The organism is Microbacterium sp. NPDC091676 (assembly GCF_044756645.1).
GTDB lineage: Bacteria > Actinomycetota > Actinomycetes > Actinomycetales > Microbacteriaceae > Microbacterium > Microbacterium paraoxydans_D.
Map to the genome: position 1 here is coordinate 1511164 of NZ_JBIVTI010000001.1, position 54064 is coordinate 1565227.

General features: G+C 70.9%; 60 protein-coding genes (1 of these 60 cut by a window edge). 25 read left to right on the forward strand and 35 right to left on the reverse strand.

The genetic code is table 11. From position 1 onward, the window contains the following. Positions 1-107: 107 nt before the first annotated feature. Positions 108-698 carry a 2'-5' RNA ligase family protein gene (locus ACIQID_RS07440; RefSeq protein WP_400283403.1) on the forward strand — a complete coding sequence of 197 codons (591 nt, stop codon included), beginning with the start codon at positions 108-110 and terminating at the stop codon, positions 696-698. Positions 699-716: 18 nt separating this feature from the next. On the opposite strand, the gene ccsB is transcribed toward ACIQID_RS07440, so the two are convergent. Genes ccsB through ACIQID_RS07465 form a run of 5 tightly spaced genes read right to left on the reverse strand, consistent with a single transcriptional unit; the run spans position 717 to position 5402 of the window. After that, on the reverse strand, positions 717-1700 hold the full coding sequence (gene ccsB, locus ACIQID_RS07445; RefSeq protein ID WP_105949304.1) for a c-type cytochrome biogenesis protein CcsB: 984 nt from the start codon (positions 1698-1700) through the stop codon (positions 717-719). A gap of 9 nt (positions 1701-1709) precedes the next feature. Then, positions 1710-3491: a cytochrome c biogenesis protein ResB gene (locus ACIQID_RS07450; protein WP_400283407.1), complete on the reverse strand. Its 1782-nt coding sequence runs from the start codon at positions 3489-3491 to the stop codon at positions 1710-1712. A 16-nt stretch (positions 3492-3507) separates the two neighbouring features. Further along, on the reverse strand, positions 3508-4275 hold the full coding sequence (locus tag ACIQID_RS07455) for a cytochrome c biogenesis CcdA family protein (RefSeq protein ID WP_400285714.1): 768 nt from the start codon (positions 4273-4275) through the stop codon (positions 3508-3510). A 16-nt stretch (positions 4276-4291) separates the two neighbouring features. After that, positions 4292-4942 (reverse strand): TlpA disulfide reductase family protein, encoded by a 651-nt coding sequence (locus ACIQID_RS07460; protein ID WP_331202307.1) that lies wholly within the window; start codon positions 4940-4942, stop codon positions 4292-4294. Between the two features lie 55 nt (positions 4943-4997). Further along, the gene (locus ACIQID_RS07465) at positions 4998-5402 is read right to left on the reverse strand and encodes a MerR family transcriptional regulator (RefSeq protein WP_400283410.1); all 405 of its coding nucleotides are present in this window, start codon (positions 5400-5402) and stop codon (positions 4998-5000) included. A gap of 55 nt (positions 5403-5457) precedes the next feature. On the opposite strand from ACIQID_RS07465, the gene ACIQID_RS07470 reads away from it, so the two are divergent. Further along, a complete protein-coding gene (locus tag ACIQID_RS07470) occupies positions 5458-6357 on the forward strand; it encodes an NAD(P)/FAD-dependent oxidoreductase (protein WP_400283413.1) in 900 nt (299 codons plus the stop codon). A 66-nt stretch (positions 6358-6423) separates the two neighbouring features. Here ACIQID_RS07470 and ACIQID_RS07475 read toward each other — a convergent pair whose 3' ends face one another. After that, a complete protein-coding gene (locus tag ACIQID_RS07475) occupies positions 6424-7065 on the reverse strand; it encodes a histidine phosphatase family protein (RefSeq protein ID WP_312673615.1) in 642 nt (213 codons plus the stop codon). A 1-nt stretch (position 7066) separates the two neighbouring features. Then, positions 7067-7456: a DUF5684 domain-containing protein gene (locus ACIQID_RS07480; RefSeq protein WP_126894018.1), complete on the reverse strand. Its 390-nt coding sequence runs from the start codon at positions 7454-7456 to the stop codon at positions 7067-7069. 132 nt (positions 7457-7588) lie between these two features. Here ACIQID_RS07480 and aspS point away from each other — a divergent pair, with 132 nt between their 5' ends. Continuing rightward, the gene (gene aspS / locus ACIQID_RS07485) at positions 7589-9367 is read left to right on the forward strand and encodes an aspartate--tRNA ligase (protein ID WP_400283417.1); all 1779 of its coding nucleotides are present in this window, start codon (positions 7589-7591) and stop codon (positions 9365-9367) included. A 110-nt stretch (positions 9368-9477) separates the two neighbouring features. Here aspS and ACIQID_RS07490 read toward each other — a convergent pair whose 3' ends face one another. Continuing rightward, positions 9478-10251, reverse strand: a complete 774-nt coding sequence (locus tag ACIQID_RS07490) for a sulfite exporter TauE/SafE family protein (RefSeq protein ID WP_400285717.1) — start codon at positions 10249-10251, stop codon at positions 9478-9480. Positions 10252-10356: 105 nt separating this feature from the next. On the opposite strand from ACIQID_RS07490, the gene ACIQID_RS07495 reads away from it, so the two are divergent. The 5 genes from ACIQID_RS07495 (at position 10357) to ACIQID_RS07515 (ending at position 14958) form a co-directional block, all read left to right on the forward strand. Continuing rightward, positions 10357-10872 (forward strand): GNAT family N-acetyltransferase, encoded by a 516-nt coding sequence (locus ACIQID_RS07495; protein WP_312673617.1) that lies wholly within the window; start codon positions 10357-10359, stop codon positions 10870-10872. Positions 10873-11007: 135 nt separating this feature from the next. Then, on the forward strand, positions 11008-12147 hold the full coding sequence (locus ACIQID_RS07500) for an ABC transporter substrate-binding protein (protein ID WP_312673618.1): 1140 nt from the start codon (positions 11008-11010) through the stop codon (positions 12145-12147). Further along, on the forward strand, positions 12144-13082 hold the full coding sequence (locus ACIQID_RS07505) for an ABC transporter permease (protein WP_400283422.1): 939 nt from the start codon (positions 12144-12146) through the stop codon (positions 13080-13082). Before ACIQID_RS07500 ends, ACIQID_RS07505 begins: the two co-directional genes overlap by 4 nt. Next, positions 13079-13870, forward strand: coding sequence for an ABC transporter permease (locus tag ACIQID_RS07510; protein ID WP_400283425.1), 792 nt, complete (start codon positions 13079-13081; stop codon positions 13868-13870). The genes ACIQID_RS07505 and ACIQID_RS07510 overlap by 4 nt, the downstream gene beginning before the upstream one ends. Continuing rightward, positions 13867-14958: an ABC transporter ATP-binding protein gene (locus ACIQID_RS07515; protein WP_400283429.1), complete on the forward strand. Its 1092-nt coding sequence runs from the start codon at positions 13867-13869 to the stop codon at positions 14956-14958. The genes ACIQID_RS07510 and ACIQID_RS07515 overlap by 4 nt, the downstream gene beginning before the upstream one ends. Before the next feature lie 109 nt (positions 14959-15067). Here the strand turns inward: ACIQID_RS07515 and ACIQID_RS07520 are convergent, their stop codons facing one another. From ACIQID_RS07520 to ACIQID_RS07570, 11 genes are all read right to left on the reverse strand, one after another. Next, positions 15068-15823: an amino acid ABC transporter ATP-binding protein gene (locus ACIQID_RS07520; protein ID WP_025104457.1), complete on the reverse strand. Its 756-nt coding sequence runs from the start codon at positions 15821-15823 to the stop codon at positions 15068-15070. Next, entirely contained in the window at positions 15820-16617 is a 798-nt protein-coding gene (locus ACIQID_RS07525) for an amino acid ABC transporter permease (RefSeq protein WP_136051740.1), read from the reverse strand. Before ACIQID_RS07525 ends, ACIQID_RS07520 begins: the two co-directional genes overlap by 4 nt. A 34-nt stretch (positions 16618-16651) precedes the next feature. Beyond that, entirely contained in the window at positions 16652-17464 is an 813-nt protein-coding gene (locus ACIQID_RS07530; RefSeq protein WP_312673623.1) for a basic amino acid ABC transporter substrate-binding protein, read from the reverse strand. 143 nt (positions 17465-17607) lie between these two features. Then, positions 17608-17910, reverse strand: coding sequence for a Dabb family protein (locus ACIQID_RS07535; RefSeq protein WP_025104460.1), 303 nt, complete (start codon positions 17908-17910; stop codon positions 17608-17610). Continuing rightward, positions 17907-18203: a glutaredoxin family protein gene (locus tag ACIQID_RS07540; protein WP_102208046.1), complete on the reverse strand. Its 297-nt coding sequence runs from the start codon at positions 18201-18203 to the stop codon at positions 17907-17909. The genes ACIQID_RS07535 and ACIQID_RS07540 overlap by 4 nt, the downstream gene beginning before the upstream one ends. After that, complete coding sequence (locus tag ACIQID_RS07545; protein ID WP_025104462.1) at positions 18200-18502, reverse strand: rhodanese-like domain-containing protein; 303 nt, start codon at positions 18500-18502, stop codon at positions 18200-18202. The genes ACIQID_RS07540 and ACIQID_RS07545 overlap by 4 nt, the downstream gene beginning before the upstream one ends. Before the next feature lie 79 nt (positions 18503-18581). Then, positions 18582-18680: a 30S ribosomal protein bS22 gene (locus ACIQID_RS07550; RefSeq protein WP_003792170.1), complete on the reverse strand. Its 99-nt coding sequence runs from the start codon at positions 18678-18680 to the stop codon at positions 18582-18584. Between the two features lie 113 nt (positions 18681-18793). Beyond that, positions 18794-18985, reverse strand: a complete 192-nt coding sequence (locus ACIQID_RS07555) for a helix-turn-helix domain-containing protein (protein ID WP_025104463.1) — start codon at positions 18983-18985, stop codon at positions 18794-18796. Positions 18986-19060: 75 nt separating this feature from the next. Beyond that, positions 19061-19498, reverse strand: coding sequence for a cyclase family protein (locus ACIQID_RS07560; RefSeq protein WP_400283437.1), 438 nt, complete (start codon positions 19496-19498; stop codon positions 19061-19063). 80 nt (positions 19499-19578) lie between these two features. Then, a complete protein-coding gene (locus ACIQID_RS07565) occupies positions 19579-19947 on the reverse strand; it encodes a hypothetical protein (RefSeq protein ID WP_400283440.1) in 369 nt (122 codons plus the stop codon). Between the two features lie 158 nt (positions 19948-20105). Then, positions 20106-20522: a helix-turn-helix transcriptional regulator gene (locus tag ACIQID_RS07570; protein WP_060921700.1), complete on the reverse strand. Its 417-nt coding sequence runs from the start codon at positions 20520-20522 to the stop codon at positions 20106-20108. Positions 20523-20626: 104 nt separating this feature from the next. Between ACIQID_RS07570 and ACIQID_RS07575 the strand changes: the two genes are divergently transcribed. Genes ACIQID_RS07575 through ACIQID_RS07590 form a run of 4 tightly spaced genes read left to right on the forward strand, consistent with a single transcriptional unit; the run spans position 20627 to position 25129 of the window. Then, positions 20627-22057: a TrkH family potassium uptake protein gene (locus tag ACIQID_RS07575; protein ID WP_025104469.1), complete on the forward strand. Its 1431-nt coding sequence runs from the start codon at positions 20627-20629 to the stop codon at positions 22055-22057. Further along, on the forward strand, positions 22050-22721 hold the full coding sequence (locus tag ACIQID_RS07580; RefSeq protein ID WP_025104470.1) for a TrkA family potassium uptake protein: 672 nt from the start codon (positions 22050-22052) through the stop codon (positions 22719-22721). Before ACIQID_RS07575 ends, ACIQID_RS07580 begins: the two co-directional genes overlap by 8 nt. Positions 22722-22778: 57 nt before the next feature. Next, positions 22779-23555, forward strand: a complete 777-nt coding sequence (locus ACIQID_RS07585; protein ID WP_071327585.1) for an ABC transporter ATP-binding protein — start codon at positions 22779-22781, stop codon at positions 23553-23555. Next, positions 23537-25129, forward strand: a complete 1593-nt coding sequence (locus ACIQID_RS07590; protein ID WP_400283448.1) for a hypothetical protein — start codon at positions 23537-23539, stop codon at positions 25127-25129. The genes ACIQID_RS07585 and ACIQID_RS07590 overlap by 19 nt, the downstream gene beginning before the upstream one ends. A gap of 291 nt (positions 25130-25420) precedes the next feature. On the opposite strand, the gene proC is transcribed toward ACIQID_RS07590, so the two are convergent. Continuing rightward, complete coding sequence (gene proC / locus ACIQID_RS07595; RefSeq protein WP_400283451.1) at positions 25421-26260, reverse strand: pyrroline-5-carboxylate reductase; 840 nt, start codon at positions 26258-26260, stop codon at positions 25421-25423. Between the two features lie 59 nt (positions 26261-26319). Between proC and ACIQID_RS07600 the strand changes: the two genes are divergently transcribed. Next, entirely contained in the window at positions 26320-27291 is a 972-nt protein-coding gene (locus ACIQID_RS07600) for a cation diffusion facilitator family transporter (protein WP_071327588.1), read from the forward strand. 4 nt (positions 27292-27295) lie between these two features. Here ACIQID_RS07600 and ACIQID_RS07605 read toward each other — a convergent pair whose 3' ends face one another. Continuing rightward, complete coding sequence (locus tag ACIQID_RS07605; protein ID WP_400283455.1) at positions 27296-27751, reverse strand: nucleoside deaminase; 456 nt, start codon at positions 27749-27751, stop codon at positions 27296-27298. An 81-nt stretch (positions 27752-27832) separates the two neighbouring features. Here ACIQID_RS07605 and upp point away from each other — a divergent pair, with 81 nt between their 5' ends. Beyond that, on the forward strand, positions 27833-28465 hold the full coding sequence (gene upp / locus ACIQID_RS07610; RefSeq protein ID WP_025104476.1) for a uracil phosphoribosyltransferase: 633 nt from the start codon (positions 27833-27835) through the stop codon (positions 28463-28465). Positions 28466-28489: 24 nt separating this feature from the next. Here the strand turns inward: upp and ACIQID_RS07615 are convergent, their stop codons facing one another. The 3 genes from ACIQID_RS07615 to nadE all read right to left on the reverse strand — a co-directional run bounded on the left by ACIQID_RS07615 (position 28490) and on the right by nadE (position 33677). Further along, positions 28490-29293, reverse strand: a complete 804-nt coding sequence (locus ACIQID_RS07615) for a hypothetical protein (RefSeq protein WP_400283458.1) — start codon at positions 29291-29293, stop codon at positions 28490-28492. Continuing rightward, the gene (locus ACIQID_RS07620; RefSeq protein ID WP_400283461.1) at positions 29290-32772 is read right to left on the reverse strand and encodes a TM0106 family RecB-like putative nuclease; all 3483 of its coding nucleotides are present in this window, start codon (positions 32770-32772) and stop codon (positions 29290-29292) included. Before ACIQID_RS07620 ends, ACIQID_RS07615 begins: the two co-directional genes overlap by 4 nt. Before the next feature lie 86 nt (positions 32773-32858). Further along, on the reverse strand, positions 32859-33677 hold the full coding sequence (gene nadE, locus ACIQID_RS07625) for an ammonia-dependent NAD(+) synthetase (RefSeq protein ID WP_400283464.1): 819 nt from the start codon (positions 33675-33677) through the stop codon (positions 32859-32861). Positions 33678-33785: 108 nt separating this feature from the next. On the opposite strand from nadE, the gene ACIQID_RS07630 reads away from it, so the two are divergent. Continuing rightward, a complete protein-coding gene (locus ACIQID_RS07630; protein WP_400283467.1) occupies positions 33786-34343 on the forward strand; it encodes a nucleoside phosphorylase in 558 nt (185 codons plus the stop codon). 1 nt (position 34344) lies between these two features. Here the strand turns inward: ACIQID_RS07630 and ACIQID_RS07635 are convergent, their stop codons facing one another. The 4 genes from ACIQID_RS07635 to ACIQID_RS07650 all read right to left on the reverse strand — a co-directional run bounded on the left by ACIQID_RS07635 (position 34345) and on the right by ACIQID_RS07650 (position 39605). Beyond that, positions 34345-37338 (reverse strand): AAA family ATPase, encoded by a 2994-nt coding sequence (locus tag ACIQID_RS07635; RefSeq protein WP_400283470.1) that lies wholly within the window; start codon positions 37336-37338, stop codon positions 34345-34347. Beyond that, entirely contained in the window at positions 37338-38507 is a 1170-nt protein-coding gene (locus ACIQID_RS07640; protein ID WP_400283473.1) for an exonuclease SbcCD subunit D, read from the reverse strand. The genes ACIQID_RS07635 and ACIQID_RS07640 overlap by 1 nt, the downstream gene beginning before the upstream one ends. A 254-nt stretch (positions 38508-38761) precedes the next feature. Then, on the reverse strand, positions 38762-39244 hold the full coding sequence (locus ACIQID_RS07645; RefSeq protein WP_400283476.1) for a DIP1984 family protein: 483 nt from the start codon (positions 39242-39244) through the stop codon (positions 38762-38764). A 52-nt stretch (positions 39245-39296) separates the two neighbouring features. After that, the gene (locus ACIQID_RS07650) at positions 39297-39605 is read right to left on the reverse strand and encodes a GNAT family N-acetyltransferase (protein ID WP_025104484.1); all 309 of its coding nucleotides are present in this window, start codon (positions 39603-39605) and stop codon (positions 39297-39299) included. 330 nt (positions 39606-39935) lie between these two features. On the opposite strand from ACIQID_RS07650, the gene ACIQID_RS07655 reads away from it, so the two are divergent. From ACIQID_RS07655 to ACIQID_RS07670, 4 genes are read left to right on the forward strand one after another with little or no spacing between them, the layout of a single operon-like run. Then, complete coding sequence (locus ACIQID_RS07655; RefSeq protein ID WP_312673654.1) at positions 39936-40649, forward strand: winged helix-turn-helix domain-containing protein; 714 nt, start codon at positions 39936-39938, stop codon at positions 40647-40649. A gap of 55 nt (positions 40650-40704) precedes the next feature. Further along, complete coding sequence (locus tag ACIQID_RS07660) at positions 40705-41664, forward strand: DNA-3-methyladenine glycosylase family protein (protein ID WP_400283481.1); 960 nt, start codon at positions 40705-40707, stop codon at positions 41662-41664. A gap of 38 nt (positions 41665-41702) precedes the next feature. Then, entirely contained in the window at positions 41703-41900 is a 198-nt protein-coding gene (locus tag ACIQID_RS07665; RefSeq protein ID WP_025104487.1) for a hypothetical protein, read from the forward strand. A gap of 4 nt (positions 41901-41904) precedes the next feature. Further along, complete coding sequence (locus ACIQID_RS07670) at positions 41905-42576, forward strand: uridine kinase (RefSeq protein WP_400283484.1); 672 nt, start codon at positions 41905-41907, stop codon at positions 42574-42576. Here the strand turns inward: ACIQID_RS07670 and ACIQID_RS07675 are convergent. From ACIQID_RS07675 to ACIQID_RS07690, 4 genes are read right to left on the reverse strand one after another with little or no spacing between them, the layout of a single operon-like run. Continuing rightward, complete coding sequence (locus ACIQID_RS07675) at positions 42570-43325, reverse strand: ABC transporter ATP-binding protein (RefSeq protein WP_400283487.1); 756 nt, start codon at positions 43323-43325, stop codon at positions 42570-42572. The genes ACIQID_RS07670 and ACIQID_RS07675 overlap by 7 nt on opposite strands. Next, positions 43322-44350, reverse strand: a complete 1029-nt coding sequence (locus tag ACIQID_RS07680; protein WP_400285720.1) for an iron chelate uptake ABC transporter family permease subunit — start codon at positions 44348-44350, stop codon at positions 43322-43324. Before ACIQID_RS07680 ends, ACIQID_RS07675 begins: the two co-directional genes overlap by 4 nt. Positions 44351-44357: 7 nt before the next feature. Further along, entirely contained in the window at positions 44358-45344 is a 987-nt protein-coding gene (locus ACIQID_RS07685; RefSeq protein ID WP_400283490.1) for an iron chelate uptake ABC transporter family permease subunit, read from the reverse strand. Between the two features lie 49 nt (positions 45345-45393). After that, positions 45394-46389 carry a siderophore ABC transporter substrate-binding protein gene (locus tag ACIQID_RS07690; RefSeq protein ID WP_400283493.1) on the reverse strand — a complete coding sequence of 332 codons (996 nt, stop codon included), beginning with the start codon at positions 46387-46389 and terminating at the stop codon, positions 45394-45396. Between the two features lie 100 nt (positions 46390-46489). Here ACIQID_RS07690 and ACIQID_RS07695 point away from each other — a divergent pair, with 100 nt between their 5' ends. From ACIQID_RS07695 to ACIQID_RS07720, 6 genes are all read left to right on the forward strand, one after another. Next, on the forward strand, positions 46490-47257 hold the full coding sequence (locus ACIQID_RS07695) for a siderophore-interacting protein (RefSeq protein ID WP_400283496.1): 768 nt from the start codon (positions 46490-46492) through the stop codon (positions 47255-47257). Positions 47258-47288: 31 nt separating this feature from the next. Beyond that, a complete protein-coding gene (locus tag ACIQID_RS07700; RefSeq protein WP_400283499.1) occupies positions 47289-47690 on the forward strand; it encodes a VOC family protein in 402 nt (133 codons plus the stop codon). A gap of 273 nt (positions 47691-47963) precedes the next feature. Next, positions 47964-49133: an RtcB family protein gene (locus ACIQID_RS07705; protein WP_400283502.1), complete on the forward strand. Its 1170-nt coding sequence runs from the start codon at positions 47964-47966 to the stop codon at positions 49131-49133. A 146-nt stretch (positions 49134-49279) separates the two neighbouring features. After that, positions 49280-49567 (forward strand): hypothetical protein, encoded by a 288-nt coding sequence (locus ACIQID_RS07710; protein WP_136051283.1) that lies wholly within the window; start codon positions 49280-49282, stop codon positions 49565-49567. Between the two features lie 10 nt (positions 49568-49577). Further along, a complete protein-coding gene (locus tag ACIQID_RS07715; protein WP_400283505.1) occupies positions 49578-50336 on the forward strand; it encodes an SDR family oxidoreductase in 759 nt (252 codons plus the stop codon). 44 nt (positions 50337-50380) lie between these two features. Beyond that, entirely contained in the window at positions 50381-50791 is a 411-nt protein-coding gene (locus ACIQID_RS07720) for a VOC family protein (RefSeq protein ID WP_331202282.1), read from the forward strand. Between the two features lie 23 nt (positions 50792-50814). Here ACIQID_RS07720 and ACIQID_RS07725 read toward each other — a convergent pair whose 3' ends face one another. The 3 genes in view from ACIQID_RS07725 to ACIQID_RS07735 are tightly spaced (at most 10 nt apart) and all read right to left on the reverse strand, a layout consistent with a single transcriptional unit that may run on beyond the window. Beyond that, a complete protein-coding gene (locus tag ACIQID_RS07725) occupies positions 50815-52329 on the reverse strand; it encodes a PucR family transcriptional regulator (RefSeq protein ID WP_400283508.1) in 1515 nt (504 codons plus the stop codon). Beyond that, complete coding sequence (locus ACIQID_RS07730; protein WP_400283511.1) at positions 52326-53354, reverse strand: DUF917 family protein; 1029 nt, start codon at positions 53352-53354, stop codon at positions 52326-52328. The genes ACIQID_RS07725 and ACIQID_RS07730 overlap by 4 nt, the downstream gene beginning before the upstream one ends. 10 nt (positions 53355-53364) lie before the next feature. Then, positions 53365-54064 carry the 3' portion of a DUF917 domain-containing protein gene (locus ACIQID_RS07735; RefSeq protein WP_400283514.1) on the reverse strand. Its footprint extends 404 nt past the window's final position, so the window shows 700 of its 1104 coding nt (coding positions 405-1104); its start codon lies off the right edge, out of view; its stop codon occupies positions 53365-53367.

Here is a 54064-nt window from a genome sequence, read left to right on the forward strand (position 1 = left end):
GGACATCACGGATGACACGCCGCCGGCCCTCCCCTGCCGGCGGCGTGTCGGGTCCGATCTCCGAAACTGTGCCCGGACACGATGGCGATAACCCGTACTCTCGTGCCATGCGCCGACCGTTCATGGACACTCCGGACCAGCTCGCGAGTCTCGAAGGACAGCAGTATCTCGTGCTCCGGCCGACCGGGGCCGTCGCCGCGGAATACCGGTCCGTCCAGGAGGCCGCGCTCGGTCGTCTGGACACGCCGCTGCGGCATCCGCACACGGAGCACGTGACGCTTCGAGGCTTCTTCGAGCCGGAGCGTCGGGACGAGCTGCGGGCCGTGATCCGCGCCTGGGCCGCGGAACAGGGTCCTCTCGAACTCGCCGCCGACGCCGTGGACGTCTTCCCCGCACCGTGGCAGATCGTGATCCTGCGCCTCGCCCGCACGCCCGCCCTCGTGCACGCGTACGCCTCGCTCACGGAGGTGCTCCGGACGACGGCCTTCCGCCGCCTCGATGAGCTCTCCGTCGAGGACTGGACCTTCCACCTCTCGGTGCTCTACGGCAAGACGCTGGATCCCGACACCTGGCAGCAGCTCGCCGCCACCGAGGTCCGTCCGCTCGCCCCCGTCCCGACGGAGGTCGTCACCGAGGCCGAGTTCGTCTGGTACGAGGGCGGCGTCGAGCACGCCGAGGTCATCCCCCTCGGCGGCTGACGCTCCGTCCCGATGGGATCAGCTCAGGCCGGAGTAGGCGTGCAGGCCCTTGAAGAAGACGTTGACGATGGTGAAGTTGAAGATCACCGCGGTGAAGCCGACGATCGAGAGCCAGGCCGAGGGGTTGCCGCGCCAGCCGCGGGTCGCCCTGGCGTGGATGTATCCGGCGTAGAGCACCCAGATCACGAAGGTCCAGGTCTCCTTCACGTCGAAGCCCCAGAAGCGGCTCCAGGCGTAGTACGCCCAGATGGACCCGGCGATGAGGGTGAAGGTCCAGAGGATGAAGCCGATGATCGTGAACAGGTACGCCAGGCTCTCCAGGCGCTCCGCCGGCGGGAAGGTGCGCAGGAACCCCGGGCCGGTCTTCGCCGCCCCCTCGCCGAGCAGCCGCTCGCGTCGGGCCTGCATGAGCTGGATCACCGAAAGTGCGAAGGCGAGGGCGAAGAACGCCGTCGCGAGGGAGGCCACGAACACGTGGATGATGAGCCACACGCTCTTCAGCGGGTCCATCAGCGGGGAGACCTCGACGTAGAAGTTCGTCGCGCCGAGGCCCAGGAGGACGACCACGAGGCCCGTGATGAAGGTGCCGAGGAAGCGCAGGTCGAGGCGGGTCAGCACCACGAGGTAGACGGCGATGATGAGGAGCGTCCCCACCATCGCGAACTCGTACAGGTTCGCCCAGGGCACCCGTCCCGCGGCGATACCGCGGGTGAGGGTCGCCGCGAGGTGGAACACGAAGCCGAGCACGGTGAGCGAGGTGCCGATGCGGGCCATGACGAACCGCTGCGGTGCCGCCGTCGGTGCTCCGGTCGCATCGAGCGGAGCGGAGACGGCACCACCGGAACGACCGGCGGCCACGAGCTCGCCCTCGCGGACGGTGTGGGCGTCGGCGGTCGCCTGCGAGCGACGCGCGAGATCGAAGGCGTAGGCCACGAAGGCCGCCGCGTAGATCGCGATCGCCGTCCAGAGCAGGACCGGCGAGATCACGTTGAGCTCGAGCATGGTGTCAGTCTACTTTCCGGGTGCCGGGGCCGCCGGGTCCGCGGCGGCGTCCGCGGCGTCCTCGTCGGCATCTTCAGGGGTACGGGCGATCGTGCCGCCCGCGGCGTCGAGCAGCCGGGCGTGGCCGGCGCGGAGGTCGTCCACGGCGCGGGCGAGCGTGGGGTCTTCCCCTCGGGCCAGGGCCGCGTACTCGAGGTCGACCGCGCCGTCCGCCGCGGTGGCCTTCACCCACACGCGCCGACGCGGCACGAACAGAGCGAGCATGAGGCCGCCGAGGGCCAGCAGCGCGAACCCGAGCACGAACACCCCGGACTCGTCGCGGTGGATCTGCAGGGAGGCGAAGCGCTTGACGGACTCCGAGGTGTCGGTGGCGCCCTCCGGCGACTCGTCGTCGAAGGTCACCGAGCCCAGGCCGTTCGGCAGCTGCGCGGTCTCACCCGGGGACAGCTCGATCGACTCGACGTCGGTGCTGCGTCCGGTGAGCTTGGTCATATCGGAGGTGTCGAGCACGTAGACCGAGCGCGGCACGCCGTCGTTGATCCCCAGGTCGCCCGTGTACACGTCGAGCGTGAGCGTGGGGTTGGTGAGGTCGGGGTAGGCGGAGAAGAAGGCGCCCGTGTCGAGCACGCCGGTGGTCGGGTAGAAGAAGCCGACGAGGCCCACCTGCTCGGCCAGGCCGTCCGGCACCTTGAGCACGCCGAGCGAGGTCATGTTGTTGTCCTGCGGGAGGAACGGCGTGCTGTTGTGGAACACCACGTTGCCCTCGGGGTCGCGCACCGTCACCGTGGGGGCGTATCCGTTGCCGAGCAGGAACACGTCGTCGTCGGCCACGCCCAGGGGCTCGTTGACCTTCACGGCGCCCTCGCGCTCCTCGCCGTTCTCCTGGATGGTCATGTTCGCGGAGAAGTTCCCGGCCTGGCCGGAGCCGGGCTCGCCGAACGGCTGATACGTGACGTCGAAGGAGTCCAGCCGCATCGAGTACGGAGCGAACGAGTCGTCGGCCACGAAACGCCCGCGGTTCATGGAGTCGTAGTCGAGCAGCGTGTTGGCGAAGGTCTCCCCCTCGACGAGCACGCGCTGGCCGGTGTAGGCGAAGCCGCCGCCGACGCCGATCGTCACGAGCACGCCGACGAGGGCGAGGTGGAAGAGCAGGTTGCCCGTCTCCCGCCAGTAGCCGCGCTCGGCGGACACCGAGTGCGTGCGCCCGCGGTCGTAGCGCTCCACGCGGTAGCCGAGCGCCTTGAGCTGCTTCGTGGCGACGTCGATGGAGGCGGCGGCCTCCGCGGCGGCGTCGCCCGTGCGCGTGCCGGAGTCGGCGACGGTGTCGCGGGTGACGGCGCGGTAGTCCTCCAGGCGTCGCAGTCGCGCGGGCGTGCGCGGCGGGCGGGCCTGCAGCGCCTTGGCGTGGTGCTTGATGCGCGGGATGACGCAGCCGACGAGCGAGGTGAACAGCAGCAGGTAGATCGCCGAGAACCAGGGCGACAGGTACACGTCGAAGAGCTTGAGCCCGTCGAGCACCGGGAACAGATCGGGGTTGTCGCGCTCCCACTGCGTCACGCCGTTCGGGTCGGCCATCCGCTGCGGGAAGATCGATCCGGGGATGGCCGCGATCGCCAGGACGAGCAGCAGGACGAGCGCCGTGCGCATCGAGGTGAGCTGACGCCACCCCCACCGCAGCCAGCCGACGAATCCGAGGCGCGGCTGGGTGATGGTGTCGTCGCCGTCGACGTGGTCGGACGGGCGGAGCGGATCGCTGGAGTCGTTGGTCACGGCACCCTTGTTCTTCGTCATGGTCGTCTCGGAGCGGTCAGAGCGGGAGGATGACACTGCCGATCACCGCCGTCAGCCGCGACATGATGTCGGTCCACAGTCCGGTGACCATCAGCACGCCGAGCAGGATCAGCAGCACGCCGCCGAGGATGTTCACGACCCGGATGTGGCGGCGCAGGAACCCGATGGCCTTGGTCGCCCAGCCGAAGCCGAGGGCGACGAGCAGGAACGGGATGCCGAGGCCGAGGGAGTACGCGAGGCCGAGGAAGCCCGCCCGCACGGGGTCGCCGGCGTTGAAGGAGAGCGCGAGGATGGCGGCCAGCGTCGGGCCCATGCAGGGCGCCCAGCCGATGCCGAGCGCGACGCCGAGGAGCGGGGCACCGACCATCCCGGCCTTCGAGTCGACGTGGAAGCGGAGCTCCTTCTGCGCGAACCCGAAGAGCCCGAGGAAGACCAGGCCCATCGCGATGATGACGACGCCGAGGATGCGGGTGATGAGGTCGCCCCACTGGAGCAGGAACACGCCGGCGGTGCCGCCGAGCACCGTGTAGAGGATGAAGACCACGGTGAAGCCGAGGATGAACAGCAGCACGCCGAGGACGAGGCGGCTGCGCGTCGCCGTCTGCGTGGTGCCGCCGCCGGTCGTCGAGGTGCCCCGCGGCGTGACGGCTCCGCCGAGGAAGCCGAGGTAACCCGGAACGAGCGGCAGCACGCACGGCGAGAGGAACGAGACGAGTCCGGCGAGCATCGCCACCGGGACCGCGATCCAGAGGGCTCCGGATCCGATGATCGCGTCGGGGTTCACGACGACCTCGCGCACATCAGGAGTCCTCCGCCAGCGCGTCCTTGACGAGCGTGGAGAGCACGGAGGTGCCGTCGATCGGCCCGATGATCTTCGCGGCGACGCGACCCTGCTTGTCGAGCACGAGGGTGGTGGGGGTGGCCGAGATCGGCACGACCTTTGCGAAGGCGAGCTTGGCCTGGGCGGTGTCGACGTCGATGAGGCTCGGGTACGTGATCCCGAACTCGTCGGCGAACGCGACCGCCGTGTCGGCCTGGTCGCGCGTGTTGATGCCGATGAACTGCACGTCCGCGTCGCTGTGCTCCTGCCAGACCGCCTCCAGGTCGGGGGCCTCCACGCGGCACGGGGCGCAGCCGGCGTACCAGAAGTTGACGACCGCGACCTTCCCGGCGATGTCGGCGCTGTCGAAGTCCGCGCCGTGCTCCGTGACCCCGGCGAACTCGACCGGCTCCCCGCGCTCGGCGACGGGGATCTCGACGATCGCGCCGTCGGCGGCGACGTAGCCGGTGTTCTCGCCGTTCAGGAACGACTCGCTCACGGCGTCGGGGGCGCACGCGCTCAGACCGACGGCGAGCACCGCAGCGAGCGCGGCTCCGCCCAGGCGGCCGAGGGGCCGAAGACGGGAGGGGCGGCCGTTGCGGATCGGGTGAATCCTAGAAGCGCGGGACACGTCTCCGAGTTTACGCAGAGCTTCCTATGCATCGGCCGGGTACCCCCGGGGGGAGTCAGAAGCGCGCGAGCACGTCGTCCACCCCGGCGCGGAACCGCGGACAGGTCGCGATGTCGTGCGCCCGGCACCCCATGGCGTGCTCTGTCATCTCCCGCGATCGCCGCATCTCCTCCATCCGGCGGTCGAGGTCGTCGAGATGCTGCTGCAGCACCTGGTGCCGCCCGGCGCTGCCGTCGTCGAGGAGCACGGCGATCTGGTCGAGGCTCATGCCGGCGGCCTTGCTGCGCTGGATGACGGCGATGCGCACGACCTCGTCCTCCCCGTACCGCCGCCGGCCCGCCGCGTCGCGGGGCGGCCGCAGCAGGCCGACCGTCTCCCAGTGCCGCAGGACGTTCGTCGGCAGGTCGAACCGTGCGGCGACCTCGCCGACGGACCAGGGATGCGGGTCGCTTGACTTCATGTTGACATGAAGTCACAGACTGGTGCCGAACGCAAGACGTGAGAAGGGAACCCCCATGTACGACGCGATCGTGATCGGTGCCGGTCCGGCCGGACTCCAGGCGGCGCTGACCCTCGGACGGATGCACCGGCCCGTGCTCCTGCTGGACTCCGGCGAGTACCGCAACGGCACCGTGCAACACATGCACAACATGATCGGCGCCGACGGGAAGGCCCCGGCGGACCTCCGCGCCCAGGCCCGCACGGAGCTCGCGGCCTATGCGGACGTCGAGACGCGGGACGTCGCGGCACAGCGGATCTCGGGCGACGCGGAGACGGGCTTCTCGGTGGACCTCGCCGACGGGTCGGCGGCCGACGCCCGACGGGTGATCCTGGCGACCGGCGTCGCGGACGACCTCCCGCCCGTGCCGGGTCTCGCCGAGCTCTGGGGGGTCCGGGTCTTCAGCTGCCCGTTCTGCGACGGACACGAGCACGCCGGGAAGCCGATCGCGATCCTCGGGGCGGCTCCCCGGGCGGCCCATCTGATCGGGTTGCTCGGCCGTATCGTCGGCGAGATCACGGTGGTCCCGGTGGGAGAGCCGTTCGCCGCGGAGGACCGTACCGCGCTGGAGGAGCTCGGGGTACAGGTGGCCTCCGCTCCGGTCGAGGCTGTCGCCGCGCACGGAGACGGAGACGGGGTGCGGGTGCGCAGCGCCGAGGGCGACCTCGACGTCGCGGGGGTGTTCGTGGCCTCCGGCACGATGCGGCACCGGGCGCCCTTCGCCGCGGACCTCGGGCTGCGGCTCCTGGAGTCGGGGTCCATCGAGATCGACGAGTTCGGGAGGACGTCGCTTCCGGGGGTCTTCGCGGCGGGCGACCTCGCCCATCGCGCGACCCTCCCCGGCCCGATGGCCTCGGTCCTCCTCGCCGCCGCCGCGGGACAGCTCGCCGCGGTGGGGGTGCTCCAGTCCCTCTGACTTCGAATCGCCCGATTGGTCCCATTTCCGGGCCGGATGGGGTCATTCAGGCGATTCGAACGGGGGTCAGACGGCCCCGACGTCGACAGCACCGCCGGTCGCGGCGGGCTCGGCGTACGAGACCTCGCGCCAGACGTCGCCGACGCGCGCGAACGAGGTCACGCTTGACAGGGCGCAACGCCGGGTCCGCGGGTCGTGCTGCAGCGGGAGGCCGGCGACGCGGAGGTGCGTGATCCAGATCGGCGCCTGATGCGACACCATCACGATGTCCCCCGCGGTCGGGATCTCGGCCGCGGCCGTCCACGCCTCGTCCATCACCCCGAGCATGCGCTCCGCGATCGAAGCGTACGGCTCGCCCCAGCTCGGCACCGACGGCTGACGCAGGTGCCACCAGTTCATCGGGTTCATCAGCGACCGCCGCATCCGGGTGCCCTCGAACACGTTCGTCGGCTCGATCAGGCGGATGTCCGTCTCGGGCTCGAGGTCGAACACCTCCGCGAACGGGGCGGCCGACTCCTGCGCACGCTCCAGCGGTGACGCGAACAGGGCGGTCACCGGATCGCCGAGCCCCGCCACGTGCTCCGCCGCCGCCTGCGCCATCTCCTCCCCCGCGGTGCTGAGGTGATAGTCGGGCAACCGTCCGTAGAGCACGCGGGACGGGTTGTGCACCTCACCGTGGCGAACGAGGTGCAGAAGTGATGCCGCCACGTCAGACCTCGCGGTAGCGGGAGTCGCCGAACCCGAGGATCAGATAGCCGATGTAGGGGAAGAGGAACAGCAGGAAGAAGGAGAACACCCCGCCCTTGCCGAAGCGTGCGCCGAGCTTGAACGCGACGATGACCCCGAGGATGAAGTTCGCGATCGGCACGAGGTAGAGCAGGGCGAACCAGCCCGACATCCCGGCGATCTTCACGAGGAACACGACGTTCACGATCGGGATGATCGCGAGGATGCCGGGGTACCCCGCCTTCGTGAAGACCTTCCACAGCCCGACCACGACGAGGATGTAGAAGATGAGGGCGATGAGTCCCGTCGTGCCGGAGAAGATCGCGCCGAACAGGTCGGGAAGGCCGTTGCCGTCCGAGATGGAGAGGTTCATGGGGGTCCGCCTTTCGTCGTGGCGATCCTACTGAGGTGCCGCTGCTCCGCGCTGGCGACCCGGCCGGGAAGGGCCGGGACGCCCGCGTAGACTGGGCGGGTTCATCTTTCCCCGGATCAGGAGGAATCCTCCGTGCTGCGCACCCACTCCGCAGGCTCCCTGCGCGCCGAGAACATCGGTCAGACCGTCACCCTCACCGGGTGGGTCGATCGTCGTCGTGACCACGGAGGCGTCGCTTTCATCGATCTGCGAGACGCGTCGGGCATCGCCCAGGTCGTCATCCGCGACGAGGAGATCGCCCACCCGCTGCGCAACGAGTTCGTCCTCAAGGTCACCGGCGAGGTGTCGCGACGTCCCGAGGGCAACGCGAACCCGAACCTCCCCTCCGGCGAGATCGAGGTCATCGCAGCCGACGTCGAGGTGCTGAACGAGTCGGCGCCGCTGCCGTTCCAGGTCTCGACCGCTCTGGCCGACACCGAGACGGTCGGCGAGGAGGCGCGCCTGAAGTATCGCTACCTCGACCTCCGCCGCCCGGCCGCCGCCTCCGCGCTGCGCCTGCGGTCCGACGTCTACAAGGCGATCCGCGACGTGCTGCACGCCGAGGACTTCACCGAGGTCGAGACCCCGACCCTCACCCGTTCCACGCCGGAGGGCGCCCGCGACTTCGTCGTCCCCGCCCGTCTGCACCCGGGCAGCTGGTACGCCCTGCCGCAGTCCCCGCAGCTCTTCAAGCAGCTGCTCATGGTCGGCGGTGTGGAGAAGTACTTCCAGATCGCCCGCTGCTACCGCGACGAGGACTTCCGCGCCGACCGTCAGCCCGAGTTCACGCAGCTCGACATCGAGATGAGCTTCGTCGACCAGGAGGACGTGATCGCCCTCATGGAGTCGCTCATCGTGGCGATGTGGAAGACGATCGGCGTCGAGGTGCAGACCCCGCTGCCGCGGATGACGTACGCCGACGCCATGGCGAAGTACGGCTCCGACAAGCCCGACCTCCGCTTCGGGCTCGAGCTCGTCGAGGCGACGGACTACTTCAAGGACACCCCGTTCCGCGTGTTCCAGGCCGAGTACGTCGGCGCGGTGCGCATGCCCGGTGGTGCGAGCCAGCCGCGCAAGCAGCTCGACGCGTGGCAGGACTGGGCCAAGCAGCGCGGCGCGCGCGGTCTCGCCTACGTGCTGTTCAACGAGGACGGCACCCTGGGCGGCCCCGCCGCGAAGAACCTGTCCGAGGCCGAGCAGGCCGGCCTGTCGGAGTTCGTCGGCGCCGAGCCGGGCGACTGCGTGTTCTTCGCCGCCGGTGCCACCAAGGAGAGCCGGGCGCTGCTCGGCGCCGCGCGGGTCGAGATCGGCCGTCGCCTCGGCTACCTGAACCCGGACGAGTTCGCCTTCACCTGGGTCGTCGACGCTCCCATGTTCGAGCCGGCCGCCGACGCGGTGGCCTCCGGAGACGTGGCAGTGGGCGCTGGCGCCTGGACAGCCGTGCACCACGCGTTCACGGGCCCGAAGCCCGAGTTCGAGGACACGTTCGACACCGACCCCGGATCGGCCCTCGCCTACGCGTACGACATCGTGTGCAACGGCTCGGAGCTCGGCGGCGGGTCCATCCGCATCCACCGCGAGGACGTGCAGAAGCGGGTCTTCGAGGTCATGGGCATCAGCGACGAGGTCGCGCAGGAGCAGTTCGGCTTCCTCCTCGATGCGTTCAAGTTCGGCGCTCCCCCGCACGGCGGCATCGCGCTCGGCATGGACCGCGTGCTCCAGCACCTGACGAAGACCGAGTCGATCCGCGACGTCATCGCCTTCCCGAAGTCCGGCAACGGCTTCGATCCCCTCACCTCCGCTCCCGCGCCGATCACCCCCGAGCAGCGCGCCGAGGCCGGTGTGGACTTCACCCCCGAGGACGAGGCCTGACCCGCCGAGACCCCGTCTTACCGCCGAGACCCCGGGACACTGCCGCCGGCAGCCCGGGGTCTCGTCGCGTACCCGGGGTCTCGGCGAAGAAAGAAGAGAAAGAGGGGGAACTAGGCGAAGAGGGGGGCGAGGTTCTCGTTCCACACGTCGACGCCGAGCTTCGCGATGAGAGCCACCACGACGACGAGGAACACCACGCGGATGAACGTCGTGCCGCGGGAGATGGCCATCCGCGAGCCCAGGTAGCTGCCGCCGACGTTCGCGACCGCGAGGATGCCCCCGAGCAGCCACAGCACCGAGCCGTGCGGGATGAAGAGGAGCAGCGCCCCCGCGTTCGTCGCGAGATTCACGATCTTCGCCTTCGCGCTCGCCTGCAGGAAGTCGTAGCCCAGCAGCGCGACGAGGGTGATCACGAGGAAGGTGCCCGTCCCCGGACCGATCATCCCGTCGTAGAACCCGATGCCGAGCCCCGCGAGCCCGGCCATGATGTGGTGCTTGTGCCCGTGGAACCGCAGCTGCGTCGCGGCCCCGAGCTGCGGCCGGAGCGCCGTGAACAGGGCCACCGCCAGCAGGGCGATCACGATGATCGGCTTGAAGGCGGCCGGGGGCAGCACCGTGGCGACCGCCGCGCCCCCGAACGAGCCGACCAACGCGATCGCCGCCATCGGCAGGGCCGTACGGAGGTCGGGCTTTGCCCGGCGGTAGTAGGTGATGCTGCTGGTCGCGGTCCCGAACACGGAGGCGAGCTTGTTCGTCGCGAGCGCCTGGACCGGGGCGATGCCGGGGATGAGGAGCAGTGCCGGCAGCTGCAGCAGCCCTCCGCCGCCGACGACCGCGTCGATCCACCCGGCGCTGAACGCCGCCACGACGATGAGGATCAGCATCCCCCAGGTGAGCTGCTCGAGTCCGAGGAGGCTGCCGATATCCACTCCGCCATGATTCCAGACCCGCGGGCGCCGTCCCGCATCCACCGCTGGCAGACTGGCCTCATGCTCGCCGCTCTCCCGCTTCCGCATCCGTTCGCGTCGAGGAGCGGGGACGCCGTGCTCCGGCGGGCGACCGCGGCCGACGCCGACGCCGTCATCGCGCTGCTCGCCGACGACCCGATCAGCGCCGCGCGCGGCGACGTGGCGTCCGACGAGGACCGTCCGGCGTACGAACGCGGCCTCCGCGAGATCCTGGCCGACCCGTCGAACGACCTCCTCGTGATCGAACTCGGCGGCGCGGTGGTCGGCACCCTCCAGCTCACCTCGATCCCCGGGATGGCACGCCGCGGCGCCCGGCGGCTGCTCGTCGAGGCGGTCCGGGTCCGCAGCGACCTCCGGTCCTCGGGCATCGGCTCCGCGGTCATGCGCTGGGTCGGCGACACGGCGGCGCCCGCCCTCGGTGCAGTCATGGTGCAGCTCACCTCCGACGCCGCCCGCGCCGACGCGCACCGGTTCTACGAGCGCCTCGGCTACGTGGGCTCGCACCGCGGCTTCAAGTACACCGTTCCGCAGCGCTGAGTCCGCGGCGCATCGCCGCGCCACCCGCCCGACACCGACCGTTCACCGGAGCCGCTCCCCGCGGCTACCTCGGACTCGTAGTGTCCTCTCGCAACCCGACACCGGCGCGCAGCGCCGGACACCGAGAGGACACTCATGGCACGCTCCATCCGCCGCGCACGCATCGGCGCCGGCATCGCCCTGGCCACCACGGCCGTCATCGCTCTGACCTCCTGCGCCTCCGCGACCGACGCCCCGGCCGCCGGCGACGACGCCGTGGACGCGGCGAGCGCGACCTCCGTCGAGGACTTCGGCTCGTTCGCCGACCTGGAGGCGGCCGCGAAGGAGGAGGGTCAGCTCAACGTCATCGCCCTCCCCCGCGACTGGGCGAACTACGGCGAGATCCTCGACCTGTTCGCGGAGAAGTACCCCGAGATCACCGTCAACGAGGCCTCGCCCGACGTCTCCAGCGCCGAGGAGATCCAGGCGGCCGAGACGAACAAGGGCCTCGACACCGCTCCCGACGTCTTCGACCTCGGCCTGACCGTCGCCCTGCAGAACACCGACGCCTTCGCGCCGTACAAGGTCCAGACCTGGGACGACATCCCCGACGAGCTGAAGGAGCCCACCGGCCTCTTCGTCGGCGACTACGGCGGCTACATGTCGATCGGCTACGACTCCTCCGCCTTCGAGGCGCCGGCCGAGCTGTCCGATCTCCTCTCCGCCGACTACAAGGGCGCCGTCGCCATCAACGGCGACCCGACGCAGGCCGGAGCGGCCTTCGCCGCCGTCGGCCTCGCGACCGTGCAGTCGGACGGCACGCTGGACGACTTCCAGCCGGGCATCGACTTCTTCGCCGACCTGCAGAAGGCCGGGAACCTCCTCAAGGTCGACGTCACGACCGCGACCGTCGCCAGCGGCGAGACCCCCGTCGTCTTCGACTGGGACTACCTGAACGCGGCGCACACGGCCGACAACCCGGACTGGAAGGTCGAGGTCTTCGACGGCACCGGCTACGCGGGCTACTACAACCAGGCCATCAACGTCGACGCCCCGAACCCGGCGGCCGCGCGTCTGTGGCAGGAGTTCCTCTACAGCGACGAGGTGCAGAACCTCTGGCTGAAGGGCGGCGCCCGTCCGGTGCGCATGGAGGCGATGACCGAGGCGGGCACGATCGACGAGAAGCTCGCGGCCGCTCTCCCCGAGGCCCCGGAGGAGACGGTCGTGCCGACCGAGGAGCAGTCCGAGAACGCCGGCACGCTGCTCGGCGAGAAGTGGGCAGCGGCGGTCCAGTGACCTCCTTCGTCGCACCGGGGGTGGATGCCGCGGCGTCCGCCCCCGCCACCGCCGCCGGACCCGCGTCGCACACGCGGGCCCGGCGGTCGGCGCCGTCCGTGGCGTGGCTGGGGCTCGTACCGTTCGCCGCCTACGTGCTGCTCTTCCTCGCCGTGCCGACCGTGCTCGCGATCGGCTCCGGGTTCTTCGACGGCGACGGCGCCTTCACCTGGACGAACGTCGCCGCCCTCGGCGACCCGGTGGTGCTCACGACCTTCGCGAACTCGGCGGGGCTGTCGCTGCTCACCGCGGGGGTCGGCGCCCTCGTCGGCGCCCTCGTCTCGTACGCTCTGCTCGGCATGAACCCGGACGGCGTCGTGCGGCGCTCCGTGGACGCGGCCGCCGGGGTCCTCGCGCAGTTCGGCGGCGTCATGCTCGCCTTCGCCTTCATCGCCACGATCGGCATCCAGGGCGTGGTCACGGTCTTCCTCCGCGACACGTTCGGCGTCGACATCTTCGCCGAGGGCACGTGGCTGTACGAGCTGCCCGGCCTCATCCTCCCGTACATCTACTTCCAGGTGCCGCTCATGGTCATCACCTTCCTCCCCGCCCTCGCCGCCCTGAAGCCGCAGTGGGTCGAGGCGAACCTCGCCCTCGGGGGCAGCAGGGCGAGCTTCTGGCTGCGGATCGGCCTCCCGGTGCTGGCGCCGTCGTTCCTGGCCAGCCTGCTGCTGCTCTTCGCGAACGCGTTCTCCTCGTACGCCACGGCCGCGGCGCTCGCGAGTCAGGGCTCGCAGATCGTCCCGTTGCAGATCCGCACCGCGCTCACGAGCGAGACCCTGCTCGGCCGGGAGAACCTCGCCGGCGCTCTCGCCCTCGGCATGATCGTCGTGGTCGGGGTCGTGATGGCGCTGTACTCGCTCATCCAACGACGTGCCGCGCGGTGGCAGGCATGAACGGCCTCGCCCCGTCCCGCGCCACCCGTGCGGTGATCGGCATCGTCGTCGGGGCGTTCTTCGCGGTGCCCCTCGTGTCGACGTTCCTCTTCACGCTGCGCGGCACGGACGGGCTCTCCTTCGCACACTGGACCGCCCTCTTCGACCCCGCGGCGTCGGCAGCCCTGAAGCCCCTCTGGACGGGTCTCGGGAACTCGCTGGTCCTCGCGGTCGTGACCGTGGCGATCGTGCTGTTCCTCCTGGCCCCCACGATGATCCTCGTGAACCTGCGCTTCCCACGGCTCAGGGCGGCCTTCGAGTTCGTCGCGCTCCTGCCGATCTCGATCCCCGCGATCGTGCTCGTCGTGGGGCTCGCACCGATCTACCTGCAGATCGGTCGAAGCGTGGGCACCGGCACCTGGACCCTCGCCTTCGCCTACGGCGTCACCGTCCTCCCCTTCGCCTTCCGCTCGATCCAGGCCTCGATCGATGCCGCCGATCTGCGCACGCTGTCCGAAGCGGCGCGCTCACTCGGGGCGGGCTGGCCGACGGTCGTGCTCCGCGTGCTCGCGCCGAACCTCCGCCAGGGCCTGCTCGCCGCCTCGCTGATCTCCATCGCGGTGGTGCTCGGAGAGTTCACGATCGCGTCCCTCCTCAACCGGCAGGTCTTCCAGACGGCGATGGTCGTGGTGCAGAAGCAGGACCCGTATGCGCCCGCGATCTTCACGCTGCTCGCCCTGTCGTTCGTCTTCCTCCTGCTCCTGCTCATCGGCCGCGTCGCCCGCGGTCCGCGAAAGGCCCGCTCATGACCCTCGATCACGCACTCCCGCGCACCAAGGACAACCTGCTGCTCGCCCAGGCCGGCGACGGCACGCGGGTCGAGCTCCATGGCATCACAAAGAGCTACGGCGGCACGAGGGTGCTGCACGGCGTCGACCTCGACATCGCCCCCGGGGAGTTCGTCTCGCTGCTCGGTCCCTCCGGCTGCGGCAAGACGACGCTGCTCCGCGTGCTCGCGGGGCTGGAGGGCGCCGACGAGGGAACCGTCCTCCTCGGCGGCGGGGACGTCTCGCGCGTGCCGACGAACCGGCGCGACATCGGGATGGTGTTCCAGTCGTATTCGCTCTTCCCGCACCTCCGCGTCGTCGACAACACGGCCTTCGGGCTCCGTCGTCGGGGTGTCGGCACGACCGAGGCGGCGCGGCGTGCCCTCGATGCGCTCGCTCTCGTGGGCCTCGCCGACCTCGCCGACCGGTTCCCGCATCAGCTCTCCGGCGGACAGCAGCAGCGGGTCGCCCTGGCTCGCGCCCTCGTCACTGAACCCCGGGTGCTGCTGCTCGACGAGCCCCTGTCGGCGCTCGACGCCAAGGTGCGCGTGCAGCTCCGCGACGAGATCCGGCGCATTCAGCTGCGGCTCGGCATCACGACCGTCTTCGTCACGCACGACCAGGAGGAGGCGCTCGCGGTGTCGGACCGGATCGCGGTCATGAACGCCGGTCGCATCGAGCAGATCGGCTCCCCGGAAGAGCTGTACACGACTCCCGCGACCGCCGAGGTCGCCGCGTTCGTGGGTCTCTCCAGCGTCGTGTCCGGCGTCGCCGAGGGCGCGCACGTCGTCGTGTGGGGGCAGCGTCTCCCGTTGCAGACCCCCGCCGACGGCCCCGTCGACGTGTACCTCCGTCCGGAGAACGTCCGCTTCACCTCCGCGGAGGACGCCGCCACGGATGCCCTCGTGGAGGAGAGCACATTCCTCGGCAGCATGCGGCGGACCCTCGTGCGCACCGAGTCGGGCGAGCTCGTCCGCGTGCAGCACGATCCCGCGGTGCACCCGTCGTTCGGTGACCGCGTCCGCATCGCGGTGACCCCTGTCCCGGTGGTCGCGCGCCCCCGCGACTGATCGAGACCCCGCGTTCACGTCGAGACCCCCGGCTGCAGACGTCTGCAGCCGGGGGTCTCGGCGAATGCCCGGCGTCTCGGCGACACCTCGGCGAGCCGGGCGGGGGGAGTCAGAGGACGCGGGAGAGGAAGTCCTTCGTGCGCTGGTGCTGCGGATTCGCCAGCACCTCGCGGGGATCGCCCTCCTCGACGATGTGTCCGCCGTCCATGAAGATCAGCCGCGAACCGACCTCGCGCGCGAAGCCCATCTCATGCGTGACGACGAGCATCGTCATGCCCTCGTCGGCCAGCGACCGCATGACCTGCAGCACCTCGCCGACGAGCTCCGGGTCGAGGGCCGACGTGGGCTCGTCGAACAGCATCATGTCGGGGTTCATGCACAGTGCCCGGGCGATGGCCACGCGCTGCTGCTGCCCGCCCGAGAGGTGCCCGGGGTACGCGTCGGCCTTCTCCGCGAGTCCGACGCGCTCGAGCATGGCGCGGGCGACCTTGTCGGCCTCGGCCTTCGAGCGCTTCTTCACCCGCTGCTGCGCGATCGTGAGGTTGCCGAGCACGCTGAGGTGCGGGAAGAGGTTGAAGCTCTGGAACACCATCCCGATGCGGGTGCGCACGCGGTCGATGTCGATGTCGGGATCGGTGATGTCGATGCCCTCGATGAGCACCTTGCCGCCCGTGGGCTCCTCCAACAGGTTCACCGAGCGGAGCAGCGTCGACTTCCCGGAACCGGACGGGCCGATCACGCAGACGACCTCGCCCGCCAGAACCGTCAGATCGATGCCCTTGAGCACCTCGTTGTCGCCGAAGCTCTTGTGCAGGTCCTGGATCGCGATCGCCGGGGCCTGTACGTCGATCAGGTCGGTGCTCATCGTGTCCTCGCCATCCGACGCTCCAGCCACGCGCTGAAGCGCGTAAGCGGGATCGTCACGATCAGGTAGAGGATCGCCGCCATGATGAGCGGCGTTCCGTTGGCGTTCTGCGTACTGGCGTCACGGGCGAAGGTCGTGAGCTCCTTCGACCAGACGAACGTGCCGACGACGAACAGCAGCGACGTGTCCTTCAGCAGCAGCACGAACTCGTTCGTCAGCGGCGGGATGATGATCCGGAATCCCTGCGGCACGACGATCCAGAACGTCGTCTTCATGGGCGACATGCCGAGCGATCGCGCTGCCTCGGTCTGTCCCTTCGGCACGGCCTGGAGGCCCGCGCGGATGGTCTCGGCCATGTACGCCGACGCCACGAGCACGAGACCGATCAGGCCGAGCACCACGGGACCGCCGAGCTCCTGGGCCCGCACACCGAGCGCGATCGGCACGATGAAGCCGATGGCGAAGATCGTGAGCAGGGCGGGGAGTCCGCGGAACAGCTCGATCCAGACCGTCGCGATCCACCGGAACGGACCGATCTCCGACAGCTTCATCAGCGCAAGGATGACGCCGAGGAGAAGGCCGCCGGCGAACGCCACCGCCGTGAACCACAGCGTGTTGACGAGCGCGGTCGTGATGATCCCCGGCAGCATCTTGGCTGCGACCTCGGGGTTGAAGAAGAGCTGCCCGAGCCGGGACCAGTCGGTGCTGAACGCGACCCAGACGGCGATCGCGATCAGCACCGCATAGACGGTGTACCGGTAGAGCTTCTGCTTGGTGGTGCGCCTCAACGCCATTGTCAAGGTCCTCCCGACCTCCGTGTTCCCCGGCTCAGTTCGCCGTGAAGTACTGGTCGTAGATCTTCTGGTACTCGCCGTTGTCCCTCAGGTCCTGGAGCGCACCGTTCACGGCGTCGAGGAGCTCGTCCTTCTCGCCCTTCGCGAACGCGAAGCCGTAGGACTCGTCGGTCTCGTAGGTCTCCACGATCTCGTAGGCGGAGTCGGCCTTCTCGTGCTCGAGGTTGACGGGCTGGTCCTGCAGGATCGCGTCGATCTGCCCCGCCTGGATCGCCGGCCACAGCTCGCCGTCCGAGGGGTACTGCACGAGCTGCGCGCCCTTCGCGTTCTCGGTCGCGTACGCCTCGCCGGTGGTGCCCTGCTGCACGCCGACGTTCTTGCCGTCGAGGTCGTCGATGGACTCGATGCCCGAGTCGGTGCGCACGAGCAGCGACTGCAGCGAGTCGTAGTACGGGTCGGAGAAGTCGATGTTGGCCTTGCGCTGGTCGGTGATCGTCATGGCCGAGGCGCCGACGTCGCAGGTGCCGGCGGCGAGGGTCGTTCCCGACTGCAGCGCATCGAAGCCGACGTCCTGCACGGACAGCTTGAGGTCGAGCTGCTCGGCGATCGCGCCGAGGAGGTCGATGTCGAAGCCGGTGTACTCGCCGTCGTCGCCCTCGAACTCGAACGGCGGGTAGGGGATGTCGGAGCAGACGGTGAGCGTGCCCGCCTCGACGAGGCCGTACTCGTCGCCGGCGGCGGGCTCGCCGCCGCTGCCCGCGTCGGAGGAGCCGGTGGCGCATCCGGCGAGCGCGAGGGTGGCGGTGGCCGCGATCGCGAGGCCGGCGAAGAGGTTACGACGGGACATGTCGGCTCCTGGGAGTCGGGGGGCGGGTGAGCCCACGGACGGGTAGGAGTTCATCTAAACATGCGGCTCGTCGCGTGACCAATGACATCCGCCTGCGCCGCATCACGTTTGTGTTTCGGTGCCGCGGGGACGAGTCTCGACGCTCAGAGCTCGGCGTCGACCGCCACACGGCCGGAGACGACCGAGCGGATGTACCCGGCGACCTCCTCGTGCGCGGGGTGCACCTGGTACTGCTCGAGGTCCGCGACGGAGTCGAAGTCCGCGACCAGGGTCACGTCCCAGTTCGCGTCGGGGTAGACGTCGTTCGCGCCGGCCCAGATGCTGCGCAGCTGCGGCACGACCCCGTCGAGGGCGTTGAGGCGGCGGGCGACCTCGGCCGCCTGGGCCTGCCGCTCCCCCGCGTCCTCCGCGGCGAGCTTCCAGGTCACGACATGGCGGATGGTCATCGCAGCTCCTTCTGATCGGCGCGGGCCTCCGCGCCGACGGCTTCCTCCAGCGCCTCGCGCAGCCGGTCGGGGGACACGCGCCAGTGCGCGTGCAGTCGTCCGTCGATGAGGACGACGGGGATCTTCTCCCACCACTGCTCGTACAGGGCGGGGTCGTCCTGGATCGACGCCTCGACGATCTGGATGCGCTCCGCGGCGGCGTCCGGCAGTTCGGCGACGACCGCGTCGACGACCTCGGAGGCCACGGCGCACAGATGGCAGTCGGGCTTGCCGATGAGGGTCAGCGTCGTCACGACGACGGGACCTCCACCTCGCGTCCCTGGGCGATCCACTCGCCGGTGCCGCCCTCGACGTTGGTCGCGTCGTAGCCGCGGGCCTCGAGCGCCTCGACCACGCGGGCCGAGCGGCCGCCGGCCTGGCAGATCACGTCGAACGACTCGGCGGGAAGCTCGTCCAGGCGGTTGCCGATCTCGGACATCGGGATGTTCACGGCGCCGGGGACGTGGCCGGCCTGGAACTCGTGCACCTCCCGGACATCGATGAGGGGCGTGCCGGAGCGCTCGGCGAGTTCGGCGACGGTGATCGACTTCATGACATCCTCTCGGCGGTGCGGAACGGCGCGCAGAGACACAAAGCGCCCGTCCGAAGACAGGCGCTCGGTGTCTGGCCGCTTACTTCTTGTTGCGGCGCTGGTGGCGAGTCTTGCGAAGCAGCTTGCGGTGCTTCTTCTTCGCCATGCGCTTGCGGCGCTTCTTGATGACAGAACCCACGGAAACCTCACTAAGTCAGGGGCTGGGTGTCGCCGGAATCGGACACCCGGGTACGAGCACGAAAAATGCCTCGGATCATCCTAGCAAACTCAGGAGGTGCCCCGTGCCCTCCGTCAGCCGGCGTCGGCGATGGGCCGCTGCAGAGCCTCCGCGACGGCGGACTCCGGCACGCGGTAGCTCCGTCCGAATCGGATGGCGGGGAGGTCGCCGGCGTGCACGAGCCGGTACACGGTCATCTTGGACACGCGCATGAGCTCGGCGACTTCGGCCACCGTCAGGAATCGGACGTCTGGAACCTCGGGCATCCCACGTACCCCTTTCTCGATGAGCACACTCTATGGGGTCGCTGGGACGCGTGTAAACCCGCGTGGCTGTTGTGATCAGTGGGAAATCGGCACGGTCGCGAACGCCCGGACCGGGAACGTCCCGAACCCGCGGATCGCCGGAGGGGCCGCAGTGAACCGCGCCCCGCGCGCGGGGAGGCGATCGAGGGCGGTGAGGTGCTCGACGACGTGCACGCCCGCCGCGAGGAGGATGCTGTGCGCCGGCCGCTCGTCGCCGCTCTCCGTGTCGTCGATGCCGAGGGCGTCGATGCCGACGAGACGCACCCCGGCGTCCGCGAGGAAGCGCGCCGCGTCCTCGGCGAGGAAGGGCGAGCCGGTGCCGTAGGCGGGCGAGCCGAGCAGGCGGCTCCAGCCGGTGTCCAGGAGCACCGCCGTGTCGCGGAGCTCGCGGTCGGCGAGCGTCGCCGCCCGGATACCCCGCTGTTCCGACGTCCACGCGTCGCGGAGGTGGAAGACCTCGGCGGGCAGGTCCACGAGGGTGTCGAGGGCGAGCGACGCCAGGGTGAGGTGCGGGTGATGGTCGGCGCCGGCAGCCCGGAGGCGGTGACCATGCCCTACGCGATCGGGTGGCTGAGGTCGACGACCCGTTCGGTGCGGTCTGCACGAGCCGGAGCCGCGACGCCGCGACTACCCCGGTGCGGCTCGGCGACGATCCGCAGGTCACGGAGCTCGACCTCGCCCACGAGCGCCAGGCCGAGGTGCGACACGAGCAGGCCGGAGATCTCCTCCGCCGTCATGTCCTTCCGCGGCAGGTCGAGCCGGAACCCCTGTCCCTGCAGTCCGCCGCCGTTGGCGAAGGCGATCACGAAGTCGAAGTGCGCGCGGTACTCGTCCGTCATGCGCTCATCCTGCCCGACCCGCTCCTCCGGGATGAGGCGCGCCCCGCCCTGCTCGAACGGCACACCGACGTCCAGCCTGCGCATAGCCCGCATTGCCCGATCGCTCAGGCAGCCCTGCCAGGGTCGGTGCAGGACCCGTGCCGGCACCTGCCGAGTCCGCGCGGATCTGGGGTCCGCTCACCGCCCCCGACGGCATCCCCCCTGCCGTCGGGGGCGGTTCCCCGTCTCTGCGGGGCGCGGGATCAGGCGCCGAGGCGCTTCAGTGCGTTCGTGACGACGTGCTTGGCGGAGGCGGCCGCACGCCCGACGACCTCGGCCGCGTGGGCGGCGCTGTCGGGGATCGGGGCGCCGGGGTACGCGATGTCCGGGGCGGCATCGCCGAACGCGTCGACGAGGAACGGGACCAGCCAGTCGTCGACGGCCTCCAGCGGCGCGACGGACAGGCTGTAGAAGCGGCGCTGGCCGTCTTCGCGGACGGTGACGAGCTCGGCGTCGCGGAGCACCTTGAGATGCTTCGAGACGGTGGGCTGGCTGATGCCGAGGTCGGCCACGATCTGGCTCACGCTCGTGCCGGACTCGCCTTCGGACGTGCGTCGGAGCAGGAGCTGGAGGATGTCGCGCCTCGTACCGTCTGCGATCACGTCGAAGATGTCCGTCATGTGATCAGGGTAGTGCGCCCCGGCACGGAGTACCATGACGAAGGCTCGGCGAGAGGCGCCGTGCTGCGGCCGTGAAACAGACGGCGCGGAAGAAGGGGGCAGCGATGTCGGGCATCGTTTCGGCGTCGTCTCCCCGCACCGGTCTCCCCGGAGCCGCCGGCCGCGTGAAGCACCTCATCACCTCGTCGCCGTCCCGGTTCGCCATCGCCGTCTTCGCGCTGCTGATCCTCGTGTTCACGGTGCTGTTCTCGCTGCCGATCGCGTCCGCCAGCGGCACGGTGACACCGCTCAGCGACGCCCTCTTCACCGCCGTCTCCACGATCTGCGTGACGGGCCTCGCGACCGTCGACATGGCCAACCACTGGTCGCCCTTCGGACACGTCGTCGTGTTCATCGGCGTCAACATCGGCGCCCTCGGCGTGCTGACCCTCGCCTCCCTCATGGGGATGCTCATCTCGAAGCGCCTCGGGCTGCGCGCGAAGCTCATGGCGGCGGGCGACACGAACCCGCTCCGGGCGCACGGCGGCGTGGTCAACGAGAGCCAGACGGTGCGTCTGGGCGAGGTGGGCCAGCTGCTCACCACGGTCGCCCTCTCCGCCCTCTTCATCGAAGCGGCCCTCGCCGCCCTCCTCTACCCGGCGCTGGTGATGGCGGGGGTGGACCCGATCGCCGCGCTCTGGGAGGCCCCGTACTTCTCGGCGATGGCGTTCACCAACACCGGCTTCGCCCCGAACGACGGCGGCGTGGCCGTCTTCGCCGACGACTACCTCGTGCTGTCGCTGCTCATGGTCGGCGTGTTCCTCGGGAGCATCGGCTTCCCGGTGATCTACACGCTCGCGAAGCACGTCTGGCACGTCAAGCGGTGGTCGCTGCACTCGAAGCTGACCATCGTCACCACCGTGCTGCTGTTCATCCTCGGCGCCGCCGCCTTCCTCATCCTCGAATACGACAACCCCAAGACCTTCGGCTCCATGGACGCGGCGGACACGACCTTCCAGGCGTTCTTCCTTTCCGCGATGACCCGCTCCGGCGGCTTCAACGTCATCGAGATGGACGACCTCAACGGTTCGTCGCTGCTCGCCGCCAGCATGCTCATGTTCGTCGGCGGCGGGTCGGCGTCGACGGCGGGCGGCATCAAGGTGACGACCCTCGCGGTCCTCGCGATCGCCGTCTGGTCCGAGGCGAAGGGCCGCCAGTCCGTCGAGGCGTTCGGCCGCCGCATCCCCAGCGACGTGCAGCGGGTCGCCCTCAGCGTCGTCGCCTGGGGCGCGACCATCGTGGCCCTGTCGACCATCGTGATCGCGCAGATCACCAAGGCCGACATCAGCCATGTCCTCTTCGACGTCATCTCCGCGTTCGGCACGGTCGGCCTCTCGACGGGCCTCACCGGGGAGCTTCCGGATTCCGCCTCGTACGTCATGGCCGCGACGATCTTCATGGGCCGCGTTGGTACAGTGACTCTCGCTGCGGCAGTCGCCGCGACATCGCGCACGCAGTACTACTCACTGCCCGTGGAAAGGCCGATCGTTGGTTGAAGTCCTTCGGGGGGACGCTCCCGTCCTCGTCATCGGTCTCGGCCGGTTCGGCGCCGCCTGCGCCGGCGAGCTCGACCGTCTCGACCGCGAGGTGCTCGCGATCGACGACAACCTCGAGCTCGTGCAGAAGTGGTCGGACCGCGTCACGCACACGGTGCAGGCCGACGCCCGGAACATCGACGCCCTCCGCCAGATCGGCGCCCAGGACTTCCAGGTCGCGGTCGTCGCCGTCGGCTCCTCGATCGAGGCGTCCGTGCTCATCACGGCCAACCTCGTCGACCTCAAGGTGCCGCAGATCTGGGCGAAGGCGGTCTCCCAGTCCCACGGCAAGATCCTGGCCCGCGTGGGCGCCAACCACGTCATCTACCCCGAGCGCGAGGCCGGCGAGCGCGTGGCCCACCTCGTGAGCGGGCGCATGCTCGACTTCATCCGCTTCGACGACGACTTCGTCCTGGCCAAGATGTACCCGCCGAAGTTCATCCGCGGCGTCGGCCTGAACGAGTCCGGCGTGCGCTCGAAGTACAAGGTCACCGTCGTCGGCGTGAAGAGCCCGGGCAAGCCGTTCCGCTACGCGGAGGCCAACACGATCGTGACCAACCACGACCTCATCATCGTCTCCGGGACGAACAGCGACATCGAGCGCTTCGCCGCCCTCGACCGCTGAGCCGAGTCCTCCCCGCGGCGGATGCGCCGGCCGCGGCAGGCGTGGTGGGATGGGGGCATGAGCGATCACGCCCCCGCACCGCCCGTCCTCGCCCTCCGCGGGCTCCGCAAGCAGTTCGGCCAGAAGGTCGCCGTCGACGCGCTGTCGCTGGACGTCCCCGCGGGCTCGATGCTGGGGCTGCTCGGCCCGAACGGTGCGGGCAAGACGACGACGCTCGCGATGACCACCGGGCTCCTGCGCCCGGACGCCGGGACGGCCTGGGTGCTCGGCGCCGATGTCTGGCAGGACCCTGCCGCCGCGAAGGCGCGGATGGGCGTGCTCCCCGACGGCATCCGGATGCTCGACCGGCTCAGCGGCGCCGAACTGCTGCGCTATACCGGCCTGCTGCGCGGCATGCCGGAGGCGGAGGTCGTCTCCCGCTCCGGCGAGCTCCTCGACGCCCTCGGCCTGACGGAGGCGGGCGACACCCTCGTCGTCGACTACTCGGCCGGCATGAAGAAGAAGATCGGCCTGGCCTGCGCCCTCATCCACGCGCCCCGGCTGCTGATCCTCGACGAGCCCCTCGAGGCCGTCGACCCGGTCTCCGGGCAGACGATCCGGCAGATCCTGCGCTCCTTCGTGGACGGCGGTGGCACGGTCGTCCTCTCCAGCCACGTCATGGAGCTCGTCGAGTCGCTGTGCGACCGCGTCGCCATCGTGGCCGAGGGGCGCCTGCTCGCCCACGGCGCCCTCGACGAGGTGCGGGCCGGACTCACGCTGCAGGAGCGCTTCCTCAGCCTCGTCGGCGCGCACGACCTCGGGACGGAGACCCTCGCGTGGTTGCGCTCCTCGTAGGTCTGCGGCTGCGACAGCTCGGGCATCAGCTCTCCCGCAACCCCTGGATGATCGTGACCCTCGTGATCGTGGGTCTCATCGCGCTGAGCATGCTGGGGCTGCTGACCGTCGGGCTGATCGCGCTGCGGGTGGGCGCTCCGGACGCCGCCCTGACCGCGATGGTGCTCACCGGCGCCGTCATCGTGCTCGGGTGGTGGATCGGGTCGATCCTCGTCAGCGCGGACGACTCGCTGGCACCCGAGCGCTTCGCCCTGCTCCCGGTGACCGGCCGCACCCTCCTCCCCGGTCTCGTCGCGGCGGGGATGACGACGATCGGCGGCATCGGCACCGCCCTGGCCCTGCTGCTGATGCTCGTGGGATGGTCGGTCAGCGTTCCGGCCCTCCTGGTCGCGGTGCTCATGGTCCCCGTGGCCCTCGCGACCTGCGTGCTCGGCGCCCGCGTCGTCAGTGGACTTCTCGCGGGATGGCTCGCCCGTCGGCGGACGCGCGACCTCGTCCTCACCCTCGGCGTGGTCCTGCTCGCCTCGTCCGGCCTTCTCCTCAACATCGGGCTGCAGGCACTGTCGACCGTGCGCGACGTCGGTGGCGCCTTCACGGCGGTCGCGGAGATCGCCGCGTGGACGCCGGTCGCCGCCGTGTTCGGAGTCCCCGCCGCCGTGGCACAGGGCGACGTCGTCACCGCCCTCCTGCGGCTGCTCGTCGCCGCCGCCACCCTGGCCGTCTTCTGGGTCGCCGCGCGCCGGATGCTCGCTGCCCGCCTCGTCTCCCCCCTGCAGTCGAGCGGGGGCGGACGCGTGCGCTCGGGAGGCGTGCTCGACCGCCTGCTGCCCGCGGGACCCGTCGGCGCCATCGCGGGACGGACGCTCCGCTACTTCCGCCGCGACCCGCGTCAGGTCGTCAACATCGTGATGCTCCTGCTGCTCCCCGCGATCTTCCTCGGCCTGGCACTCATGAACGGACTGCAGCAGGACAGTACCGGCTTCGCGCCCGCGATCACCCTCATCCCGGCGATCAACGCCCTGCTCGCCGGGAGCATCGTGCAGATGGCGATCGCGTACGACAACGACGCCGTCGCCCTGCACATCCTCACCGGGGTGAGCGGGACAGCCGACCGCGTCGGACGGCTGCTCGGGTTCGCGCTGGTGGCGGTGCCGATCACGATCCTCCTGTGCGTCGCGACCTGTCTGCTGGCCGGCCGTCCCGACCTGCTTCCGGGCAGTCTCGGCGCCGCGCTCGGGCTCATGGCGGTGTCGGCGGGCGCGGGCTCCTGGGTGGGGGCGTTCCTGCCGGGGCGAGCTCCGGCACCCGAGGCCAACCCGTTCGGACGCGGCTCCTCCGGCGGCGCGCAGTCCTTCCTCGCGATGCTCATCATGTCGCCGATCACGCTGCTGCTCGGCGGCCCCGCCCTCGGCTTCGCGATCGCGTCGATCTGGATCCCGCCTCTGGGCTGGGCGAGCCTCGCGGCCGCCGTCGTCCTCGGGGGCGCCGCGATCTGGGGTGGCACGGTGCTCGGCGGTCGCGTCCTGCAACGGCGCTGGCCCGAGGTGCTCGCCGAAGTCGCCAGCGACGCCTAGCCGCCCGGCCCCTCGCCGCAACAGGCGCCCGCGCGGGTTCAGGCTCCAGGGGTGCTGGCTGCCTGAACTCGCGTGGCCGCCTGTTTCCGCGACCTCTCGTCGCAACAGGCACTCGCGCGGGTTCAGGCTCCAGTGGTGCTGGCTGCCTGAACTCGCGTGGCCGCCTGTTTCCGCGACCTCTCGTCGCAACAGGCACTCGCGCGGGTTCAGGCTCCAGGGGTGCTGGCTGCCTGAACTCGCGCGGCCGCCTGTTTCCGCGGGGCGGAAGCGCGCGAGAACAGGCGGGTGGGATCAGGCGCCGGCGGCGAGCTCCTTCGCGCGGGCGAGAGCGGCGGCAGCGGCGGCGGCGAAGGTGTCGGACAGGTGGGCGTCCTGGAGCACGGCGACCGCGCGCTCCGTCGTGCCCTTCGGACTCGTCACCCGGCGGCGCAGCTCGGCGGGGTCCTCCCCCGTCGAGTCCAGCAGAGCGGTCGCGCCGATGAAGGTCTGCTCGGCCAGCAGACGGGCGTCCGCGTCGGCGAAGCCCATCTCCCGCGCGGCCGCGGTGAACTCCTCGACGAGGAGGAAGACGTAGGCGGGACCGGAGCCGGAGATCGTCGAGAGCGCATCGATCTGCGACTCGGGGACCTCCACCACCGCCCCCACCGTCTCGAACAGACGACGCACGAGCGCGAGGTCATCGGGAGTCGCCGCGGCGCCGGCCGCGAGACCGGTGACCCCCTTGCGGATCGTCGACGGGGTGTTCGGCATGGAGCGGATGACGCGGGCCTCCGAGCCGAGGACATCCGCGAAGGTCTGCAGCGTGACTCCCGCGGCGAGGCTCACCACGACGGTCTCTGGGCTGAGGTGCGGCGCGATCTCGCGCAGGAGGTCGGGGACCATCGCCGGCTTCACCCCGACCAGGACCACCCGTGCGCCGGCGACGGCGTCGGCATTGCCCTCCGGCCGCTCGGACAGCGCGATGCTGGTGACGCCGTCGAGGCCCGCGAACGCCTCGGCCTTCTCCGGCGTGCGGTTCGTGGCGGTGATCCCTCCGTCCACAGGGACCCCCGAGGCGAGCACGCCGCGGAGGATCGCTCCCCCCATGGATCCGGCACCGAGGAACGCGAGGGAGGGGAGCGCATCAGCCATGTCGTCATCCTACGGCGGGCGCTCCTGTGACGGCCGTGTTGCCGTCCTAGACTCGTCGCATGAGTGCATCCGGAGGCAGCAAGGCCATCGTCGCGGCGTTCCTGGCGAACCTGGGCATCGCTCTCGCGAAGTTCCTCGCGTGGGCCCTCTCCGGCTCGGCCTCGATGCTCGCCGAGGCTATCCACTCCGTCGCCGACTCGGGGAACCAGCTGTTGCTGATGCTCGGCGGGCGCAAGGCGAAGCGCCACGCGGACCGCTCGCACCCGTTCGGCTACGGCCGCGAACGCTATGTCTACGCGTTCGTCGTGTCGATCATCCTCTTCTCCGTCGGCGGGCTCTTCGCGATCTACGAGGGCGTGGAGAAGCTCACCCACCCGCATGAGATCGACCAGACCTGGTGGTGGCTCCCGCTCGTCGTGCTGTTCATCGCGATCGGCCTGGAGTCGTTCTCGCTGCGCACCGCCGTGCGCGAGAGCAACGTCGTCCGCGAGAAGGGCCAGTCCTGGTTCTCCTTCGTCCGGCGGTCGAAGGCGCCGGAGCTCCCCGTGGTCCTCCTCGAAGACGTCGGGGCCCTCACCGGACTCACCTTCGCCCTGCTCGGCGTCGGTCTCACGCTCCTCACCGGCAACCCCGTCTTCGACGCCCTCGGCACGGTGATGATCGGCGTCCTGCTCGTGCTCATCGCGATCGTGCTCGGTGTCGAGACGAAGAGCCTGCTCGTCGGGGAGGGCGCGACCCCCGCCGACTACGACCGGATCGTGGACGCGATCAACGACGGTCCGGAGATCGAGAAGATCATCCACATGAAGACCCTCTACCTGGGGCCGGACGAGCTGATGGTCGCCGCGAAGATCGCGCTCAGCGCCGACAAGCCGCTGCGCGAGGTCGCGGACGACATCGACGAGATCGAGGCTCGCATCCGCGCCGCCGTGCCGGTCGCCCGGGTCGTCTACATCGAGCCGGACGTCTACCGTCCCGCGATCGATCCGGAACCCTCGACGGACGTCTTCGTCCTCAAGTCCTCGGACTGAGCGTTCAGCGCCGGTCCTCGAAGAAGGCGCGCAACAGCGCGATGGACGCGTGCTCGTCCACGCCGCCGATCACCTCGGCACGGTAGGGCAGGCGGCGGTCGCGCAGCACGTCGTACATCGAACCGGCCGCTCCCGCCTTGTCGTCCCACGCGCCGAAGACCACGCGGCCGATGCGGGCCTGGAGGATCGCGCCGGCGCACATCACGCAGGGCTCGAGGGTGACGACGAGCGTGCAGCCGTCGAGGTTCCATGAGCCGCGGGCCGACGCCGCGGCGCGGATCGCCTCGATCTCGGCATGCCCGGTCGGGTCGTGCGTGGCCTCGCGCGTGTTGCGCCCTTCGGCCACGACACGGCCGTCCGCGTCGAGCACGACGGCGCCGACGGGGATCTCCGCGGTGGCGGCGGCCTCGGCGGCGAGCTCGAGCGCCCGCTGCATCGCGAGGCGGTCGGCGGCGGTCATGCCCCGAGCCTACGGCAGCGCGAGGCGGCCACCACGGCACTCGATGTCGTGCGTGGACGCGGCGCGCATTAGCCTGTATCCATGCGTGTTCACGTCGCCGACCACCCTCTCATCACCCACAAGCTCTCGGTGCTGCGCGACGCGCGCACCCCGTCGCCGGTCTTCCGCCAGCTGACCGAAGAGCTCGTGACGCTCCTCGCGTACGAGGCCACGCGGAATGTGAAGGTGACTCCCATCGAGATCACGACGCCGGTCACCACGACCACGGGCGTGAAGATCTCCGAGCCGCGGCCCATCGTCGTCCCCATCCTGCGCGCCGGTCTCGGCATGCTCGAAGGCCTCGTCAAGCTCCTCCCCACCGCTGAGGTCGGTTTCCTCGGCATGGTCCGCGACGAGGAGACCTTCGAGCCCACCACGTACGCCGAGCGGCTTCCGGACGATCTCTCCGACCGCCAGTGCTTCGCGATCGACCCGATGCTCGCGACGGGCGGCTCCCTCGCCGCGGCCATCCAGTTCCTGTTCGACCGCGGCGCGAAGGACGTCACCGCGATCTGCCTGCTGGGCACCCCGGAGGGCGTGGCCGCCATCGAGGCGATGGCCGGCGACCGCGATGTGACCCTCGTCCTCGGAGCGCTCGACGAGCGCCTCGACGAGAAGGGCTACATCGTGCCCGGCCTCGGCGATGCGGGCGACCGCCTCTACGGCACCGTCTGACCTCGCTCGCGTTCTCGACTCTCGTCAGAGGGTCAGGCGATAGCCGCGCTCCTCGCCGTAACGCGTGAAGCCGGCCCTCGCGAGGATCGGCGCCGATGTCGAGACGCGGCCCTTGACGAGCGCCGTTCCCGCACCGCGCACGGCACTCTGTCGCAGGCGCTCCGCGAGCACCGCCCGATACACGCCGCGACCGCGGTCGGCGTCGAGTGTCGCGGCTCCCCACAGTCGGGTGAACCCGTCGACGATCGTGCACCCGCCGGTGCTCACCGCACGGCCGTCGATGCGGCCGAGCACCCGGAACCCCTGCCCCGCGGACAGGGATGCGGTGAGTTCGGCGAACTCGGCGTCCAGACCGTCCTCGTCCAGCGGCTGCTGCTCCCAGACCGGGACGTTGATCGCATCGACCTCGCGGAGCTGGTCCTTCGTGCGCACGACCTCGGCGGTGACCCCGGGCGGCACGTCGACCGCAGCTCCGATGGTCGACCGCGCGAACACCGTGACGGTGTCGAAGTGCACCGCACCGCGGCGCTGGAGCTCGTCCTCGAGGTCCGGGTCGTCCGCGGGGTTGGTCCAGAACGTGAAGACGTTCTCGCCCCAGGCCCTGGTGCGTTCCAACGCCCGCTCCAGCACCTCGGCGGCGGGCCGCGTCGACGTCACCTGCGATCCGCGGACGCCGCCTCCGAACCGCTCCGGGTAGCGCACGAGCAGCAGATCGTCACGGACGTCCTCACTGCCGCGCGGGAACCACGCCCATGCGGCGGCGGCGCGCAGGACCTCATCGACCGTCGGCGTCTCGACGGCAGCAGGCCCGGGAACGGACGACATCATGATTCCTCCTCCTCGGCGGCACCCACCAGGCGCGCGAAGGCGCTGAGTCTCGCGACCCCCTCGGGCGTGAACGGCAGGTCGTCGAGCAGGGCCGGCGAGTGGATGAGGTAGGCCACGACCTGCGCGCGGGAGATCGCCACGTTGAGCCGGTTCTGCAGCAGCAGGAACTCCGGGCCGCGCGGGGCATCCCGACCGCTCGACGCGGCGAGCGTCGTGAGGGAGACGACCGCCTCCTTGCCCTGGAAGTTGTCGACGGTGCCCACCGGGACCCCGCCGAAACCGGCCGCCGCGAGCGCGTCGTGCACGAGCTGCCGCTGCGCGTTGTAGGGCGCGACCACGATGATGTCCTCCGGCGTCAGCGGGCGGACGGTGCCCTCGGCGTCGTTGTCGTGGAAGGTACGGCCGACGAGGTCACGGACGATACGCACCACTTCGGCGGCTTCCTCCGGCGACTGGGTCGCGTTGCCGCGGTGCCGCAGCGGCACCACATGCAGGCCCGGGTCGATGCCGTCGACCGCGCGTCGCTCCGTTCCGGGAGCGGAAGCGAGCTTGCCGGCGTAGGCGAGCTTCGACACCGGAGCCGCGACATACGGGTGCATGCGCCAGGAGCGGGCGAGGAAGTAGCCGTACTCCGGACGCACGACGGGATCGCCGTCCATCACCCAGCCGAGCGCAGAGGTGTCCACCGGCTCCGGATGGGCGCCCTGGCTGACCTGGGGCAGTTGCTGGGGGTCGCCGAGGAGCAGGAGCCGCTGCGCGCCGGCGGCGACCGCGATGGTCGAGGCGAGTGAGAACTGTCCGGCCTCGTCGATCACGAGCAGGTCGAGCTCTCCCCTGGCCACCCGCTGGGTGTTGCTGAAATCCCACGCAGTGCCGCCCACGACGGCACCCTCGTTCTCGTGCTCGGCGAGGAAGGCGGCCATCCCGGTCTTCGGGATCACCGTGTAGCCGGGATCGGCGTCGGCAACTTTGGGGCACTTCGCCACCTGACCCGGGGCGACACCGTCGGCGACGACGCGCTCCAGCAACGTCTCGATGATCGCGTGGGACTGCGCGACGACGCCGATGCGGAAGCCGTGCTCGTTGACGAGCCGGGCGATCACCTGGGAGCCGGTGTAGGTCTTCCCCGTGCCCGGGGGGCCCTGCACCGCGAGGTAGCTGCGGTCGAGGTCGAGGACTCCGCGGACGATCGCGTCGATCGTGTCATCCCCTGCGGCCGGAAGCGCGTTCCCCGACACCGTGCGCGGAGGCAGGCGGCGGAGGATGTCGGTGGCCGCGTCCTCGGGGAAACCAGGGGCGGCCGCGTGCACCGCGTCGGCCCATTCGTCGATCGCCTGCTGCAGCGACACCACCCGAGGCGGCGCGGCAGGGGTGAGGGCGACGGGGAGGTCGTCCCAGGTCTGTCCCTGCACGGCGGACTCGACCACGAGGTACCCGTCGTCCAGCACCTCGACGACCGTGACCCCGTGCGGCACGTGCACGGCGCGGGACGGGACGTCGGTGTCGAACGGGGCGGGGACGTCGTAGAGCGCGAACGGCTGCGCACCAGGACCGAGCGTCGTGCCCGGCGAGACCTCGCCGCGGATCTCCAGCTCCCGCGACAGGACTCTGCGGCCTTCGCCGATGCTCCAGTCGCGGCGCACCCGCGAGCGGGTCGCATCGACCTTCACCACATCGCGCGTGCCGTCCCACATGGTGACCGGCTCCCGCAGCCCCTGGAAGTGCGCGACCCAGAAGCTCTTCGCCTCGCGCGGGAAGTAGTCGATGGCGGCCGCCGCGATCCGGTGCACGAGCCCGTCGTCACCGGCCTCCACCGCACGCTCCGCGTCGCCGAGAAGAGCGAGCGAACGCGGGGACGGCTCGTAGATGACCTCGTCCGCATCGTCCGGCGGGGCCGGCGTGACGCCCTCCGCTCGGGCGATGTCGATGAGCCAGTTGCGCAGCCGGCGGGTCGAGACGCAGTCGTAGCGGTTGTAGTCGGCGAGGTCGGCGAACACGGCCTCGGCCTCGGACTGCGCCCCCGCCGCCGCGAGCTCCCGCGCGGCGACGTACTGCACGATGGAGTCGTCGCCCTTCTGGACGTCGCTCGTGCGCACGTCCTCCCCCATGTAGAGGGGCTCGAGCTTCTTGATGGAGTAGGACCGCGAGCCGACCCGCACGGTGCGCAGCACCAGCGGGTACAGGTCGACGAACACGCCTTCGCGGAGCAGGCGGTCCACCTCGCCCTCGCGCACCCCGTGGCGCGCGGCCATCGCGACCAGGTGGGAGGTCTCGTAGGGGGCGTAGTGGTAGATGTGCATGCCGGGGTGCGCGGCGCGGCGCACCTTCACGAAGTCGAGGAAGGTCTCCAGCGCCCGTCGCTCCTCCGCGAACGAGTGCGCCCAGAGCGCGGTGTACTGGTCGGCGTTGTCGACCCAGCCGAACAGATAGTCGATGCCCCACTCCGCCTCGCCGTCGGGGGCGGGCTCGGTGTACAGCGGATCGCCCTCGAAGTCGAAGAAGATGTCGCCGTGGCTGGGCACCGGGAGGGTGTGGATCGCCGCGGCGTAGTGCACGTCGTACGTCGCCGCGCCCTCGGCATCCGCCCGCAGCTGCACCCGGGCCTGGGCGCGGAGGTTCTCGAAGGTGTCGACGTTCATGCCCTCGGGGGCTTGCGTCGCCGCAGCCAGGTCGTCGATCGTGAGGATCCCGGCGGCGCGGAGACGGGCCCGCTGCACCGGACGCATGCGGGCGACCATGAGGAGGTCCCGGTGGGCCAGCACCTGCTCCTCGCAGGTGGCGCAGCGCCCGCAGGCGACCACGCGCAGGTCGCCGCGGTCGTCACCCCACGCGAGGGGCGCTCCTGCGGCGCCCTCGGCCACGGCGCGGTCCGCGATGAGAGCGCGCAGCCGCGACCGACGCACACGGAACAGCGGAAGGAGGTCGTCGACGGCGTGCGTGCTGACGCTGTTGTCCCCGTGGATGAGGTCGACCTCGTCGGCTCGAGGGATGCCGAGCCGGTCGAGCTGATCGGCATATGCCGCGAGCTGCATGAGGGCGGTCACGCGGGCCTTGCGGGCGAGCTTGGAGTCCTGCACGCGCCAGCGCCCGTCCGCATCGCGGCGGAGGAAGTCGGCGAACCCGACGAACTCGTCGGTGGCGAAGGCCGCCTGGAAGACGACCAGCGCGTCGGACCGCAGAGCGCTCAGCGTCTCGTCGACGGCGGCCGCGAGGGCCTCCGGATCGCTCGAGGAGACCTTGGCGATCCGGTGCACCCGTTCGTCGCCGAGCTCCCGGATGTAGCGGTCGAGCACGTTCTGCTCGTGCACGTCTCCCAGCTGGGCGGCGCGGAGGAGCGTCGCGTCCTCCGGCTCCTCGACGGCGGGGACCCGACCCAGTTTCGCGTCGATCGCCCGCGACCATGCGAACTCGCACTCGGCGGCCGCCTTGAGGTCGCTCGCGCTCCAGATGACCCGCTGCGCCTCTGTGTCGATCCGCACGATTCTCCCGTTCTGTCGGCTGCTTCGACACTATCCGCGGCATCCGACACGGCGAAAAGCGGGCGGTCCCGCACAGGGGGAACCGGTCAGCGCCACCAGGTGTCGTCGGGGGTCACCGGGAGATGACGCTTGTGCTGGGTCGCGAGGTACCGCGCCTCGATGCGGCCGGCGACCTCGGGGTCGACCTCCCGGCCCTCGAGGAAGTCGTCGATCTGCTCGTACGTCAGCCCCAGCTCGTCCTCGTCCGTGCGCCCCGGCTGGTCGTCGAGGAGGTCGGCGGTGGGGACCTTGAAGGCCAGGCGCTCCGGAGCGTCCAGGAACTGGAGCAGGGCCCGCCCCTGTCGCTTCGTGAGACCGGCCAGCGGGAGGACGTCAGCGGCCCCGTCGCCGAACTTCGTGTAGAACCCCGTGACGGCCTCGGCGGCGTGGTCGGTGCCGATGACGATCAGTCCCTCATGCCCGGCGAGCGCGTACTGCGTGACCATGCGGAGGCGCGCCTTGATGTTGCCGCGGTTGAAGTCGGAGATGTCGCTGGAGACGGCGGACTCGATGTCCTTCTCGACGCCCTCGACGCCGTTCTGGATGTTCACCTCGATCGAGGAGTCCGGCGCGATGAAGTCCAGCGCGGCCTGCGCGTCTTCGGCGTCGTGCTGCACGCGATAGGGCAGACGCACGGCCAGGAAGCTCGCTTCCCCACCCTCGGCACGCACGCGCTCCACTGCGAGCTGGGCGAGGCGCCCCGCGAGCGTCGAGTCCTGTCCGCCGGAGATGCCGAGGACGAAGCCCTTCGCGCCGGTCGTGCGCAGGTAGTCCGCGAGGAAGCCGACGCGACGCTCCACCTCCGCTTCGGGATCGATGTCGGGCCGGGCGCCCAGGTCTTCCGCGATCTGCTTCTGCAACGACACGTTGTCCTCCGCTCATCGGTTCGGCTCCAGTATCCCCCCTCCGTGTTTCGTGCGGGTCACGCCACCGCGCGGACGAGGCATCCAGCGGCGACCTGACAGACTGAGACGGTGAAGCTCCTCGTCGCCGCCCTCGAGTCCGAACTGTCCGCCTTCCCCGAGGAGCTCGCGGGCTTCGACCGGCTCGTCACCGGCCCGGGGAAGCTGCCGGCGACGTACGCGCTGACCCGTGCCCTGGATGCCAAGGACTACGACGAGGTCGTCGTCGTCGGCACCGCGGGTTCCATCGAGAAGGGACGTGCGTACGCGGTGCACGAGATCGCCACCGCCGTCCAGCACGACGTGATCGACCTCGACGGCGTCGTCGGACGGCACGTCTCGCTTCCACCGCAGGTGACCACGGGCCGCGAGGGCGTCGTGATCGCCACGGGTGACCACTTCGTGAACGACGCCGAGGTCACCGCCGTGATCCGGCCGATGGGTGCGGCGCTGGTGGACATGGAGACCTACGCCTACATCTGGGTGGCGGGGCAGTTCGGTGTGCCGATCCGCGCGTTCCGCGCCGTCTCCGATCAGGCGGAGGATGGTGCCCTGGCCGACTTCCGCGAGGCCATCGCCCGGTGCAGCATCGAGCTGCGCGAGGTGATCCGCGCCGAGTACGGGGTCTGACTCAGCGCGTCTCGATGACGCTCGGTCCGTTCGGCAGCGCACGGACCGTGAGCTGCGCGGGGATCTGCTCCTGCATGGCCTCGACGTGGCTGATGACGCCGACCGTGCGGCCGCCCTGTCGCAGCTCGTCGAGCGTGCGCATCGCGACGTCGAGCGTGTCGCCGTCGAGGGAACCGAACCCCTCGTCGATGAAGAGCGTGTCCAGGCGGATGCCTCCGGCGCGGGCCGTCACGACCTCGGCCAGCCCGAGGGCGAGCGCGAGGGAGGTGAGGAAGGTCTCGCCGCCCGAGAGGGACTGCGGCGGACGGGTCTGCCCGGTGAAGGCGTCGGCGACCACGATGCCCAGCCCGGAGGCGGCGCCGCGCGCAGCCAGCGCATCGGAGTGCTGCAGCCGGTAGCGCCCTTCGGACATGTCGTGGAGCCGGCGGTTCGCGGCGTCGACGATCTCCTCGAGCTCCGCCGCCAGCACGAAGGTCTCCAACGTCATCTTGCGGGTGTTCGCTCCCCGTCCGGCGATCGTGTCCGCGAGAGCCTGGAGCACCTCGAACTCCGCGGCATCCGCTGCCGTACGGGCGTGCTCGTCCTCGGCGGCGTCGATGAGACCGGTCAGCCTCGTCGCGTCCCCGGCAGCCCGCGTCGCCTCGTCGACGGCCGTCGACCACGCCGCCCTGGCCTCACGCGCGGCCTGCTCGACCGGCCCGAGGTCGATGGGCTCCTCGGGCAGCGTCCGCAGCTCGAGGTCGAAGAGGAGGGCGCGCTCCTTCTCCCGCTGCACCGCGTGCGTCGTCACCCGCTCGTCCAGCTCCGCCTGCACTTCCGGCGGGCGCAGCGCCGCGGTGGCGGCCCCGACGTCGGAGAACTCGGACGCGTCGAGCACGGCGTCCCTCTCGGCAGCCGCCTCCTCGGCCGCCTGCTGCCTCCGCGCCGTTTCGGCTTCGGCGTCGAGGAGGCGGCGGGCGGCGGCGAGGTGGGCGGTGGCCTCCGTCATGCGCTCAGCGACCGACGCATAGCTGCCTCGCGCCTCGTCGATCGCCGCGCGGGCGGCCTCGTCGCGCTGGACGACCAGGGCGAGCCGCTCGCGGGCTTCGGCGAGGGCCGCCTCGTCCTGGACGCGCCGCCCCTCGAGTGCGTCCTGCTGCGCACCGAGCTCGACGAGTTCCCCGTCGCGCCGCCGTGCGGCCTCGGCCCCGGCGAGGGCCTCCTTCTCGGCGGCCACCGCGGCATAGAGCTCCGCTTTCGCCGTCTCGGCGTCCCGTCCGTCCGCACGCGCCAGGGCCGCAGCGAGCTCGACCTGCAGCGACGTGCAGGTGGCCGCCGCCTGCTGCTCGCGGCGCGCCGCCTCATCCCTCCGGGTCTCCGCAGCGGCGATGTCCTCCACCGAGACCGCGGCGCTGTGATCTGCCGGCGCGGGATGCTCCCGCGCACCGCACACCGGGCAGGGATGATCCTCGATGAGAGCGGACGCCAGCTCCCCGGCCATGCCGTCGATCCGGCGCTGGCGCAGTTCGGCCAGAGCCGACTGCGCGGAGGCCTGCACGGACGTCGCCTCGGCGAGGACGCGTTCGGCGGCGGCGCACTCCTGCTGCAGACGTGCCACCTCTTCCGCCGCCGCCCGGCGGAGCTCGGCAGCGACGCGCGCGCTCTCCGCGGCGGGGACCCGATCGCCGAGCCGACGCGCGTCATCCCGCTCCGCGGTGACGGCGGCGATCCGCCCGGGCAGCGCCGCGCGTTCCGCCTCGCCATCGGCGCACCGGCGCTCGGCCGCGGCGACGGCCTCTTCTGCGGTGACGCGCTCGGCGGCGCGGCGCGGGGCCTCGGCCTCCAGCGCGACAGCGCGCTCCCACACCCCGGACGCCCGCGTCCGGTCGGCGATCCACGCATCGAGGTCGTGGGTCTCGACACCGAGCAAGTCCCAGTCCGCGTGTGCACGCTTCTCCGCGGTCACCGCGTCATCGAGAGCCGACGCCGCACGGTCGGCCGCGGTGATCGACGACCGGAGCACCTCGGCCTCCCGCGCCCTGGCGAGCTCCGCCTTCGCCTCGGCGATCGCTCCCTCCTCGGCGTCCAGGCGGGCCATCGCCGCGCGGGCGCGGTCCCGCTCGCGCTGGGCACGCTGATCCTCACGTGCCGCGGCCAGGACGGCGTCGGCGGCCTCGAACCGCTTCTCCGCCTCCTGACGCTCGGCAGCGCGCCGTTCCGCCCGGTACGCGGCGCGCGCCTGCGCCCGTTCCAGCTCCGCCAGGCGATCGGCCGTCGTGACGCCCTCGCCCTGCACCCCGGGTCCGTCCTCGCCCTCGGCGTCGCCGGCGTCGCGCCCGAGGTCGGCATCCGCCACCAGGCGCTCCGCCTCCTCCAGCCGCGCGGAGACCGTGGCGAGGCGCGCGCCGAGGCTCTGCTCGGCGCGGCGACGGCGCTCGTCGAACCGCGTCTGCACGTCTTCGAAACGCTCGGTGCCGAAGAGCCGGCGCAGCAGCGCCTGCCGGTCCCGGCTGCCCGCGAGGAGGAACTCCGAGAAGCGGTTCTGCGCGAGGAGGATCACCTGCAGGAACTGCTCGCGGCTGAGCTGGAGGATGTCATCGAGCTCGTGCGCCACGTCGACCGCCCGCGCCGCGCGACCGACCCAGCCGTCGTCCGTGAGCTCCTCCAGGGAGACCGCCGCCGCCTGCTTGGTCAGGCCTCCGCCGCGACGAGCCGGCCGGAGGTACTCGGGCGAACGCGTGACCCGGTAGCGACCGGACGGCGTGCTGAACTCGACGACCACCTCGGAGGGATCGTCCGGTTCGCTGTGATCGCTGCGGAGCCTCTTCTCCCCGCCGTCGTACCGCGGCACCCCGCCGTACAGCCCGAAGCAGACCGCATCCAGGATGCTCGACTTCCCCGCCCCGGTGCGGCCGGCGATGAGGAAGATCCCGTCGTCGGCGAAGGCGTCGAAGTCGACGGTCTGCCGCGCACGGAAGGGCCCGAACCCCTCGACCTCCAGTCGATGTAGTCGCACTAGACGAGGGCTTCCGCGCGGACCCGGTCGTCGAGCACCTCACGGATCAGCTCGCGTTCGACCTCGGTGGCTCCGTGGCCGGCCCGCACGTGCTCGAGGAACGCCTCGATCCGGTCGGCATCGGTCACCGCGGCGCGCAGCCGGTCACCGTACGAGCGCTCCTGCATGCCCGCGACCACCGCGGGCTGATGCAGCACCATGGCACAGTGCGGGTATGCCTCGCGGAGCCGTCGCATGGGCTCGGTCTGCGGCACGGCGTCGGTGTAGACGGCGCACACCCAGGCGTCGGCGTGCGCGGCGATGTTCTCTGCGGAGAGGATCTCCTCGAAGGCGCCGGTCAGAGTGACCAGGCGCCGCGGGATCGGCAGCTCCAGCCACTCGACGCCCGCGAGTCCGTCGGCATCGAGCTCGACGAGCCAGGAGCCGCGCGGCTTGTGCTGCTCGCCGAAGCTGTAGTGCAGCGGAGCGCCGGCGTATCGCACCCGCTCGCTGACCTGCTGGCGACCATGGATATGACCCAGTGCGACGTAGTCGGGGCCGTCGAACGCGCGGAGCGGCACGACGTCGAGGCCGCCCTGTCGCACCTCGCGCTCCAGACCCTCCGTCGGCTCCACTCCCGCGGCGAAGCAGTGGGCGATCGCGACCGCACGGCCCGCGTGCTTCTGCATGCCCGCGCGGACGAGGGCCATCGCGTGCGTCATGGTCTGCGCCTGCGTGCGCAGCTGCCGTCCCTCGGCGTCGCCCTCCGGCCAGTGCTGGCGGACGATCGCGGGCTCCAGATACGGGATCCCGAAGAAGTGCACCGGACCGTGGGCGTCGTCGATCGTGACGGGGGTACCGACCGCGAGGGGGTCGGTGAGCACGTGGATGCCGTCGCGCAGCAGCCGGGCCTGGAACCCCAGCCGCGCGGCGGAATCGTGGTTCCCGCTGGTGACGACCACCCGCGCACCCGTCTCGTGGAGACCGACGAGGGCGTCGCCCAGCAGCGTGTACGCGGCGGCAGAGGGCGTGGCGGAGTCGAACACGTCGCCCGCGACGATCACGACGTCGACCGCGTGCTCCCTGACCTGCGCGGTCAGGGCGGCGAGCACCTCGGCGAGCGCATCCATGGTGGAGTTGCCATGGAACGTCCGGCCGATGTGCCAGTCCGAGGTGTGCAGGATCCGCATACCCCCACGGTACGAAGACCCTCGGACATTCCCTCCGAGGCGTGCCGGGAGCGCCGTCTCCCGAGGCACGCGGAGGAAGCGGAAGGTCCCCTGACCCACCCTCGTCGCGGCGACCGGCACGTGGTGATGCGAGATGCGCTGTGCACCTTCACCTGTGCGGCGTGCGGGGCTGCGCGATGCGAGATCAGGGCTGCCCACCGCCCACAGGGGCCGGCTTGCCCCGCCGGCTGAGGGTTGTGCCCGCTCCGTCGCGACTACCGACTTCCGCTCTCCTCCTCGAGGTCGTGCGACCAGTTCGCCTGCTGGATCCGGTTGTCGAGCTCTCGGAGCTCCTGGGCGACCGCATCCGCCCGCGCGCGCAGCGCGGCGACGGGCAGCGCCGACACCTGCCGCAGCTCCGAGCGCATCTGGCGCAGGTACTGCTCGTTCGCCCCCGAGGCCGCGGCCGCCGCGTCCGTGAGCACGGCGTGGCGCAGGCGCAGCACGTCCCGCGCGGCGAGCGCATCGGTCATCGTCCCGTCCGCGCCGAGGTCGAGGCGGGCGTTCGTCGCGTTGATGCGCCGGATCAGGCTCTGCAGTCGGGTCAGCGCGCCCTCCGCCTCCTCGATCAGCGCCGCCGCGTCCTCGGCGGGCTCCTCGCCCTCCTGGTACCGGGCGTTCGCGACGATCCGCGCCCGCAGCTGCTCGATGCCGCGCTGCAGGTCGGCGCGGGCGGCGAGGGCTTCGGCGAGTCTCATGCCCTCATCCTCGCAGGCGGCGGCCGTAACAGTTCGTCATACAGGCGGAAGGTCAGCGCGTGCGGAGAAGACCCGACTGCTCGGGGTGCGCGGCGAACCACTCCGCCACGTACCAGCAGACGGCGTCCACCTTGCGGTCGCCGCGCTCCGCGATGTCGGCGACGGCCCCCTCGACCACCTTTCCGGCGTACCCGTTTCCGCGGAATGCCGGGACCGTGTAGGCCCGGGTGAGCGCGACCGTGTGGCCGTCGTCCCGGTAGTCGAGCACGCTGACGAGCTTCCCGTCGCGCGTGAGGGTGTACCGCGATGCGTCCTTCTCGTCGGTCAGGATGAAGCCGCCGACGGTGTGCGAGATCGTCATCCGTATCACGTTACGCCTCTTGCGACGCGCCCGGGCGTTTTGACATGTCCCGTCACGATCGGACATAATCCCCCCATGACCATCAACGCACGCCCTTTGTCCGCCCAGGAGGCGAACGGGACTGCCGGGATGATGATGCCCGGTCGCGTTGACATGTGTTGCCGAATGTGTCGCTGAACGAACAGCCACCTCGCCTGACCTGACTCCTCGCCATCTGCGAGAGCAGTGTCCCGAGCACACACCCGTGCTCGCTTCCCCGGCTCCGCCGGTCATTCGTGCAACGCATCCGAGCCCCCTCCCGCCGGGCTCACGTCCTGAGGACCCATCATCATGTCGAACTCCGCCCTTCTCGAGCGTCCCGCCGCCACCGCCCCGAACCGCACCGTCCGCCCCGCCGAGTCGTCGGCTCCGCTGGCCCCGGCCGGCGCCGACCTCCCCGCCGTCCGCTCGCCCCGCGGCTTCGCCCTCTACGTCGGCCTGGACGAGATCAAGGCCGCCGAAGCCGGTGTGAGCCTTCCGCTGCTCGTCGACGCCCTCCGCCGCACGCTGGCCGAGCTCGCGCCCGGCGCCGAGACCCACGCCACCGTCGCCCTCGCCCCGCACGGCTCCGGCGGCCGAGACCTCGACGTCGTGCGTCTCGCCCTGCAGGAGCCCGGCGCGATCGCCCGCACCAAGGCCGCCGCCGAGGAGGAGACCACGCCCGAGGAGTCCGGCGTCACCGTCGACATCTCCCGCAAGCGCGTGCTCATCGACGGCGAGTCCGCCGCCTTCACCTACAAGGAGTTCGAGCTGCTGCAGTACCTCGTCCTCCGCGAGGGCCGCACGATCGAGCGCAGCGAGCTCGTCGCCGCCCTCTGGCAGGCCCAGGACGACGAGACCCCGGGCGAGCGCACGATCGATGTGCACGTGCGCCGGCTGCGGGCGAAGCTCGGCCGCTACGAGGACATCGTCCGAACCGTGCGCGGCATCGGCTACCGCTTCGACCGTCACGCCGACGTCGTCATCCGCTACGGCCACGGAACCCCGTCGCCGGACCGCTTCTGACCCGCTCCCGCTCAGCCCGGAGGCCGGTGTCAGGAGCCGCGCGTAGGGTGGGCGCATGACCCTCGCCGCCGCCCCCGCGACGGCGGGCGCCGTCCGCGCGGATGCCCCGCGGGAGACGACGTACCGCCCGCCGCACCTGCTCGATCTCCGGCGCACCGTCGGCATGTTGCGCCGCGGCGGCACCGATCCGACGACGGTCTTCGACGGCCCCGTCATCTGGCGCGCGGTCCGCACGCCACAGGGTCCGTCGACGTTGGCGCTGCGGATGTCGGGGAACGAGGTCAAGGCGACCGCCTGGGGTCCGGGCGCGGAGCACGCCCTCGCCCTCGTGCCGGCGCTGTGCGGCGCCGGCGACGACCCGACCGGCTTCGTCCCCTCCCTGCACCCCCTCATCGCCGAGGCGGCCCGGCGACACCCCGGCATCCGGCTCGCACGGACGGACGAGGTCTTCGACGCCCTCGCCTGCGGCATCCTCGAGCAGAAGGTCACCTCCATGCAGGCCTTCGGCGCCTGGAGGTACCTCGTCTCGCGCTACGGCGACCCGGCACCGGGGCCGACGCCGCGACCGATGGCCGTCGCTCCCACGGCGGCGCAGTGGCGACGCATCCCGTCCTGGGCATGGCATCGCGCCGGCGTGGAGCCGCCGCAGTCGAAGACCATCGTGCGGGCCGCGGAGCGCGGCGATCGCATCGCCGCTGCCGTCCGAGCGGCCACGACCGGCGCTGACCGTGACCGCGTGCTCACGAGCCTGCCCGGAGTCGGGGTCTGGACCGCCGCGGAGACCCGGATCCGCGCGCTGGGCGACCCCGATGCCGTCAGCGTGGGCGACTACCACCTGGCGCACGAGGTCGGGCATGCCCTGACCGGGCACCGCACGGACGATGCCGGCATGGTCGAACTGCTCGCACCCTGGGCCGGCCACCGGCAGCGCGTCATCCGGCTCATCTTCGCGAGCGGCGTCGCCGAGGCGCGGCGCGGACCCCGTCTCGCCCCGGAAGACCACCGCCGACGCTGACCGGCCCGTTCCCGCAGCGGCCGACGTATGCTGAGCGCATGTCCCGTACCGCCCTGCGCATCTTCGTCACGGTCGGCCTGCTGATCGCCGGTGTCGTCCTCGGCCTCATCTTCCAGAACGTCTGGCTGGGCGTGCTGCTCGCCGCGATCGTGTGGTTCGGCTGGTTCCTCGGCTACGAGTCCCGCCGCGGTCACAACGCGGGCGTGAACGACGAGGACCACGGCGTCGAGCTCTGACGCCGTGGAGCGGCAGTCCAGCGCCGACCGGCGAGCCGTGCTCATCGCCGTGGCGTCGGCGATTCCGCGCCCGGAGGATCACCGTCGCAACGTGTTCGTCGGCGTCGACGGCGTGGACGGCTCGGGGAAGACGGTGTTCGCCGACGAGATCGCCGACCTCCTCGCGCCGCGGCACCCCACGGTGCGGATCTCCATCGACGGGTTCCACCGGCGCCGGACGGAGCGCTATCGGCGAGGCCGGCACTCTCCGGAGGGCTTCTTCCTCGACTCCTACGACTACGCGGCGTTCGATCGCCATGTGATCGCGCCGCTCCAGGCCGGTCGTGGACCATACCTCACGGCGTCGCACGACCTCGACAGCGACGAACTGCTCGACGCGCCCGCACACCACCTCGCCGCGCCGTCGGTGATCGTCGTCGACGGGATCTTCCTGCATCGGCGGGAGCTCCGTGCGGTGTGGGACTTCTCGGTCTTCCTCCGTGTGGACTTCGCCGTCTCCGCCGCGCGCATGGCACGACGCGACGGCTCGGATCCGGACCCGGAGGCGGCGAGCAACCGACGCTACGTCGAGGGTCAACGGATATACCTGCGAGAGGACGCCCCGGAGCGGCACGCCGCGGTGATCGTGGAGAACGACGACCTCCGGGCGCCTCGGATCGTCGGCTCGCGTCAGTAGTAGACGGCGAGGGGGCCGGAGGGTCCGTCCACGACCTGCACCGGAGTGTCGAACACGCGGCTCAGCACGTCGTCCGTCATGATCTCCGCCGGCGGGCCGAACTCCACCACCCGACCGTCCTTCATGGCGCAGATGTGGTCGGCGTAGTGTCCGGCGAAGTTGATGTCGTGCAGCACGATGACGATCGTCCGCCCGAGCTCCTCGGCCGCGCGCCGCAGGTGCTTCATCATCTGCACGGCGTGCCGCATGTCGAGGTTGTTGAGGGGCTCGTCCAGCAGCACGAACTCCGTGTCCTGCGCGAGCACCATGGCCACGTAGGCCCGCTGCCGCTGGCCGCCCGAGAGCTCGTCGAGGTAGCGCCCCTCGAGCGCCCCCAGATCGAGGAAGTCGATCGCCTGGCTGATGACCTCCTCGTCGGCCCTCGTCAACCGGCCCTGGGAGTGCGGGAAGCGGCCGAAACCCACGAGCTGCCGCACGGTGAGCCTGGTCACGAAGTGGTTCTCCTGGCGGAGGATCGAGACCACCTTGGCCAGGTCCTTCGACTTCGTCGAGGCGACGTCGAGGCCCGCGATCTCGATGGCTCCGGTGTCCATCCCGTTCAGCCGGCCGATCATGGTCAGGAGCGTCGACTTGCCGGCACCGTTCGGCCCGATGAGGGCCGTGATCCCGCCGGTCGGGATCCGGAGGTCGACGGGGCCGATCGCCACCTCGCTGCTGTAGTCACGGCGGACGCCGTCGAGTGCGATCACAGTCTGCCCTTTCGGAGGATGACGATGAGGAACACGGTGCCGCCCACGATCTCGATGAGGATCGACACCATGCCCTGCGCGTAGAAGACGTTCTTCATGACGAAATACGCCCCCGCCAGGATCGAGAACGCGGTGAGGACGGCGACCGGGAAGATCAGCCGATGGTCGTGCGTGTCGGCGAACTGGTAGGCGAGCGTCGCCACGAGGAAGCCCAGGAAGGTCATCGGTCCGACCAGGGCGGTGGAGGTGGCCATCAGCACGGCGACGAGCGTCAGGACGAGGAACTGCTCCCGGCGGTGGTCGAGCCCCAGCGATCGCGCGGCATCGGGACCGAGCGCGAGCACGTTCAACCGCCGGGACCGCAGCCGCAGGAGGGTCGAGGCCGCGATCACGAGCGGGATCGCGAGCGGGAGGTACGAGGGGTCGGCGTTGGAGACGTTGCCGAACAGCCGGGCGGCGAGCACATCGAACTCGCTGGGGGTGAGCAGCCGCTGCATGAAGGTGGCGATCGCCCCGAGACCTCCCCCGATCACGATGCCCACGAGCAGCATGATCTGGAGGTTGCCGTATCGGCCCGAGAGCAGCCACCCGTAGAGGACGACGGCGAGCCCGACCATGATGAGCACCTGGAGCGCGAACTGGCCGACGCCCTGGATCGCCACCAGCCCCGCGACCCCGAAGAGGTACACGGTCGTGGTCTGGACGACGCGGTACAACGACTCGAAGCCCATGATCGACGGAGTGATGATCCGGTTGTTCGTGACCGTCTGGAAGCTGACCGTGGCGACGGCCTGGGCGACGGCGACGAGGGCCATCACGACCACGGCGGTCGCGCGGTGCTGCGCGATGCGCCAGAACCCGGGGGTGCCGAAGGGCAGAGGGTTGTCCCACGCAAGGAGACCGCACGCCGAGCCGAGCGCGATCACACCGAGAACCACCAGCACGACGATGTACCGGCGGCGCGCCCGCGGGGTCGTGAACGCCCCCGCCGACCGCGTCGTCCGGGGGGTCTCCGTCACCGTCATCGTCCGCTCAGCCACGTCGACGCTGCCGCAGGAGGAGAAGGACGAAGACGACGGCTCCGACGACACCGAGGATCAGCGACACCGGCACCTCGAAAGGCATGATGATCGTTCGGCCGATGATGTCGCAGACGGTGACGATCGCGATGCCGAGCAGGCACACCCAGGGCAGGTTGCTGCGCAGGTCGTCACCGCGGACCATCGAGACGATGTTCGGGACGATGAGCCCGAGGAAGGGGAGGTTGCCGACGACGACGGTCACCACGCCGGTCGTCACCGCGATCAGCGCGGTGCCGAGCAGGATCATCCGGTTGTAGTTCACCCCGACGTTAGTGGCGATCTCCTCCCCCAGCCCGGCGATGGTCAGCCGATCGGCCACGAGTAAGACGATGACGCCGATGATCGCGACGATCCACAGCATCTCGTACTGGCCGCGCATGACCGAGGTGAAGCTGCCCGCGAACCAGACGCCGATGATCTGCAGCGAGTTCGTGACGAGGGCGAAGTAGGTCGTGATCGCGCCGACCACCGCGCCCAGCATGATGCCGACGATGGGCACGATGAGCGACGACTTCAACACCACCCGGCGGAGGAACGCGAAGAACACCATCGTGCCGACGAACGCGGCGAGCACGGCCCCGGCCATGCGCAGCGGAAGGGAGGGCTGCGGCACCAGCACCATCACGGTGAGGAGCCCGAGTCCCGCCCACTCCGTGGTCCCGGTGGTGGTCGGCTCCACGAAGCGGTTCTGGGTGAGGAGCTGCATCACGAGGCCGGCCATCGCCATCGCCGCGCCCGCGAGCACGAGCGCGATGGTCCGGGGGACGCGGGTGATCTGGAACATCTGCGCGCCATCGTCCGCGCCGGCGATGTCGTACACGCCGGTGAAGAGCGAGATCACCAGGAGTGCCGCCACGACGAGGACGCCGATGAGCAGCTTCGGATCGAACAGCCGTGCCGACGATCGCGGTGTCGCTGTGAGGAGAGGAGAGGTCATGGGGGGATGCCGGCGGCGGCGCCCCGGTCGGGACGCCGCCGCACAGCCCTTACTTGTCGGCGCTCTTCTCGAGCGCGTCGGCGAGGTCGTTGAGGAACGTCGTGTACGTCTGGATGCTCTCGTTGAGGTAGGTGTCCGTGGGCATGTAGACGATCTGGTCGTCCTTCACCGCGGTGACGCCGGTGAGGGCCTCGGAGTTCTCGATGATCTCCGCCGCCTGCACGTAGTCCGGCGTCTCCGCCGCGAACACGGCGTCGCGGTCGAGCACGAGGATCCAGTCGGGGTTCGAGGCGGCGATGGCCTCGACCGAGATCTCGTCGCCCTGGTGGTCGTCGCTCGCGTCGTCGACCTGCAGTGCCGGCGTGAGGCCCAGCATGTCGTAGATCGGGCCCAGGGAGCGGCCGACGGTCGGGGCGAGGTAGCCGATCTGCCCGCCCGAGGTGTTCACCGCCATGACTGTGTCGGCGTCGTCGTAGGCGGCCTTCGCACGGTCCACTGCGGCGTCGAATTCCTCGACGAGCTTCTGGGCCTCGTCCTGCGCGCCGAAGATCTCGCCGAGCACGGTGGTCTGCCGCTTGAGCTCCTCGTCGAACGGCTCGCCGTCGCGGGGCTCCAGATCGATGATCGTGGCGTCCGGCACGAGCTCCGCGATGGCCTCGTTGTGCTGCGTGAACCGCTGCCCGCTGATGATGAGGTCGGGGTCGGCCGCCACGATGGCCTCGAGGTCGGGTTCCGTGTGCAGGCCGATGTCGACGACGTCCTCGTCCTTCGCGTAGGAGACGGTCTCCGGCATGAGGGAGACCGCACCGGCGGAGAGTTCGATGCCCCAGTCGGAGAGGGTCTGGAAGGTCCGATTGTCCAGAGCGACGACCGAGGTCGGCGGCGTGGCGATCTCGTGCGTGCCGGTGTTGTCCTCGATGGTCACGGTCCCCGATTCCGCCGTCGTCTCTTCGGGTTCGGCTTCGCCGCCGGACGCGCAGCCGGAGAGGGCGAGCAGGCCGACGAGAGCGACGCTCGTGGCGGTGAGGGTTCTGGGCACGGACATGGAGAGACTCCTGTTCTGCGGGGATGTGTGCGCTCTCGTGGAGCGCCGGTCCGACGCGCGGACGAGCCGACCGCGTCGGTTTTTAGGTTAGCCTTACTTTATGAGCGATACGAAATCCGGTTTCTCGATCGAGCGTCGCGGCCTCGAGCTGCGCTTCCGCAACGTCACGCTGAGCGCCCGCGAGTGGCTCGCTCCGGATTTCGTGCGCGTCCGCCTGTCCGGGCCCGACCTCGCCGGCTTCGACTCCCCCGGCTCCGACGACCACATGCGGCTCTTCTTCCCGAGCGGCCCCGTGGACTCGGTGGAGGAGCTGCGCGCAGCCCCGAGCCGCGAGTACACGCCCCTCGCCTGGGGTGACGACTGGCTCGACGTCGAGTTCGCCGTGCACGGCGATCAGGGCGTGGCCGCCCCGTGGGCCGCGAACGCCCCTCTCGGGTCGACCATCGGCATCGGCGGACCGCGCGGCGCCGCCGTCCTCACCGGAGAGCCGGGATCCTGGCTCCTCGTCGGCGACGAGACCGCGATCCCCGCGATCCGCCGCTTCGCCGCCCTCATTCCCGAGGGCACCCCCGCACGCATCGTCATCGAGACGGTGTCGGCAGGTCGCGAGGTCGAGATCGACGCGCCGGTGCCGGTCGAGTGGCTGCACCGCGGCGAGGCGCCGGCCGGCTCCGCGCTGATCGCGTTCCTCGACGCGCTGACCGCGGACGACGTCGTGGGAGACGACCCGTTCGTCTTCATCGCCGCCGAGCAGTCCATCGTGAAGCCGGGACGGGCTCTGCTCGGGCGCTGGGACGTAGACAGCGCGAACGCCGTCGTGAAGGGCTACTGGAAGCGCGGCGAGGCCGAGTACCACGCTCCCCACTGACACGGAGTCGCCGCGCTGACAGACTGGGCGCATGGCTCTCCTCGATCACCTGGGAATCACCGTCGCCGACCTCGACCGCGGGCGCGCGCAGTTCCATCCCGTGCTCACCGCGCTCGGCTATGAGCTCGGCGGCGAAGACGATCACTCGATCTCCTGGCACACCGGCGAGGAGACCGAGATCATCCTCTACACGTGGGACGACGATTCCGCGCCCCATCGGCACGGGCGCGTCGGCTGGCAGCACATGGCTTTCGCGGTGCCGTCGCGCGCCGATGTCGACCGACTCCATGACCTCGCCCTCGACGCCGGCTGGACCGCGGTGCGCGAGCCGAAGGAGTATCCGCGGTACAGCGACCGGTACTACGCCTCCTTCGTCGAGGACGCCGACGGCATCCGGCTCGAGTTCATGTACAACCCGCCGAAGGACGCTTGACGCCCGGGCGTGTCGCCGCCTATGGTGGCAAGGCTGTGCCGACCGGCGCCGCACACCAGCCGAGGAGACGACGGATGACCGCCCCGCGGAATCTTCCCCAGAACGTGGCATTGCCGCTTCAGCCGAAGCGCGATGACCGCGACGAGTCGTACCCTCCGGCGCGCGCCGTGTGACAGCATCCGCTCTCGCAACGCCCCGCACCGTCAGGTCCGGGGCGTTCTCCATGACGAGGCCTCCCCGACCTGTGGCTGGACATCCACAAGGAAAGGAATCATGGAGAGGCTCTCCGCACGGCTGCTGTCGTGGGCGTCCCTGATCGATGAGAAGACCCTCGATCAGGCCCGCATCACCTCACGCCTGCCGTTCATCCACCCGCACCTGGCCCTGATGCCGGATGCGCACCTCGGCAAGGGGGCGACCGTCGGGTCGGTCATCCCGACGCTCGGCGCGATCATCCCCGCGGCCGTCGGCGTCGACATCGGCTGCGGCATGATCGCCGTCCGCACGCCGTTCACGAAGGACGACCTCGACGGGCGCGACCTCGCCGCGCTCCGGGAGCAGATCGAGCGCGCGGTCCCGCTGTCCGCCGGGCGCTACAACAACAAGGTCGTGGCGACAGCCGCACCGCGTATCGCCGAACTGGAGGAGCGAGCCCGTGCGGCCGGGTTCGAGCCCGAGGACCACGCGAAGAACTGGCGGCTCCAGCTCGGCACGCTCGGCTCGGGGAACCACTTCATCGAGGTGTCGGTGGATGAGCTCGACCGGGTCTGGCTGTTCCTGCATTCCGGGTCCCGCGGCGTGGGCAACAGGATCGCCGGGCACCACATCGCGGTCGCGCAGCGGCTGGCGAAGCAATGGTGGATCGACCTGCCCGACCCCGACCTGGCCTACCTCGTCGAGGGCACGTCGGAGTTCACGCGCTACATCCGCGAGCTCCGGTGGGCGCAGCACTTCGCGCTGCTGAACCGCGAGGAGATGATGGACCGCGTCATCCGGCAGCTCTCCGCGTTCCTCGACGCTCCGGTCGAAGAGCAGGAGCGGATCAACTGCCACCACAACTTCACGGAGTCGGAGATGCACTTCGGAAAGCGCGTCTGGGTGTCCCGCAAGGGCGCGATCCAGGCGGACGCGGGTCGGCCCGGGCTCATCCCCGGGTCGATGGGCACGGCGTCGTACGTGGTGGAGGGGCTCGGCGACCCGCTGTCGCTGAACTCCTCACCGCACGGCGCCGGGCGGGAGTACTCGCGGTCCGCGGCGCGGAAGACGTTCACGCACGCGCAGCTGCGGGAGGCGATGGCCGGCATCGAGTTCCGCGACACCGACGCCTTCATCGATGAGATCCCCCAGGCCTACAAGCCCATCGATCGCGTGATGGAGGATGCGGCGAGCCTGGTACGGATCCGGCACACGCTGCGACAGCTCGTCAACGTGAAGGGCGACTGACCGAGGGGTCGGGTGAGGAGGGATCCTCGCCCGGCCCTTCCTCCCCAATCCCCGCGATTTCCGGCGTCTCCACAGAGCGTGAGTAGCCGGGCGTGGCGTCCGCCAGGATGCTGGCAGGCTGAAGGATCCGGTGCCACGATGAGGGGATGGAAACCATGGACGGTGCGCAGGTCTGGACCATGATCGGCGCGTTCACGGCGCTGATGATGGGCATGCTCACGGTCGTCTCGACGCTGTTCATCCGCGTCCTGCGCAGCGAGATCGGGGGCCTGCGCAACGAGATGAACGGTCAACTCGGCGGCCTGCGCAATGAGATGACCGCGCGGTTCGACGCGGTCGGCACGCGCATCGACGGCGTCAACGCCCGCATCGACGGGCTCGACCGTGATGTGCAGGCGCTCGTGAAGCGCACTTTCGGGCTGGATCGGGAGTGAGGACCGAGGCATGAGGATCGTCGTCGCAGGAGGGACCGGCGTCGTCGGCACGCCCACGGTGGAGGCCGTCCGGAGCGCCGGTCATGAGGCCGTCGTGCTCAGTCGCTCGCACGGCGTCGACCTGGTCAGCGGGCGCGGGCTGGAGGCGGCGCTGGCCGGAGCCGACGCCGTGATCGATGTCGTGAGCATCGAGACCCTGAAGGCGAGCACGGCGATCGAGTTCTTCACCGCCGCCACCGGGAACCTCCTCGCCGCCGCCGCGGACACCGGCGTGGGACATGTCGTCCTGCTCTCCATCGTCGGCATCGACCGCATCCCCTACGACTACTACGCGGGCAAGGTGGCCCAGGAGAAGCTGGTCTCCACGTCGACCGTCCCCTCGACGATCCTCCGCGCCACGCAGTTCCACGAGTTCGCCGCGCAGATGTTCGCGCGGGCGAAGGCGGGGCCGCTGCATCTCGCTCCGCGTGCGCGCACCCAGCCGGTGGCGGCCCGCGAGGTCGCGGAACGGCTCGTCACGCTCGCGACCGGGGACGCGCGGGGGCGAGTGCCCGACCTCGCCGGCCCCCGCGAGGAGCAGCTCGCCGACATGGTGCGGGCGTACGCGCGACGCATCGGGTACCGCGGCTGGATCCCGGCGCTGAACGTGCCCGGTCCGCAGATGGCCGGGATGCGCGCGGGGAAGGCGCTGCCGGGACCCGACGCGGCACGCGGGACGCAGACGTTCGCAGAATGGCTTGCCGAGGCGGTGCCGGCGCGCGCAGACTGAGGAGGGGCGGGGGTCTTCCAGCAGTCGAGCGACCAGGAGCACGCATGGCGAACCTCAATCCCTACCTGTCCTTCCGCACCGAGGCCCGCGAGGCCATGGAGTTCTACCGGGGAGTCCTCGGCGGAGACCTCGACATCACGGTCTTCGGCGACTTCCCCGACATGGTGCAGGATCCGAGCCAGAAGGATCTCGTGATGCATGCGCAGCTCACGACCCCCGACGGGCTGGTGCTCATGGCGTCCGATACCCCCGAGGGCATGACCTACGAGAAGCCGCAGGGCGTCTCCGTGTCTCTGAGCGGCAACACCGAGGAGGTCACCCGTCAGGTGTGGGACCGGCTCTCCGAGGGTGCCACGATCACGATGCCGCTCGACGTGCCGCCGTGGGGCGGGACGTTCGGCATGCTCGTCGACCGCTTCGGGATCGCCTGGATGCTGCACGGCGACCCGGAGTGATCACGGGGCCGTGAGCGCCGGGCTCAGCGCGGCAGCACCGCGCGACACGCGAGATGCAGCGCCAGCCGCGCCTCGGGGTCGCTCATGTCGATCCCGAGGAGCTCCTGGACCCGTCGGATCCGCACGGCGACCGTGTTGCGGTGCAGCCCGAGCGCGGCCGCGGTGGCCGCGATGCCGGACTCGTGGTCGAGGTACGCCGACAGCGTCCTGAGCAGCTCGCCACTCCCCTCGGCCAGAGGGGCGAGCAGCGACTGCGCGGCCGGGACGAAGGTGTCGTTGCCCGTCCAGGCGAGCAGGAGCTGCTCGAGCCCGAGGCTGTCGACGCGGACGAACCATCCGGTCGCCGACCGCGCGGCAGCGATCCGTGCGGCGTCGCCGGCCTCGTCGAGGGTCGCCGCCAGCCCTTCCGGCCCGGTCTGCGCCGAGCCCACGCCTGTCGCCACCGCGAAGTCGCGCAGCGCCGCGAGGTGGAGGTCGCGCAGTGCCGCCACGGCCCGCTCGATACGGTCGGGCCCCGGGGCTTCCGCGAAGGAGAGCCAGCCGCTGAGGCCACGGCCTGCGGTGGTCGCGTGCGCCTCGGCGTCGATCGCGCTGAGTCCGGGCCTGATCGCACGGAGAAGCGCGAGCGGTTCCACCCGGTTGCGCGCCACCATACGGAACCCGAGGTGATGCCCGCCGGTGCGCCACCCCCGCTCCGCCATACGCCGCTCGACGTCGGCGTCGGCGGCTCCACGGAGCTCGACGAAGTCCCGCAGCAGCCCCGACGACGCGGCCACGTCGTTGACGGCCGCGATCTCGTCGATGAGGATGCGGGCGGCCACGGCGGGCATGGCGACCTCCGCGGCCACGAGGAGCGACTGCAGCTGCGCCTCTCCGAAGCCGTCGCCGAACAGGACCAGACGCAGACCGGACCGGCCGGGGCTGTCCACGCGCACCGAGGCGGCTGCGCCCTCGCCCGCCCTGGCACTGTCGCTCCAGGCATCGAAGCGGATCGCCGCATGCAGCGCGGCATCCAGGTGTCCGCCGGCTTCACGGAGCACTCCCGCGGCGTCGACGAGGGCGACGCCGAGACCGAGGTTCGCCGCGAGGTGTCCGAGCAGGTCGCCGAGGTCGTCGGCGGCGTACTCGAAGGACTGCGCGACCTTGCGCACCCTCGTGAGCGTGAGGGCGTCCCTGGCCTCGATGAGCATCCAGCAGGCGCGGGCGAGCTGGACCGGCCTCTCGACGTCGAGCAGAGCGAGGCCGATCCGGTCCGCGAGGCGGAGCGCCCCGGGGTCGACACCGGCGGCGCCGGGGAGTGCGAGCCCCGTGAACCCGCGGTCACGGACCCGGCGCAGCATCGCGTCCTGCTGCCAGGTGGCGATCGGCGCTCCGGCCGTCAGGATCGCAAGCCGGGCGGTCGCGGCGTCGGGGAGGTCGAACTCTCCGGCCTCCACGACGACCGCATCCCACACGACGTCGCGGGGGCCGGCGACATGGCGGAGGGCACCGTTCTCCTCCTGGGCCAGCAGTGCCGACAGCGCCAGCGCCCCGCTCACGCCGCGTCCAGATCGACGAGCCCGTAGGCGGAGGGCACCACCCGGGCCCGGCGCTCGGGGCGGGCGTTCCACCAGTCGGGAGCGGGAAGGACGAGGGCCGCCACGGTGCGCCCCGGTGCGAGTTCGGTGACCTCGAGGATCTCGCGGGACACGGCGTCCAGGAGGACGATGATCTCGGGCGCCGCGGCGACGAGCAGGCCGTCGGTGAGCACCGCGAGGGTCTCGGACCGGGTGACGATGCGATGCACCGCTCCGCCGAGTCCGGCGATCTCGACCGCGTTCACGTGGGGATCCGCGCCGGAGGACGCACCGGCCACGATCCGCCCTTCGGCGAGCAGCGTGCCCCCGAGGACCTCGGCGAGGACCGGCAGCGGTGCCGACCGGTGCGCCAGGAAGCTGCGGCCGAGGGCGAGCGCGCGGGCGAGGTGGTCGGCGATGGCGTGCTCTCGCAGGTCGCCGACGGTGAACCCGGCGAGCACGGCGCACCCGACTCCCCCGGCCTGGACGATGGCCGAACGCACGACGCGCTCGGCATCGATCGCCCTCGTCGCCTCCACGAGCGCCACCCCGTCGGCCCCGGTCTCGCACGCGAAGACCAGTCCAGGGACACGGTCGACGAACAGCGACATCTGATCGAGTCCCGGCACCGCACGCCCCGTGCAGTCGGCATCCACCACGGTATGCGATCCGGCCAGAGTGAGCGGCGCGAGGCCGTTCATCCCTCCGCCCTCGAGCGAGCACACCGCCGGAACGGGATGCCCGAGCCACCTCTCCACTGCGCGCAGCAGCGGGGCGAAGGGTGCGGCACCGGGCATCCGCTCGCCGAGCAGCATCGTCGACCCCACGAAGGCCACGCCGAGGCAGGGCGTCGCGGGATCGAGCGCGTGCACCGGCGCGATCTCGAGGGGCCAGCGCGCGGTGGTGCCGAGGATGAGCTCGAGCATCGTCGTGGAGCCGCCGCCGCCCGAGCCGAGCAGCGCGTACCCGCGGGCGAGCGCCTCCAGGTCGTCCCGCTCCAGCCTCATGGGATCCAGCCTAGGACGCGACCATCCCCTCGACGGGCGCGAACTCCTCGGTCAGGCCGAAGGCGGAGGGGCCGAAGGCGGCCAGGGCCTCGGGGGTGCGCATCATCGCCGGCGTCGAGATGCCGAGCACCCGGACGCGCTGACCGTAGCGGAGGCCCTCCGTGGTGATGGGCTCGGCCGTCTCGTGGTCGACGACGCAGACGAGATCGGGGACGATCGCGACGAGCCGTCCACCCCGCCGCGCGGTGAGGTTCTCGTTCTGGAAGGCGATCTCGAACGTGTCATCCTCCGCAGCGCCGAGCGGAGCGATGACCGCCCGCCCCTTCGCGAAGCCCTCGGTGGTCCGTCGTTCGACATCCACCACCTTCCCGACGCAGAGCTCACGCACATGCGGGTAGAGCGTGGTCGCGAGCGTCGCGGCGATCGCCTCGAACGGCGAGCGGTGCTCCTCCCGGGCGAGCCGGATCGCCCGACCCAGGGCGAGGGCCATCGAGATGGTGCGCGGCACCGCCGTGCGCCGCACGTCGGCCCCGCTCATGGCGTACTCGGCGATGTGACCGACGCCACCCAGCCGGATCGTGATGCCGCGGGCGAGCCACTCCATCTGACGATCGTCGTCCCCGGTGTCGATGACGACGCGCTCCCCGCGCTCCCCGGCGAGGGCGAGCGGCGAGCCGTGCACGCCGTACACCGCGAAGGTCTCCATCGAC

What these genes read in the sequence shown, in the direction of transcription:
- ACIQID_RS07700 (WP_400283499.1), top strand. Translation starts at nt 47,289, where the DNA reads ATGGCTCTCCTCGATCACCTGGGAATCACCGTCGCCGACCTCGACCGC.
- ACIQID_RS07440 (WP_400283403.1), top strand. Translation starts at nt 108, where the DNA reads ATGCGCCGACCGTTCATGGACACTCCGGACCAGCTCGCGAGTCTCGAA.
- ACIQID_RS07450 (WP_400283407.1), bottom strand. Translation starts at nt 3,491, where the DNA reads ATGACGAAGAACAAGGGTGCCGTGACCAACGACTCCAGCGATCCGCTC.
- ACIQID_RS07480 (WP_126894018.1), bottom strand. Translation starts at nt 7,456, where the DNA reads ATGAACCTCTCCATCTCGGACGGCAACGGCCTTCCCGACCTGTTCGGC.
- proC (WP_400283451.1), bottom strand. Translation starts at nt 26,260, where the DNA reads ATGGCTGATGCGCTCCCCTCCCTCGCGTTCCTCGGTGCCGGATCCATG.
- ACIQID_RS07575 (WP_025104469.1), top strand. Translation starts at nt 20,627, where the DNA reads ATGTCGGGCATCGTTTCGGCGTCGTCTCCCCGCACCGGTCTCCCCGGA.
- ACIQID_RS07510 (WP_400283425.1), top strand. Translation starts at nt 13,079, where the DNA reads ATGAACGGCCTCGCCCCGTCCCGCGCCACCCGTGCGGTGATCGGCATC.
- ACIQID_RS07600 (WP_071327588.1), top strand. Translation starts at nt 26,320, where the DNA reads ATGAGTGCATCCGGAGGCAGCAAGGCCATCGTCGCGGCGTTCCTGGCG.
- ACIQID_RS07500 (WP_312673618.1), top strand. Translation starts at nt 11,008, where the DNA reads ATGGCACGCTCCATCCGCCGCGCACGCATCGGCGCCGGCATCGCCCTG.
- ACIQID_RS07705 (WP_400283502.1), top strand. Translation starts at nt 47,964, where the DNA reads ATGGAGAGGCTCTCCGCACGGCTGCTGTCGTGGGCGTCCCTGATCGAT.
- ACIQID_RS07655 (WP_312673654.1), top strand. Translation starts at nt 39,936, where the DNA reads ATGTCGAACTCCGCCCTTCTCGAGCGTCCCGCCGCCACCGCCCCGAAC.
- ccsB (WP_105949304.1), bottom strand. Translation starts at nt 1,700, where the DNA reads ATGCTCGAGCTCAACGTGATCTCGCCGGTCCTGCTCTGGACGGCGATC.
- ACIQID_RS07530 (WP_312673623.1), bottom strand. Translation starts at nt 17,464, where the DNA reads ATGTCCCGTCGTAACCTCTTCGCCGGCCTCGCGATCGCGGCCACCGCC.
- ACIQID_RS07645 (WP_400283476.1), bottom strand. Translation starts at nt 39,244, where the DNA reads ATGAGACTCGCCGAAGCCCTCGCCGCCCGCGCCGACCTGCAGCGCGGC.
- ACIQID_RS07730 (WP_400283511.1), bottom strand. Translation starts at nt 53,354, where the DNA reads ATGAGGCTGGAGCGGGACGACCTGGAGGCGCTCGCCCGCGGGTACGCG.
- upp (WP_025104476.1), top strand. Translation starts at nt 27,833, where the DNA reads ATGCGTGTTCACGTCGCCGACCACCCTCTCATCACCCACAAGCTCTCG.
- ACIQID_RS07555 (WP_025104463.1), bottom strand. Translation starts at nt 18,985, where the DNA reads ATGCCCGAGGTTCCAGACGTCCGATTCCTGACGGTGGCCGAAGTCGCC.
- ACIQID_RS07545 (WP_025104462.1), bottom strand. Translation starts at nt 18,502, where the DNA reads ATGAAGTCGATCACCGTCGCCGAACTCGCCGAGCGCTCCGGCACGCCC.
- ACIQID_RS07565 (WP_400283440.1), bottom strand. Translation starts at nt 19,947, where the DNA reads ATGCGCAGGCTGGACGTCGGTGTGCCGTTCGAGCAGGGCGGGGCGCGC.
- ACIQID_RS07525 (WP_136051740.1), bottom strand. Translation starts at nt 16,617, where the DNA reads ATGGCGTTGAGGCGCACCACCAAGCAGAAGCTCTACCGGTACACCGTC.
- ACIQID_RS07470 (WP_400283413.1), top strand. Translation starts at nt 5,458, where the DNA reads ATGTACGACGCGATCGTGATCGGTGCCGGTCCGGCCGGACTCCAGGCG.
- ACIQID_RS07465 (WP_400283410.1), bottom strand. Translation starts at nt 5,402, where the DNA reads ATGAAGTCAAGCGACCCGCATCCCTGGTCCGTCGGCGAGGTCGCCGCA.
- ACIQID_RS07640 (WP_400283473.1), bottom strand. Translation starts at nt 38,507, where the DNA reads ATGCGGATCCTGCACACCTCGGACTGGCACATCGGCCGGACGTTCCAT.
- ACIQID_RS07720 (WP_331202282.1), top strand. Translation starts at nt 50,381, where the DNA reads ATGGCGAACCTCAATCCCTACCTGTCCTTCCGCACCGAGGCCCGCGAG.
- ACIQID_RS07695 (WP_400283496.1), top strand. Translation starts at nt 46,490, where the DNA reads ATGAGCGATACGAAATCCGGTTTCTCGATCGAGCGTCGCGGCCTCGAG.
- ACIQID_RS07665 (WP_025104487.1), top strand. Translation starts at nt 41,703, where the DNA reads ATGTCCCGTACCGCCCTGCGCATCTTCGTCACGGTCGGCCTGCTGATC.
- ACIQID_RS07615 (WP_400283458.1), bottom strand. Translation starts at nt 29,293, where the DNA reads ATGATGTCGTCCGTTCCCGGGCCTGCTGCCGTCGAGACGCCGACGGTC.
- ACIQID_RS07690 (WP_400283493.1), bottom strand. Translation starts at nt 46,389, where the DNA reads ATGTCCGTGCCCAGAACCCTCACCGCCACGAGCGTCGCTCTCGTCGGC.
- ACIQID_RS07660 (WP_400283481.1), top strand. Translation starts at nt 40,705, where the DNA reads ATGACCCTCGCCGCCGCCCCCGCGACGGCGGGCGCCGTCCGCGCGGAT.
- ACIQID_RS07650 (WP_025104484.1), bottom strand. Translation starts at nt 39,605, where the DNA reads ATGACGATCTCGCACACCGTCGGCGGCTTCATCCTGACCGACGAGAAG.
- ACIQID_RS07680 (WP_400285720.1), bottom strand. Translation starts at nt 44,350, where the DNA reads ATGACGGTGACGGAGACCCCCCGGACGACGCGGTCGGCGGGGGCGTTC.
- ACIQID_RS07520 (WP_025104457.1), bottom strand. Translation starts at nt 15,823, where the DNA reads ATGAGCACCGACCTGATCGACGTACAGGCCCCGGCGATCGCGATCCAG.
- ACIQID_RS07495 (WP_312673617.1), top strand. Translation starts at nt 10,357, where the DNA reads ATGCTCGCCGCTCTCCCGCTTCCGCATCCGTTCGCGTCGAGGAGCGGG.
- ACIQID_RS07685 (WP_400283490.1), bottom strand. Translation starts at nt 45,344, where the DNA reads ATGACCTCTCCTCTCCTCACAGCGACACCGCGATCGTCGGCACGGCTG.
- ACIQID_RS07570 (WP_060921700.1), bottom strand. Translation starts at nt 20,522, where the DNA reads ATGACGGACATCTTCGACGTGATCGCAGACGGTACGAGGCGCGACATC.
- ACIQID_RS07490 (WP_400285717.1), bottom strand. Translation starts at nt 10,251, where the DNA reads ATGCTGATCCTCATCGTCGTGGCGGCGTTCAGCGCCGGGTGGATCGAC.
- ACIQID_RS07710 (WP_136051283.1), top strand. Translation starts at nt 49,280, where the DNA reads ATGGAAACCATGGACGGTGCGCAGGTCTGGACCATGATCGGCGCGTTC.
- ACIQID_RS07535 (WP_025104460.1), bottom strand. Translation starts at nt 17,910, where the DNA reads ATGACCATCCGCCATGTCGTGACCTGGAAGCTCGCCGCGGAGGACGCG.
- ACIQID_RS07515 (WP_400283429.1), top strand. Translation starts at nt 13,867, where the DNA reads ATGACCCTCGATCACGCACTCCCGCGCACCAAGGACAACCTGCTGCTC.
- ACIQID_RS07585 (WP_071327585.1), top strand. Translation starts at nt 22,779, where the DNA reads ATGAGCGATCACGCCCCCGCACCGCCCGTCCTCGCCCTCCGCGGGCTC.
- ACIQID_RS07715 (WP_400283505.1), top strand. Translation starts at nt 49,578, where the DNA reads ATGAGGATCGTCGTCGCAGGAGGGACCGGCGTCGTCGGCACGCCCACG.
- ACIQID_RS07605 (WP_400283455.1), bottom strand. Translation starts at nt 27,751, where the DNA reads ATGACCGCCGCCGACCGCCTCGCGATGCAGCGGGCGCTCGAGCTCGCC.